At 68.6% G+C, this 57,671-nt stretch carries 47 protein-coding genes and 1 pseudogene (1 of these 48 only partly in view); 28 read left to right on the forward strand and 20 right to left on the reverse strand.

Going from position 1 to position 57,671, the window contains the following annotated elements; genetic code table 11:
- Positions 1-37: 37 nt before the first annotated feature.
- The gene (locus MFF01_RS02055) at positions 38-637 is read left to right on the forward strand and encodes a HupE/UreJ family protein (RefSeq protein WP_238221445.1); all 600 of its coding nucleotides are present in this window, start codon (positions 38-40) and stop codon (positions 635-637) included.
- A gap of 7 nt (positions 638-644) precedes the next feature.
- Here the strand turns inward: MFF01_RS02055 and MFF01_RS02060 are convergent, their stop codons facing one another.
- Positions 645-1,268 carry an FMN-dependent NADH-azoreductase gene (locus tag MFF01_RS02060; protein WP_238221446.1) on the reverse strand — a complete coding sequence of 208 codons (624 nt, stop codon included), beginning with the start codon at positions 1,266-1,268 and terminating at the stop codon, positions 645-647.
- A gap of 145 nt (positions 1,269-1,413) precedes the next feature.
- On the opposite strand from MFF01_RS02060, the gene MFF01_RS02065 reads away from it, so the two are divergent.
- From MFF01_RS02065 to MFF01_RS02085, 5 genes are all read left to right on the forward strand, one after another.
- Positions 1,414-2,349, forward strand: coding sequence for a ring-cleaving dioxygenase (locus MFF01_RS02065; RefSeq protein WP_238221447.1), 936 nt, complete (start codon positions 1,414-1,416; stop codon positions 2,347-2,349).
- A gap of 156 nt (positions 2,350-2,505) precedes the next feature.
- Complete coding sequence (locus tag MFF01_RS02070; protein WP_238221448.1) at positions 2,506-3,279, forward strand: ferredoxin--NADP reductase; 774 nt, start codon at positions 2,506-2,508, stop codon at positions 3,277-3,279.
- A gap of 13 nt (positions 3,280-3,292) precedes the next feature.
- A complete protein-coding gene (gene bioD / locus MFF01_RS02075; protein ID WP_238221449.1) occupies positions 3,293-3,976 on the forward strand; it encodes a dethiobiotin synthase in 684 nt (227 codons plus the stop codon).
- 118 nt (positions 3,977-4,094) lie between these two features.
- On the forward strand, positions 4,095-5,999 hold the full coding sequence (locus tag MFF01_RS02080) for a potassium transporter Kup (protein ID WP_238221450.1): 1,905 nt from the start codon (positions 4,095-4,097) through the stop codon (positions 5,997-5,999).
- A gap of 166 nt (positions 6,000-6,165) precedes the next feature.
- Entirely contained in the window at positions 6,166-7,317 is a 1,152-nt protein-coding gene (locus MFF01_RS02085; RefSeq protein ID WP_238221451.1) for a sensor histidine kinase, read from the forward strand.
- A gap of 72 nt (positions 7,318-7,389) precedes the next feature.
- On the opposite strand, the gene lpdA is transcribed toward MFF01_RS02085, so the two are convergent.
- The 6 genes from lpdA to MFF01_RS02115 all read right to left on the reverse strand — a co-directional run bounded on the left by lpdA (position 7,390) and on the right by MFF01_RS02115 (position 15,679).
- On the reverse strand, positions 7,390-9,246 hold the full coding sequence (lpdA, locus tag MFF01_RS02090) for a dihydrolipoyl dehydrogenase (protein WP_238221452.1): 1,857 nt from the start codon (positions 9,244-9,246) through the stop codon (positions 7,390-7,392).
- Positions 9,247-9,285: 39 nt separating this feature from the next.
- On the reverse strand, positions 9,286-10,644 hold the full coding sequence (gene aceF / locus MFF01_RS02095) for a dihydrolipoyllysine-residue acetyltransferase (protein WP_283207148.1): 1,359 nt from the start codon (positions 10,642-10,644) through the stop codon (positions 9,286-9,288).
- Between the two features lie 60 nt (positions 10,645-10,704).
- The gene (aceE, locus tag MFF01_RS02100; protein ID WP_238221454.1) at positions 10,705-13,368 is read right to left on the reverse strand and encodes a pyruvate dehydrogenase (acetyl-transferring), homodimeric type; all 2,664 of its coding nucleotides are present in this window, start codon (positions 13,366-13,368) and stop codon (positions 10,705-10,707) included.
- A 356-nt stretch (positions 13,369-13,724) separates the two neighbouring features.
- A complete protein-coding gene (locus MFF01_RS02105; protein WP_238221455.1) occupies positions 13,725-14,090 on the reverse strand; it encodes a response regulator in 366 nt (121 codons plus the stop codon).
- Between the two features lie 144 nt (positions 14,091-14,234).
- A complete protein-coding gene (hpt, locus tag MFF01_RS02110) occupies positions 14,235-14,804 on the reverse strand; it encodes a hypoxanthine phosphoribosyltransferase (RefSeq protein WP_238221456.1) in 570 nt (189 codons plus the stop codon).
- Positions 14,805-14,851: 47 nt separating this feature from the next.
- Positions 14,852-15,679 (reverse strand): zinc-ribbon domain-containing protein, encoded by an 828-nt coding sequence (locus MFF01_RS02115; protein WP_238221457.1) that lies wholly within the window; start codon positions 15,677-15,679, stop codon positions 14,852-14,854.
- A gap of 155 nt (positions 15,680-15,834) precedes the next feature.
- Between MFF01_RS02115 and ftsE the strand changes: the two genes are divergently transcribed.
- The 3 genes from ftsE to MFF01_RS02130 all read left to right on the forward strand — a co-directional run bounded on the left by ftsE (position 15,835) and on the right by MFF01_RS02130 (position 18,455).
- Positions 15,835-16,566, forward strand: a complete 732-nt coding sequence (gene ftsE, locus MFF01_RS02120) for a cell division ATP-binding protein FtsE (protein WP_238221458.1) — start codon at positions 15,835-15,837, stop codon at positions 16,564-16,566.
- Positions 16,567-16,607: 41 nt separating this feature from the next.
- The gene (locus tag MFF01_RS02125; protein WP_238221459.1) at positions 16,608-17,558 is read left to right on the forward strand and encodes a cell division protein FtsX; all 951 of its coding nucleotides are present in this window, start codon (positions 16,608-16,610) and stop codon (positions 17,556-17,558) included.
- A 174-nt stretch (positions 17,559-17,732) separates the two neighbouring features.
- Positions 17,733-18,455, forward strand: a complete 723-nt coding sequence (locus tag MFF01_RS02130) for a YdcF family protein (RefSeq protein WP_373319604.1) — start codon at positions 17,733-17,735, stop codon at positions 18,453-18,455.
- A 30-nt stretch (positions 18,456-18,485) separates the two neighbouring features.
- On the opposite strand, the gene MFF01_RS02135 is transcribed toward MFF01_RS02130, so the two are convergent.
- From MFF01_RS02135 to hpf, 3 genes are all read right to left on the reverse strand, one after another.
- Entirely contained in the window at positions 18,486-18,821 is a 336-nt protein-coding gene (locus tag MFF01_RS02135) for a hypothetical protein (RefSeq protein WP_238221460.1), read from the reverse strand.
- Positions 18,822-18,826: 5 nt separating this feature from the next.
- Entirely contained in the window at positions 18,827-19,294 is a 468-nt protein-coding gene (gene ptsN / locus MFF01_RS02140) for a PTS IIA-like nitrogen regulatory protein PtsN (RefSeq protein WP_238221461.1), read from the reverse strand.
- Between the two features lie 112 nt (positions 19,295-19,406).
- Positions 19,407-20,027, reverse strand: coding sequence for a ribosome hibernation-promoting factor, HPF/YfiA family (gene hpf, locus MFF01_RS02145; RefSeq protein ID WP_238221462.1), 621 nt, complete (start codon positions 20,025-20,027; stop codon positions 19,407-19,409).
- 244 nt (positions 20,028-20,271) lie between these two features.
- On the opposite strand from hpf, the gene MFF01_RS02150 reads away from it, so the two are divergent.
- The 4 genes from MFF01_RS02150 (at position 20,272) to MFF01_RS02165 (ending at position 23,093) form a co-directional block, all read left to right on the forward strand.
- The gene (locus tag MFF01_RS02150) at positions 20,272-21,042 is read left to right on the forward strand and encodes a lysophospholipid acyltransferase family protein (protein ID WP_238221463.1); all 771 of its coding nucleotides are present in this window, start codon (positions 20,272-20,274) and stop codon (positions 21,040-21,042) included.
- Between the two features lie 151 nt (positions 21,043-21,193).
- Positions 21,194-21,559, forward strand: a complete 366-nt coding sequence (locus MFF01_RS02155; protein WP_238221464.1) for a hypothetical protein — start codon at positions 21,194-21,196, stop codon at positions 21,557-21,559.
- Positions 21,560-21,692: 133 nt separating this feature from the next.
- On the forward strand, positions 21,693-22,787 hold the full coding sequence (locus MFF01_RS02160) for a DUF2125 domain-containing protein (protein ID WP_238221465.1): 1,095 nt from the start codon (positions 21,693-21,695) through the stop codon (positions 22,785-22,787).
- A 150-nt stretch (positions 22,788-22,937) separates the two neighbouring features.
- Positions 22,938-23,093 (forward strand): hypothetical protein, encoded by a 156-nt coding sequence (locus MFF01_RS02165; RefSeq protein WP_018046049.1) that lies wholly within the window; start codon positions 22,938-22,940, stop codon positions 23,091-23,093.
- A gap of 68 nt (positions 23,094-23,161) precedes the next feature.
- Here MFF01_RS02165 and MFF01_RS02170 read toward each other — a convergent pair whose 3' ends face one another.
- A complete protein-coding gene (locus MFF01_RS02170; protein WP_238221466.1) occupies positions 23,162-24,517 on the reverse strand; it encodes a serine protease in 1,356 nt (451 codons plus the stop codon).
- Between the two features lie 152 nt (positions 24,518-24,669).
- Between MFF01_RS02170 and MFF01_RS02175 the strand changes: the two genes are divergently transcribed.
- Together MFF01_RS02175 and pbpC are read left to right on the forward strand one after the other, a co-directional pair.
- Positions 24,670-29,967: an alpha-2-macroglobulin family protein gene (locus tag MFF01_RS02175; protein ID WP_238221467.1), complete on the forward strand. Its 5,298-nt coding sequence runs from the start codon at positions 24,670-24,672 to the stop codon at positions 29,965-29,967.
- A gap of 244 nt (positions 29,968-30,211) precedes the next feature.
- Positions 30,212-32,269 (forward strand): penicillin-binding protein 1C, encoded by a 2,058-nt coding sequence (pbpC, locus tag MFF01_RS02180; protein WP_238221468.1) that lies wholly within the window; start codon positions 30,212-30,214, stop codon positions 32,267-32,269.
- A gap of 51 nt (positions 32,270-32,320) precedes the next feature.
- Here the strand turns inward: pbpC and MFF01_RS22100 are convergent.
- From MFF01_RS22100 to MFF01_RS02195, 3 genes and pseudogenes are all read right to left on the reverse strand, one after another.
- A pseudogene (locus tag MFF01_RS22100) lies at positions 32,321-33,436 on the reverse strand (GGDEF domain-containing protein); the annotation flags it as partial.
- Positions 33,437-33,827: 391 nt separating this feature from the next.
- Positions 33,828-34,946 carry a 3-dehydroquinate synthase gene (gene aroB / locus MFF01_RS02190; protein WP_238221469.1) on the reverse strand — a complete coding sequence of 373 codons (1,119 nt, stop codon included), beginning with the start codon at positions 34,944-34,946 and terminating at the stop codon, positions 33,828-33,830.
- Positions 34,943-35,575 carry a shikimate kinase gene (locus MFF01_RS02195; protein ID WP_238221470.1) on the reverse strand — a complete coding sequence of 211 codons (633 nt, stop codon included), beginning with the start codon at positions 35,573-35,575 and terminating at the stop codon, positions 34,943-34,945. Before MFF01_RS02195 ends, aroB begins: the two co-directional genes overlap by 4 nt.
- A 280-nt stretch (positions 35,576-35,855) precedes the next feature.
- Between MFF01_RS02195 and MFF01_RS02200 the strand changes: the two genes are divergently transcribed.
- Positions 35,856-36,008: a hypothetical protein gene (locus MFF01_RS02200; RefSeq protein ID WP_056089629.1), complete on the forward strand. Its 153-nt coding sequence runs from the start codon at positions 35,856-35,858 to the stop codon at positions 36,006-36,008.
- Positions 36,009-36,022: 14 nt separating this feature from the next.
- Positions 36,023-36,943, forward strand: coding sequence for a site-specific tyrosine recombinase XerD (locus MFF01_RS02205; protein WP_283207149.1), 921 nt, complete (start codon positions 36,023-36,025; stop codon positions 36,941-36,943).
- Between the two features lie 3 nt (positions 36,944-36,946).
- On the opposite strand, the gene MFF01_RS02210 is transcribed toward MFF01_RS02205, so the two are convergent.
- Both MFF01_RS02210 and MFF01_RS02215 read right to left on the reverse strand, forming a co-directional pair.
- Positions 36,947-38,119: an AI-2E family transporter gene (locus MFF01_RS02210; protein WP_238221639.1), complete on the reverse strand. Its 1,173-nt coding sequence runs from the start codon at positions 38,117-38,119 to the stop codon at positions 36,947-36,949.
- An 87-nt stretch (positions 38,120-38,206) separates the two neighbouring features.
- On the reverse strand, positions 38,207-38,674 hold the full coding sequence (locus MFF01_RS02215; protein WP_238221471.1) for a molybdenum cofactor biosynthesis protein MoaE: 468 nt from the start codon (positions 38,672-38,674) through the stop codon (positions 38,207-38,209).
- Between the two features lie 201 nt (positions 38,675-38,875).
- Here MFF01_RS02215 and MFF01_RS02220 point away from each other — a divergent pair, with 201 nt between their 5' ends.
- Positions 38,876-39,895, forward strand: a complete 1,020-nt coding sequence (locus MFF01_RS02220) for a gamma carbonic anhydrase family protein (RefSeq protein ID WP_238221472.1) — start codon at positions 38,876-38,878, stop codon at positions 39,893-39,895.
- Between the two features lie 116 nt (positions 39,896-40,011).
- Here the strand turns inward: MFF01_RS02220 and MFF01_RS02225 are convergent, their stop codons facing one another.
- Positions 40,012-40,638 carry a MarR family winged helix-turn-helix transcriptional regulator gene (locus MFF01_RS02225; protein WP_238221473.1) on the reverse strand — a complete coding sequence of 209 codons (627 nt, stop codon included), beginning with the start codon at positions 40,636-40,638 and terminating at the stop codon, positions 40,012-40,014.
- A 354-nt stretch (positions 40,639-40,992) separates the two neighbouring features.
- Here MFF01_RS02225 and rfbF point away from each other — a divergent pair, with 354 nt between their 5' ends.
- Genes rfbF through MFF01_RS02250 form a run of 5 tightly spaced genes read left to right on the forward strand, consistent with a single transcriptional unit; the run spans position 40,993 to position 45,600 of the window.
- Positions 40,993-41,760 (forward strand): glucose-1-phosphate cytidylyltransferase, encoded by a 768-nt coding sequence (gene rfbF / locus MFF01_RS02230; RefSeq protein ID WP_238221474.1) that lies wholly within the window; start codon positions 40,993-40,995, stop codon positions 41,758-41,760.
- A 60-nt stretch (positions 41,761-41,820) separates the two neighbouring features.
- Positions 41,821-42,933 carry a CDP-glucose 4,6-dehydratase gene (gene rfbG / locus MFF01_RS02235; RefSeq protein ID WP_238221475.1) on the forward strand — a complete coding sequence of 371 codons (1,113 nt, stop codon included), beginning with the start codon at positions 41,821-41,823 and terminating at the stop codon, positions 42,931-42,933.
- A gap of 5 nt (positions 42,934-42,938) precedes the next feature.
- Positions 42,939-44,168 carry a class I SAM-dependent methyltransferase gene (locus MFF01_RS02240; protein ID WP_238221641.1) on the forward strand — a complete coding sequence of 410 codons (1,230 nt, stop codon included), beginning with the start codon at positions 42,939-42,941 and terminating at the stop codon, positions 44,166-44,168.
- Between the two features lie 5 nt (positions 44,169-44,173).
- On the forward strand, positions 44,174-44,704 hold the full coding sequence (locus MFF01_RS02245) for a dTDP-4-dehydrorhamnose 3,5-epimerase family protein (protein WP_238221477.1): 531 nt from the start codon (positions 44,174-44,176) through the stop codon (positions 44,702-44,704).
- Positions 44,701-45,600 carry an NAD-dependent epimerase/dehydratase family protein gene (locus tag MFF01_RS02250; RefSeq protein ID WP_238221478.1) on the forward strand — a complete coding sequence of 300 codons (900 nt, stop codon included), beginning with the start codon at positions 44,701-44,703 and terminating at the stop codon, positions 45,598-45,600. The genes MFF01_RS02245 and MFF01_RS02250 overlap by 4 nt, the downstream gene beginning before the upstream one ends.
- Here MFF01_RS02250 and MFF01_RS02255 read toward each other — a convergent pair.
- Both MFF01_RS02255 and MFF01_RS02260 read right to left on the reverse strand, forming a co-directional pair.
- The gene (locus MFF01_RS02255; RefSeq protein ID WP_238221480.1) at positions 45,586-45,975 is read right to left on the reverse strand and encodes a response regulator; all 390 of its coding nucleotides are present in this window, start codon (positions 45,973-45,975) and stop codon (positions 45,586-45,588) included. The genes MFF01_RS02250 and MFF01_RS02255 overlap by 15 nt on opposite strands.
- Positions 45,976-46,084: 109 nt before the next feature.
- Positions 46,085-47,341 (reverse strand): adenosylmethionine--8-amino-7-oxononanoate transaminase, encoded by a 1,257-nt coding sequence (locus MFF01_RS02260; protein ID WP_238221482.1) that lies wholly within the window; start codon positions 47,339-47,341, stop codon positions 46,085-46,087.
- A 454-nt stretch (positions 47,342-47,795) separates the two neighbouring features.
- Between MFF01_RS02260 and MFF01_RS02265 the strand changes: the two genes are divergently transcribed.
- From MFF01_RS02265 to MFF01_RS02275, 3 genes are all read left to right on the forward strand, one after another.
- Entirely contained in the window at positions 47,796-49,385 is a 1,590-nt protein-coding gene (locus MFF01_RS02265; protein WP_238221484.1) for an AAA family ATPase, read from the forward strand.
- Positions 49,366-50,445, forward strand: coding sequence for a hypothetical protein (locus tag MFF01_RS02270; protein WP_238221486.1), 1,080 nt, complete (start codon positions 49,366-49,368; stop codon positions 50,443-50,445). The genes MFF01_RS02265 and MFF01_RS02270 overlap by 20 nt, the downstream gene beginning before the upstream one ends.
- 423 nt (positions 50,446-50,868) lie before the next feature.
- Positions 50,869-51,987: an aminotransferase class I/II-fold pyridoxal phosphate-dependent enzyme gene (locus MFF01_RS02275; protein ID WP_238221489.1), complete on the forward strand. Its 1,119-nt coding sequence runs from the start codon at positions 50,869-50,871 to the stop codon at positions 51,985-51,987.
- A 19-nt stretch (positions 51,988-52,006) separates the two neighbouring features.
- On the opposite strand, the gene MFF01_RS02280 is transcribed toward MFF01_RS02275, so the two are convergent.
- The gene (locus MFF01_RS02280; protein ID WP_238221490.1) at positions 52,007-55,420 is read right to left on the reverse strand and encodes an acyl-[ACP]--phospholipid O-acyltransferase; all 3,414 of its coding nucleotides are present in this window, start codon (positions 55,418-55,420) and stop codon (positions 52,007-52,009) included.
- A 548-nt stretch (positions 55,421-55,968) separates the two neighbouring features.
- Between MFF01_RS02280 and MFF01_RS02285 the strand changes: the two genes are divergently transcribed.
- A complete protein-coding gene (locus MFF01_RS02285; protein ID WP_238221643.1) occupies positions 55,969-56,451 on the forward strand; it encodes a TetR-like C-terminal domain-containing protein in 483 nt (160 codons plus the stop codon).
- A 1,010-nt stretch (positions 56,452-57,461) separates the two neighbouring features.
- Positions 57,462-57,671: the 5' portion of a hypothetical protein gene (locus MFF01_RS02290; protein WP_238221492.1), read on the forward strand. The gene runs 162 nt beyond the window's last position; 210 of the gene's 372 nt are visible here — the first part of the coding sequence; its start codon is at positions 57,462-57,464; its stop codon lies beyond the right edge, outside the window.

Genomic DNA, 57,671 nt, shown 5'->3' on the forward strand with positions numbered 1-57,671 from the left:
CTGCGCCGCCTGCCATGGATCCTGGGATCGCTCCGGAATGACCTCTGCCCTGTCGACGCTCCTCGCCCGCGCGGCGATCATGCCCCTGGCCCTCGTGATCGCGACGCCCGCCCTGGCCCATCCCGGCCATGATGCTGGGGGCGCGACTCAAGGTTTCCTGCATCCCCTCGGCGGGCTCGACCACGTGCTCGCCATGGTGGCGGTTGGCCTCATCGCGGCGCGCATCGGCGGACGGGCGCTGCTGCTCGTACCGGCGGCTTTCCTCGCCATGATGGCCGTCGGCGGTGCCGCCGGTGCCCTCGGGTGGGATCTCCCCTATGTCGAGACCGGCATCGCCCTGTCGGTCCTCGTCCTCGGGCTGGTCCTCGCCCTCGGGGCGGTGCCGCCCGTGGCCGGCGCCATGGCCCTCGTCGGCGCGTTCGCGGTGTTCCATGGCTTCGCCCACGGCGCCGAGATGCCCGGCGCCGCATCGGGTGTCGCCTACGGTCTTGGCTTCCTTGCCGCCACGGCGTTCCTGCACGCCGCCGGCCTCGGCCTTGGCCTCGCCGCCCGCCGCCTCGATACCCCTCCTGCCCTGCGCGTCGCCGGGGCGGCCCTGGCCGCCGCCGGCCTCGGTCTCCTCGCCGGCGCCTTCTGACGCGGCGTCAGAGCGTCGCCGCCAGGGCCTCGGCCTCGGCGCGGCCCTTAGCGCGGGACTCCCGGTCGAGATCGGCGCCCATCAGACCCTTCTCCACCGCAATCTGATGCACGTCGGTGATGCCGACCATGCGCAGCCAGGTGGCCATGTAGGTCGATTGGTGATCGTAGATCTCGGCCGGGAAATCCGCCCCGATGGCGACGCCGCGCGCGTTGATCACCACGGCCTTCGCGGTCAGCAGCCCGTTCTGGCCGCGCTCGTCGAAGCTGAACAGCAGGTCCTTCTGCGATACGAGATCGAACAGGTGCTTGAGCTTGTACGGGATCGTGTAGTTCCACATCGGCACGCCGAACACGAGGAGGTCCGCCGCCTGGAAGCGGCCGGCGAGCGCCCGGATCGCGCCCCATGCCGCATCTTGCGCCGGGCTCAAGGCCTCGCCCGCGAGCCCAGCGTACTTCGCCGCGAGCGCCTCGCCATCGAATTCCGGCAGATCGGTGTTCCAGACGTCGAGGGTGTCGACGGTGCCGTCGGGATGGCGGGCGCGCCAAGCTTCGAGGAAGGCATGCGCCACTTCGATGGAGGCGGACCGCTCCTTGCGCGGCGAGGCTTCGACGTAGAGGAGATGCGGCATCGAGGGCTCCGGGTTAGGCTGGGAAACGAACCCCACCTATCGCGCCGGGCGCCCCACGCCAGGGGGCACACCGCTTTGTCATAGGCGGGGGGTGGCCCCATCTGACCCTTGGACCGACCCTGAGTCACCCAGCCGGATAAGCGCGATGCACCTCACCGGAATCCACCACCTCACCGCCATCACGGCGCGGGCTGCCGACAACGCCGCGTTCTACACCCGCACCCTCGGCTTGCGGCTCGTGAAGAAGACGGTGAATCAGGACGACGTCTCGGCCTATCACCTGTTCTACGCCGACGGCCTCGCCTCACCCGGCACCGATCTCACCTTCTTCGACTGGCCGGCGCCGCCCGAGCGGCGCGGCACGGACAGCATCACCCGCACGGGCCTGCGGGTTGCGGGGACCGCCGCCATCGATTGGTGGCGCGAGCACCTCGCCCGGCAGGGCGTCGCCCATGCCGAGCCGGTGGAGCGCGACGGGCGATACAGCCTGGATTTCGAGGATGCGGAAGGCCAGCGCTTCATGCTCGTCGACGATGGCGGCGCCGGTCCGGCTCACCCCTGGGCGCGCAGCCCCGTGCCGGCCGAGCACCAGATCCGTGGCCTCGGGCCGATCCGCCTCGCCGTTGCGCAGGTCGGGCGGACCGAGGCGGTTCTCTCCGAGGTTCTGGGTATGGCCCGCGATCGCACCTACGCGCTGCCGGAGGGCGCGGTCCGGGTCTGGCGCATGGGGGAGGGGGGACCGGCCGCCGAACTCCACCTCTTGGCCCAGCCCGACCTGCCGCCGGCGCGCCAGGGGGCGGGCGCCGTCCATCACGTCGCCTTCCGAATCCCCGATGCGGACTACGCAGCCTGGGCCGATCGCCTGAAGGTGAAGCGCATGCCGACGAGTGGCCCCATCGACCGGTTCTATTTCCAGAGCCTGTACTTCCGCGAGCCCAACGGCATCCTGTTCGAGATCGCCACGGACGGTCCCGGCTTCACCGCCGACGAGCCCCTGGAGACCTTGGGCGAGCATCTGGCGCTTCCTCCGTTCCTCGAAGGACGCCGGGCCGAGATCGAGGCCGGGCTGAAGCCGCTTTGACTCGGGCTCGCGGTAATCGAGAGTGATTCCAGACAGTTGCGGCAAAGCCCCGCCCCCGGCGGCGCGGGGCACCTGTGCGCCCGCACCGCCTTGACGCGGGCACCGCAGGTGCGAGAAGACGCCCGCAAAGCTTCGAGATGCAAGACGGACCCGGCGATGAGCAAGTTCAACGAGGAGCGCGTGCTCTCCGTCCACCACTGGACGGACACCCTGTTCTCCTTCCGCACGACCCGCGATCCCGCGTTCCGCTTCCGCAACGGTGAGTTCGTGATGATCGGCATCGAGGTGGAGGGCCGTCCGCTCCTGCGTGCCTATTCGGTCGTCTCGGCGAATTATGAGGAAGAACTCGAGTTCTTCTCCATCAAGGTCGCCAACGGCCCCCTGACCTCCAAGCTCCAGCACCTTAAGGTCGGCGACCCGATCATGGTCGGCAAGAAGCCGACCGGCACGCTGGTGCTCGACAATCTGATGCCGGGGCGTAACCTCTATCTGCTGGGCACCGGCACGGGTCTCGCCCCCTTCATGTCGATCATCAAGGACCCGGAGACTTACGAGCGCTTCGAGAAGGTGGTGCTCGTCCACGGCTGCCGGCACGTGCAGGAACTCGCCTACGGCGAGACCATCACGCAGGACCTGCCGAACCACGAGTTCCTGGGCGAGGTGATCTCCGCCGGACTGATCTACTACCCCACCGTCACCCGCGAGCCGTTCCGCAACCGCGGCCGGATCACCGACCTCATGACCTCCGGCAAGCTGTTCGCGGATATCGGCCTGCCGCCGATGTCCGTGGAGAACGACCGGTTCATGCTCTGCGGCAGCCCGGACATGATCCGCGACACCCGCGCCTTGCTGACGGATGGCGGCTACGTCGAGGGCAACCACGGCGAGGCCGGCCACTACGTCATCGAGAAGGCGTTTGTCGAAAAGTGAGCCGCGTCGCGATGTGAGCGGCAACGCCGTCTTTATCGCCGGCGCCGGGACCGAGATCGGCAAGACCTACGTCACCGCTGCCTTGACGCGGCGCCTGCGGGGCGACGGGCACGACGTCCGCACCCTCAAGCCCGTCGCCAGCGGCGTGCCGCCCATCGGGGATCCCGACTTCCGAACCAGCGACACGGCGATTCTCCTTGAGGCGCAGGGGCTCGTCGTGACGCCCGAGAACGTCGCGGCCTGCTCGCCGTGGCGGTTCTCGGCGCCCCTCGCGCCCGATCTCGCCGCCGCCCGCGAAGGCCGCACCCTGGCACTCGCCGACCTCGTCGCCTGGTGTCGGGCCGAGATGGGCGCGACGCCGCCGGGCTCCACCCTCCTCGTCGAGGGCGTCGGCGGCCTGATGAGTCCGGTGACGGCCGATCACACCGGCCTCGACTGGCTGAAAGCCCTGTCCGTGCCGGCGCTCCTCGTCACCGGCTCCTATCTCGGTGCCATCAGCCACGCCCTGACGGCTGCCGAGACCCTGCGGCTCCACGATGTTCCCCTGCTCGGCCTCGCGGTCTGTGAGAGCCCCGATGCCCCGACTCCCATTGAGACCGTGGCTGCCGCCATCCGTCGGCACGTCGCCGTCCCGGTCCACGAGATCGTGCGCGGGGGCGCCTGCCCGGCCGGTCTCGCCCGGCTGGTTGGTGCGTAGGCAGGCGGCGCCGGGCGCCACGTCTCGACGGCGATTTTCATCCCTGGACGCCGGCCGGCGATCTCCCTAACTCGTCGGGGAAGAAGCGTCGCCGAGGCGCCCCGCCGGAGATCCGCCCTTGTCCCAAGACCAGACCCGGACCGGGCACGGGGGCCTCGCGCGCCCGGCCGTGCTCATCGGCGCCCTCGGCATCGTCTATGGCGATATCGGGACCAGTCCGCTCTACGCCTTCAAGGAGGCGGTGCGGGCAGCGAGCGCCGGAGCGCCACCGACCCCCATCGCCGTCACGGGCGCCGTCTCGCTGATCCTGTGGTCGCTGATCCTCATCGTGGCCGTCAAATACGCCGTTCTGATCCTGCGCGCCGACAACCGGGGCGAGGGCGGGATCGTCGCCATGCTGGCGTTGCTCGGCGCGCGCCACGCCAAGCCAGGGTCGTGGGCCGGAATCCTTCTCATCGTCGGTCTCGTCGGGGCGGCCCTCCTCTACGGCGACGGGGCCATCACACCGGCCATCTCGGTGCTGAGTGCCGTGGAGGGCCTCAAGGTCGCGGCACCCGGGCTGGCCCACTACGTCCTGCCGATCACCCTGGCGATCCTGGCCGGACTGTTCCTGGTCCAGAGCAAAGGCGTGGCCTTCATCGGGCGCATCTTCGGACCCGTGATGCTGGTCTGGTTCCTCGTCCTGGCGCTGATGGGTGTCGCCGGCATCGTTCAGGCGCCGCAGATCCTGGCGGCCGCCAATCCGCTGCGGGCCGTGGACTTCCTGTTCCATGCGGGCTGGCATGTCAGCTTCGCCATGCTGGGCGCCGCCTTCCTGGCGGTGACGGGCGGCGAGGCGATGTACGCCGATCTCGGGCATTTCGGCGCCGGGCCGATCCGCGTCTCGTGGTTCGGCCTCGTGCTGCCGGCCCTGGTGATCCACTATTTCGGACAGGGCGCCCTGCTGCTCGTCGCGCCCGACGCCATCGAGAACCCGTTCTACCGCCTCGCCCCCGGTTGGGCGCAGATCCCGCTCATCGGCCTGGCGACGCTGGCCACCGTCATCGCCTCGCAGGCGATCATCTCGGGCGCGTTCTCCCTCACCCAGCAATCGATCCAGCTCGGATTCCTGCCGCCCGTGCGGGTGGTCCACACCGCCCGGCACGAGCGCGGGCAGATCTACGTGCCGGTGGTGAACTGGCTCCTCGCCGCCGCGACCATCAGCGCCGTGCTCATCTTCGGCACGTCCGACGCCCTGGCCGGCGCCTACGGCATCGCCGTGGCCTCGCTCATGGCGATCACCACCGTGCTCGCCACCCTCGTCGCCCTGAAATGGGGCTACAATCCCGTGGCGGTCTTCGCCGTCAACGGGTTCTTCCTCCTCATCGACCTCGTCTTCCTCAGCGCCAACAGCGTGAAGCTGTTCGAGGGCGGCTGGTTTCCGCTGCTCCTCGCGGGCCTCGTCGCGTTCGTGATGCTGACTTGGCGCAAGGGCACCCACCTCGTGGAGGATGTGCGGGTCGGCCTGCGTCAGCCCGAGGCCGAGTTCCTGGAGCAGATCCGCCGCGATCCACCCCTGACCTTGCCGGGAAACGCCGCCTTCCTGTCCTCGGCGACGAGCGGCATTCCCCTGCACATGTCGCGCTTCGTCGAGCGCTCCCACGCCCTGCACAAGCGGATCCTCATCGTCACCGCCCTCTATGAAGAGGCCCCCGTGGTAGCGCCCGAGCAGCGTGCCGAGGTGCTCACCATCACGCCGGACATCACCCGGGTGATCCTGCGCTACGGTTTCATGGAGGACGCGTCCATTCCCGAAGGTCTCGCCTGCGCCGTGAAGGCGGGCGCACTCGCGAGCGAATGCCTCGACGATCTCACGATCTTCATCGGCCACGAGACCATCATTCCGAAGAGCGACCATCGCGGGATGGCAGACTGGCGCGAGGGGTTGTTCGCCTTCCTCCTGCGCAACGCCGAGCGGACGGGCGCGCATTTCTGCGTGCCGACGCGCCAACTCGTGGAAGTCGGGACGGAGATCGAGATCTGAGAACGCCCGGACGCTCCCGCTTCTCCCCGTGACGCAGTGGCCATGCCGGAGCCGGACGAAACACACGCATCGTTGCGGACGCGCGGACTTGCGAGCGGCGCGCCGGCACAGCAAGAACGCGAAGCGGACGGCCGTCGGTCTCCTCTCGAACAACGGAAGCTTCCGGATGCCTGAACGCGTCCCCAATGCCCTGGCGCTGCGCCTGCGCCAGCAGGCGATCCTCTCGGATTTCGGCGTCGAGGCCCTGCGTGCGACGGAGTTGCTGCCCCTGCTCCAGCGGGCCACGGAACTCTGCGCCGAGGGCATGGATGCGCAGTTCTGCAAGGCCCTCGAATACCAGCCGCGCCAGGATTGCCTGCTCGTCTGCGCGGGCGTCGGCTGGGCGGCGGATGCCGTCGGCACGGCCATCATCGGGGCGGACCTCGCCTCGCCCGCCGGCTATGCCCTCAAGACCGGCAGGCCGGTGATCTCGAACCATCTCCAGGAAGAGACCCGCTTCCGCACGCCCAAGCTCATGGCCGATCACGGCATCCGCCGGGCCATCAACGTGCTCATCGCCAACCGCGACGGCAATTACGGTGTGCTCGAAGTGGACGACACCCGCGAGGGTCAGTTCGAAGAGGCGGACATCGCCTTCATGCAGGGCTTCGCCAACCTCGTCGGCGGCGCCATCGAGCGCCAACGCGCCGAGGCCCGCCTCAAGGCCGCCCTGGAGCGACAGGAATTGCTCTCCCGCGAGATGAGCCATCGCGTCAAGAACAGCCTCGCGGTGGTCGCCGGGTTCCTCGGGCTCCAGGCCCGGGGCTCCGACAACGACGACGTGAAGGCGGCGCTCGCCGATGCCCGCACCCGGGTCGAGGCCGTCGCCCAGGTCCACGACCAGCTCTGGCGCCAGCCGAGCCTGGAAGCCATCGATGTCGCGGGCTTCCTCGAAGCCCTCTGCGGCCGCCTGCAGGAGAACGCGCCGCGCCATACCCTGGTGTGCCGGGCACCGACGGTGAACATCCCGGCGGATCTGGCGATTCCCCTGGGCCTGTTCGTCAACGAACTCGTGACCAACGCCATCAAGTACGCCTATCCGGAAGGGGGCGGCGAGATCCGCGTCACGATCCACGACGGGCAGGCGGATGGCCTCCTCCTCGCCGTCTGCGACGACGGCGTCGGTCTCCCTGAGGGCTTCGATCCGGGGGCACCGCGCCGCGCGAGCCTCGGCATGCGCATCGTCAACAGCCTCGCCCGCCAGCTCGGCGGCCCGCTGGAGGTGGCGAGGGATCGTCCGGGCGCGCATTTCTCCCTGCGGATCGGTCCGGCCACCTGATCGAGGCGGCCGCGGGAATCACCGGGTCCGCGCGGCGCGGCACTCGAAGGACGCCGCGCAGATCCCCGAACTTCAGTGGGCCTTCTTCGGCCCGTCTTTCCTCGGCATGTAGAGGTCGGTAATCGTGCCCTCGAAGGCCTCGGCCGCCAGCCCGATGGTCTCCGACAGGGTCGGATGCGGGTGGATGGTGAGGCCGATATCCTCGGCATCCGCCCCCATCTCGATGGCGAGCGCGGCTTCCGCGATGAGGTCGCCGGCCGAGGGGCCGACGATGCCGCAGCCGAGGATGCGGTCGGTCTCGGGGTCGAACAGGACCTTGGTCAGGCCCTCCTCGCGGCCGAGGGCCAGGGAGCGGCCGGAGGCGGCCCAGGGGAACACGCCCTTGCCGACCTTGATCCCCTTCGCCTTGGCCTCGTTCTCGGTCATCCCGACCCAGGCCACCTCCGGGTCGGTATAGGCCACGGACGGAATCACCTTGGCGTCGAAGGCGCTGGCCCTGCCGGCGGCGACCTCGGCCGCGACCTTGCCCTCATGCGTCGCCTTATGCGCCAGCATCGGCTGGCCGACCACGTCGCCGATGGCGAAGATGTGGGGCACGTTGGTGCGCATCTGCCGATCGACCGCGATGAAGCCGCGCTCGTCGACGGCGACGCCCGCGGCTTCCGCGCCGATGCGCTTGCCGTTGGGGCGCCGCCCCACGGAGACCAGCACCTTGTCGAAGGTGTCGGAGGCGGGCGCGGTGCCGCCCTCGAACGAGACCTTCAGCCCCGCCGAGGTCGCCGCGACGGCGGTGACCTTGGCCTTGAGGTGGATCGCCTCGTACTGCTTGCTGATCCGCTTCATCAGCGGCATGACCATGTCCTTGTCCGCACCCGGGATGATCTGGTCCATCAGCTCGACGATGGTCACCTTCGAGCCCAGGGCGTGATAGACGGTGGCCATCTCCAACCCGATGATGCCGCCGCCGATGACGAGGAGGCGGGCCGGTACGCCGTCGAGTTCCAGCGCCCCCGTCGAGTCGATCACCCGTGGGTCGTCGTGCGGGATGAACGGCATCCGCACCGGCTCGGAGCCGGCCGCGATGATGGCGTGGTCGAAGCCGATGATACGGGTCTGACCCTCATGCTCGACGGCGACCTGATGGGGCGAGACGAAGCGCGCCTCGCCCGTCACCACCGTGACCTTGCGCTGCTTGGCGAGGCCGCTGAGGCCGCCGGTGAGGCGCTTGACCACGCCGTCCTTCCATTCACGCAGCTTGTCGATGTCGATCTGCGGCGCCGTGAAGGAGATGCCGTGGGCCGCCATGGCGTGACTCTCGTCGATGACCTTGGCGGCGTGCAGCAGGGCTTTCGACGGGATGCAGCCGACGTTGAGGCAGACGCCGCCCAAATTCGGCCAGCGCTCGACGAGCACCACCGACTGGCCGAGATCGGCCGCGCGGAACGCGGCGGTGTAGCCGCCGGGGCCGGCACCGATGACGAGCACCTGCGCCCGCATCTCCTCGCCGGGGACGGCGGCGGCGCCCTTGGGGGCGGGCGCCTTGGCGGCACCGGTACCGCCCTGGGTCGCGGCGGAGCCGTAGCCCGCCTGACCCTCGCCGGGCGCGTGCGCACCGGCGGCCGGCGCGGCGGCCGCTCCACCCGTGCTCGTGGTGTCGGTCACCGTGGGTTTCGGCGAACCCGTGGCGGCGGCGGCTCCCGCCATCACCAGGATCAGGTCGCCCTGGCTCACCGCGTCGCCGGCCTTGATCTTCACCTCCGCCACCGTGCCGGCGACGGGGGACGGGATGTCCATGGTCGCCTTGTCGGATTCCAGCACGATGATGACGTCGTCGACGGAGATGACGTCGCCGGGGCTGACGCTGACCTCGATGACGGGCACGTTCTTGAAGTCGCCGATATCCGGCAGGTGGACGTCGTTGCTGCTCATCGCTTCACCTCACTCGTTGTTTCGCGCAACCGGACTTCGTCAGACGACGAGGCGGCGGACGTCCTCGAGGACGTGGGCGAGGTGGCGGGCGAAGCGCGCGGCGAGCGCACCGTCGATGACGCGGTGGTCGTAGGAGAGGGAGAGCGGCAGCATCAGGCGCGGCTCGAAGGCCGTGCCGTTCCAAACCGGCGCCATCTTCGAGCGGGCGACGCCGAGGATGGCGACTTCCGGAGCGTTGACCAGCGGCGTGAAGGCGGTGCCGCCGATTCCGCCGAGGCTGGAGATCGAGAAGGTCGCCCCCTGCATGTCGGCGGCGCCGAGCTTGCCGTCGCGGGCTTTCGCCGAGATCGCCCCGAGATCGCGGCTGATCTCGATGAGGCCCTTGCGGTCGGCATCCTTGATCACCGGAACCACGAGGCCGTCCGGCGTGTCCACCGCCACGCCGATATTGTAGTAGTGCTTGAGGATCAGGGCGTCCTTCTCCGGCGAGAGGGAGGCGTTGAATTCGGGGTGCTTGCGCAGGGCCGAGACGGCGGCCTTGATGAGGAAGGCCAGCAGGGTGACGCGGTAGCCCTTGTCCTTCAGCTCCTTGCCGGCGGTGTCGAGTTCCTTGCGATACTGGTCGGTCTCGGTGATGTCGGCCTCGTCCTGATGGGTGACGAGGGGCACGTTGAGCCAGGACCGGTGCAGGTGCGCGCCGGAGATCTTCTTGATCCGCGACAGCGGCTGGATCTCGGTCGGGCCGAATTTCGAGAAGTCCACGGCCGGGATCTCTGGGATGCCCATGCCGCCGCCCGTGAACGCGGCCGTGCCGGAGGCGCCGGGCGCCGGGGCGGCCGAACGGGTGAGGTGGCCCTTCACGTCCTCCTTGGTCACGCGGCCCTTCTCGCCGGTGCCCTTGATGGCGGTGAGGTCGAGGCCGAGTTCGCGAGCGAGGCGGCGCACGCCGGGGCTGGCATGGACCTGCGAGAAATCGGGGAGGTTGGAGGCAGGCGCCGGCGTGGCGGCGGCAGGCGCTGCGCTCGGCGCGGGCTCCTGCTTGGCGAGAAGCGCGGCACTGTCGGCGCCGGCCGGAGCCTCGGCGGCCTTCTCGGCGGCGGCCGTGCCGCCCTCACCCTTGAACACGAGGAGGGGCGAACCTTCGCTCACCTTGTCGCCGAGCTTGACCAAAATTCTCTCGACCACCCCGGCGCTCGGCGAGGGCACGTCCATGGTCGCCTTGTCGGATTCCAGCGAGACGAGGGGATCGTCCGGGCCGATGGTATCGCCCTCCTTTACGTGGATCTCGATGATCGGGATGTCCTTGAAGTCGCCGATATCCGGGATATTGATCGCGATACCCACTGCGTACTCTCCCTGGTGAAGTGGAGCCTCTCGTGGGCTCCCTCGTCCGGTCATGCTCGATGAGGCGTGTGCGAAGGCAGGCCGCTCACCCGAGGGGAGCGGCCGAGCGGCGGATCAGACGGTCCAGGGTGCCGGCCGGTCCGTGTCGATGCCGTATTTCGCGATGGCGTCCGCCACCGTTTGGGCCGGGATCACGCCGTCCTCGGCGAGGCTGTGCAGGGCCGCGACCACCACCCAGTGCCGGTTGACCTCGAAGAAGTCGCGCAGGCGCGCCCGGTAGTCCGAGCGGCCGAAGCCGTCCGTGCCGAGGACCCGGTAGCGGCCCGGAACCCAGGTGCGGATCTGGTCGGCGAACAGGCGCATGTAGTCGGTGGCGGCGATCACCGGGCCATTTCGGCCGGCTAGACACGTCTCGACATGCGAGAGGCGCCGGCCCTCCAGCGGGTGGAGCAGGTTCCAGCGCTCGGCCGCCATGGCATCGCGGCGCAACTCCGTGAAGCTCGGGCAGCTCCAGATGTCGGATGCGATGCCGAAATCCTGTTCCAGGAGTTCGGCCGCCGCGATGACCTCGCGCAGGATGGTGCCGGAGCCGAGCAACTGCACCCGGTGACCCTGCTTCGTCTCCGGGGCGCCCTGCCGGAACAGGTACATCCCCTTGATGATGCCGGCCTCTGCGCCCTCCGGCATGCCGGGGTGCTCGTAGTTCTCGTTCATCACGGTGATGTAGTAGAACACGTCCTCCTGTTCGGCATACATCCGGCGCAGACCGTCCTGCACGATGACCGCGACTTCGTACGAGAAGGTCGGGTCGTAGGAGACGCAGTTCGGGATGGTCGACGAGAGGAGGTGGCTGTGGCCGTCCTCGTGCTGCAGGCCCTCGCCGTTGAGCGTCGTGCGCCCCGCCGTGCCGCCGATGAGGAAGCCGCGCGCCCGCATGTCGCCCGCCGCCCAGGCCAGATCCCCGACCCGCTGGAAGCCGAACATCGAGTAGTAGACGTAGAACGGGATCGTCGGCGCGTCGGAGTGCGAGTAGGAGGTCGCGGCCGCGATCCAGGACGACATGGCGCCCGGCTCGTTGATGCCCTCCTGGAGCATCTGACCGTTCTTGTCCTCCTTGTAGTACATGAGCTGGTTGGCATCCTCCGGCCGGTAGAGCTGGCCGACCTGGGAGAAGATGCCGAACTGGCGGAACATGCCCTCCATGCCGAAGGTGCGGCTCTCGTCGGGCACGATCGGCACGATGCGGTTGCCGATGTTCTTGTCGCGCAGGAGCGTGTTGAGGATGCGCACGAACGCCATGGTGGTGGAGATCTCGCGGCCCGCGGTCTCCTTCATCTGCGCCGAGAAGGCCGAGAGCGGCGGGATTTCCAGGGCCTTCGACTTGGAGCGCCGGGCTGGCAGGGACCCGCCGAGCGCCGCGCGCCGCGCCATGAGGTAGTTGTGCTCTGGGCTGCCCTCGGGGAACTTGATGAAGGGGATCTCCTTCAGCTGCTCGTCCGTGAGGTCGATCCCGAAGCGGTCGCGGAACTGCTTGAGGACGGCCTCGCCCATCTTCTTCTGCTGGTGGGTGATGTTCTGGGCCTCGCCCGATTCACCCATGCCGTAGCCCTTGACGGTCTTGGCGAGGATGAGGGTCGGCTGGCCCTTGTGCTTCGAGGCGGCGCTGTAGGCGGCGAAGACCTTGCGCGGGTCATGGCCGCCACGCGTCAGGCGCCAGATGTCGTCGTCGCTCATGTCGGCGACGAGGGCCGCTGTCTCGGGGTAGCGGCCGAAGAAGTGCTCGCGGATATAGGCGCCGTTCTTCGACTTGAAGTCCTGGTACTCGCCGTCGACGCATTCCTCCATGAGGCGCGCCAGCATGCCGGTGCTATCCTTCTGGATCAGGGCATCCCAGCCCGACCCCCACAGCACCTTGATGACGTTCCAGCCGGCACCCCGGAAATCGGCCTCGAGTTCCTGGACGATCTTGCCGTTGCCGCGCACCGGACCGTCGAGGCGCTGCAGGTTGCAGTTGATGACGAAGACGAGGTTGTCGAGCTTTTCCCGCGCCGCGAGCGCGATGGCGCCGAGGCTTTCCGGCTCGTCCATCTCGCCATCGCCCATGAAGGCCCAGACCTTGCGGCCGTCCGTCTGCGCGAGATTGCGGTGATGCAGGTAGCGCAGGAAGCGGGCCTGATAGATCGCCATCAAGGGGCCCAGCCCCATGGAGACCGTGGGGAACTGCCAGAAATCCGGCATCAGCCACGGATGCGGGTAAGAGGACAGGCCCTTGCCGCCGACTTCCTGGCGGAAGCCGAGGAGCTGCTCCTCCGTCAGCCGCCCTTCGAGGAAGGCGCGGGCGTAGACGCCGGGCGAGGAATGGCCCTGCACGTAGACGAGGTCGCCGCCGTGGTTGGCGTCGGCCGCCCGCCAGAAATGCATGAAGCCGGTGTCGTAGAGCGTCGCGGCCGATTGGAAGCTCGCGATGTGGCCGCCGAGTTCCGAGGATTCCTTGTTCGCCCGCAGGATGATCGCGATGGCGTTCCAGCGGATCGCCGAGCGGATGCGGTGCTCGATGGCCCGGTCGCCGGGATGCGGGTCCTGCTTCTCGGGGAGGATGGTGTTGAGGTACGCGGTGTTGGCGGAATAGGGGACTGGCGCGCCCTTCTTGCGGGCTCCGTCGATCACCTGTTCGATGAGGTAATGCGCCCGCTCCGGTCCGTCGACGTCGAGGACGCCGTCGAGTGAGTCGAGCCATTCCTGCGTCTCGACGGGATCGAGATCGCGACTGCGCTCCATGGTATCCTCCCTGGCCGTTCTCGATCGGATCGGGTGCGTGTGCCCGCTCTTTGTCGGTATGATTTTGCAGGATGTGGACCAAGTCCAGTCCATTTAAATTAAATCAAAGAAACAACGACTTGAATGATTTTTGTACTGTCTCGCGGTGCGGTATTCCGCAATCGACGTGAACCATTTGTCCGAAAATCCGGACTGCCTCCCGGTGGCCCGCGAAGGCGCAGGCCTGCCGGGCGCGGGCGCCACGGGGCGTGGCTGCGCTGGACGGGTGACGAGGGGGGATCGGGAAGGGGGCCGTCGCGTTTCGAGGCGGCACAGAACCGGGGCCGAGCGATCGCGGCCGGCCGTCGTGGCGGGCGTCAGGCCGCCAGGGCGCGGTTGACCGTAGAGCGCAGGTCGGCGAGGGAGAACGGCTTCGTCAGGACATCGGTGACGATGGCATCGAGGCCACGCGCCCGCTCGCGCTGATCGGCGAAGCCCGTCATCAGGAGGATCGTGAGATCGGGAAAGTCCCGCTTGGCCGCGAGCGCCAGGGCGATCCCGTCCATCAGCGGCATCCGGATGTCCGTGAGCATGAGGTCGAAGGCGCCATCGGCTTCGATGAGGCGGTCCAGCCCGTCGCTTCCGTCGGAGGCCGTGACCACGGCGTGACCGTCGATCTCCAGACCCCGCTTGAGGAAGCCCCGGACCGTCTCTTCGTCATCCACGAGCAGGATGCGCGCCATCGCTGATCAAATTCTCTCGAATGTTAAGGAATTTCAGTCACGCAAACGCGAGGCCACCCTGTCAAGGGACAGAGCGCCACAGGGGCGCCAGCGTCGTGTCTGTCCCGTGTTACACCGTAGTCTTCGCCGGGCACAACGCCACGTTCAGGTGCCCCCGAACAGGTCGGGGTCGGGGCTGTCGTAATCGACGAGGCCGACGAACGGCAATTGCCGGAAGGCGTGGGCCACATCCATGCCGTAGCCGACCACGAACACGTCGGGGCAGGTGAAGCCGACGAAATCGGCGTCGATGGTGACGGCGCGCTTGCCCGGCTTCTCGAGGAGCACGGCCGTGAGCACCCGCTTGGCGCCGCGGGCCATGAGCAGGTCCTTGGCGAACACGATGGTGCGGCCGGACTCCAGAATGTCGTCGATGAGCAGCACGTCGCGCCCGCGCACCTCGCTTTCGACATCGCGCAGGATCTCGACCTGCCCCGACGAGACCGTGGCGGTGCGGTAGCTCGACAGGTGGACGAACTCCGCCTGCGGCTCCAGCCCGACCCGGTGCAGGGCCCGCAGGAGGTCGGCGGCGAACATGAAGCTGCCCTTGAGCACCGCCACCACCAGCAGGTTCTGGGGCTTGGCGGCGGCGATGGCGGCCGCGAGTTCCTCGGTGCGCCGAGCGATGGTGGCTTCGTCGAAGAGGACGCGGACGCGTCGAGAAGGAATGGTCATGGACGCTTCATATCACGGGCGACCGCCGCTGACAGCGGCGTTGATGGTCAGGGCGCGCCGGTCGGGGGAGTGAAACTGACCCGGATCGCGCGTCCCTCGACGGGTGGCGTCGACAGGCTGGCCCGGAAGCGCGCCGTCTCGCGGTGCTCCAGGGTCTGCCGGGGCGCGGCGACGTTCCAGCGGTAGAGCACCTGATCGTGGCCGTCGCGAACCTCGACGGCGATGGGGGGCACCGGTGCACCCTCGGCGGCGACGCCGACGATATCGCCCTCGACCACGAGTTGGGCTCCCTCACCCTGCGTCTGAAATGCCACCACGTCGCGCAGGTCGAGGCCACGCAGGTTCACCGGCAGCCCCAGGCGGGCATAGAGCCCGGCGCTCTGCGGCATCGCCCGCACCACGGTGGTCCGTCCGAGAACGGCGAGGAAGAGACCGGCCACGACCGACAGGCCAAGGGCGGCCGCGGGTGAGAAGCGCGACCGTCGCACGGGCTTGCGCGGCATCGCCGGCCTGGGCCGTCGGCGCGTGTCGACCGCCTCGGTAGCCTCCGGAGCGTCGGTGGGAGGGGCCGCGTCGAGGTCGCCGGGCAGAGGTTCGGGGTCGGGTTCGAGGGCCGGCGGCGTCTCCGCCGACGTCGCATCCCAGTCATCGAAGGAGGCCGCGGGCTGCGCCTCGGCCTTCGCGGAGCCCGGACCGGCCTGGACCGCTTCCATCATCGCGGCCGTCATCTCGGCTTCCACGGCGGCGACCACGTCGTCGGGGGAGATGAACCAGGTCGTGCGGCAGGCCGCGCAGCGCACGTGGCGCCCCTCCGCGCCGACGTGATCGACGTCGATCGCATATTCGCTCGCGCAGGACGGGCAAACGATCAGCATGACAAATCGGCGCCCCTGGGTCTCGATCGGCAGTTGCCGGTTCTGTCAAAAAGACTCACACGGTTCTGCGCGAACGCGGTTAATCCTCCGTAAAGTTCGGAGGGGCGAACGACGCGCGGTAGCCAGAACGAGGCCGAACGCCGTGCGCCGCGTTCATGACCGGTGGGGGGAGCGTGACGGATCGAGTGAACACGGGAAGCCTCCTGTCCGGCGCCGAGGAGCCGGTGGTCCAGTTCGAGAATGTCGGGATGCGCTACGGCCTCGGTCCGGAGGTGCTCAGCGACGTGAGCTTCCAGATCGCGCCGCGCTCGTTCCAGTTCCTCACGGGGCCGTCGGGGGCGGGCAAGACCACGCTCCTGCGCCTCATCCTCCTGTCGGTCCGCCCGACGCGGGGGCTCGTCTCGGTCTTCGGCGAGGAGGTGAACGACATCTCCAGCGAGGCGCTGACGGGCCTGCGCCGGCGCATGGGCGTGGTGTTCCAGGACTTCCGCCTGCTCGACCACCTCACGACCTACGAGAACGTAGCGCTCCCCTTGCGCGTCCAGGGCCGGGCCGAGACGAGCTACCGGGCCGAGGTCGTCGAGCTGCTGCGCTGGGTCGGGCTCGGCGAACGCATGCACGTGCTGCCGCCGCTCCTGTCGGGCGGCGAGAAGCAGCGCGCGGCCATCGCCCGGGCCCTCATCGCCCGGCCCGAGCTGCTCCTCGCCGACGAACCCACGGGCAACGTCGATCCCGGTCTCGGCCGGCGCCTCCTGCGTCTGTTCATCGAACTCAACCGCCTCGGCACCTCGGTGCTCATTGCCACCCACGATTTCGCCTTGATGGATCTCGTCGACGCCCGCCGGCTCGTACTCGGCGAGGGGCGACTCGCCGTGGAGCGTCCATGAGCGGAACCACCATGAGCGGAGCCTCTACGAGCGGAGCCCCTATGAACCGGACCGCCTCCCCGTCGCCCGCGCCGCCGCAGAGCCCGCTGCCCGCGACCCTGCGGCGCAACGCCCCCCTGGTGCCGACGGATTCCGCGGCGAGCCGGGCGCTCGCCGCCGTCATCGCCATCCTCACCTTCCTCGCCGCCCTGTGCGCCGGGGCCGCCGAGATCGTGGCTTCGAGCGCCGATCAGTGGCAGGGGGCCGTGGCCCAGGAGGTCACGATCCAGATCCGCCCGAGCCCCGGGCGCGACCTCGACGCCGACGTCGCCCGGGCGGAGGGCCTGGCCAAGGGCACGCCCGGCATCGCCTCGACCCGGGTGTACTCGAAGGCCGAGGCCGAGCGCCTGCTGGAGCCCTGGCTCGGCAGCGGGCTCGACCTCTCCGACCTGCCGGTCCCGCGCCTCGTCGCCCTGCGTCTCACGCCCAGCGGCCCGCCGGACCTGAAGCCCCTGCGCGCCTCCCTGGTCGAGGCCCTGCCGGGGGTCGCGAGCCTCGACGACCACGCCCTGTGGCTGCGCCGGCTCTCGACCATGGCCAACACCTTCGTGGGCGTCGGAGTCGGCCTCGTCGCCCTCGTTCTTGTCGCCACGGGCCTCGCCGTGGTCTTCGCCACCCGGGGTGCCATGGCGGGCAACCGCGAGGTGGTGGAGGTTCTGCACTTCGTCGGCGCCGACGACGATTTCATCGCCCGTGCCTTCCAGCGACGGTTCTTTCGCCTCGGGTTGCGCGGCGGCATCATCGGGTCCGTGGCGGCCCTGGCGGCCTTCGCGTTCGCCGGACTCGCCGCCGGCGCCTGGCGCTCGGGACCGGCCGGCGAGGAGATCGAAGCCCTGTTCGGAGCCTTCCACATCGGCTGGCGCGGCTACGCCAGCGTGCTCCTCATCGGCGTAATCGCCTCCGTGGTCACCGGCATCGTCTCGCGCCTCACCGTGCGGCGCTTCCTCGCCTGACCGAGATGCGCGGCCGCTGCTCGGATCGCGTTAACCTTTTGTGAACCTTTCCGAGAGGAGATGCTTGCCTCGTCGAGGCCCCATTTGGGGTTCTTTTTGCGGAGAATGACGACGCGGATGTCAGGCAGCCACACCATGAGGCCCTCCGAGGCTTTCGGCTGGGCCTGGACGGACATGACCTCCCGTGCCGTCCCGGCCTTGCGCGTGGCCGCGCGCCCGTCCGGTCGAACCATGAAGGCCGCCCTCGGCATCGCGGGTCTCGGCGGCGCGGCGCTGTTCGGCGGCTTTCTCGCCTTCGTCGCCTGCGTCGAGCGCGACGAGCGTCCCCTCGACGGCCGGGCCGACGGCATCGTGGCGCTTACGGGCGGGGCCCAGCGCATCGGCGACGCCATCGATCTCCTGGCCAACGGCTATGGACGGCGCCTGCTCATCACCGGGGTCAACGAACGCACCAGCCGCGACGAGATCGCCCGCCTCAATCCCAGCCAGCGTCACTGGATCACGTGCTGCGTCGATCTCGATTACCGGGCACGCAACACCATCGGCAATGCCATCGAGACGCGCCGCTGGATGCGCCTTCATCGCTTTAGCACCGTCGCGGTGGTGACCTCGAACTATCACATGCCCCGCACCCTGGTGGAGCTCGACCATGCCCTACCGGGCATAGAGCGCGTCGTGCCCTATCCGGTGGTGGCCGAGGGGTTCGATGCCGGGCGCTGGTGGCAGCACCCGGCGGCGGCGCGGCTCCTCGCCTCCGAGTACCTCAAGTTCCTCGTGGCCTGGGTCCGCACCCGCTTCGAGGACGATCCCGAGCGCTCCCGTGCCGCGATCCTCATGGGGCGCGGCAAGCCGACGAAGGTCGTGGTCGAGCCCCGGCTCATGCAGGGCCGGCCGTAGCAGGCGCGGCACCGGGCCTCGAGCCTTGGCTCAGTGACCCTTGCAGCGGCTCTTGATCAGCCCCGAAAACTCCTTCTCGGAGCCCACCACCTGGGCCAGCCGCTCGCTGCGCTCGGCGCCCGATAGGCAACGGCCGTAGACCCCCGCCACCCGACGCATGGTCTCCACGTGGCGCCGCCAGATCCGGCAGAGTTCGGCCTCGTCGTTGCCCGTCTGCTCCAGCTGGTCGATGGCCTGGCGCTGCATCGAACTCGCCACGAGGACGTCGCGCGCGCAGGCGGTATCCGTCGTGCCGGCCCGCGCCGGGACGCTCGCGATCAGGCAGCCGACGAGCACCGCCGTCCGGACTTGCAGAGTCGTCGGCATCGCCGTCACGCCGCCTGGGACGCCGACGTGTGGGTCAGCAGGGCGTAAAGGGCGCTGGCGTCGCGGGCGGCGCGGATGCGCTCGAGGATGCCCGGCTCTCGCAGGAGCCGCGCCACCTGGGCCAGGGCCTTGAGATGATCGGCCCCGGCGCCTTCGGGCGCGAGGAGCAGGAAAGCGATATCCACGGGCTGGCCGTCCAGGGAGTCGAAATCCACCGGGCGCTCCAGGCGGGCCACGAGACCGAACAGCCGGTCGAGACCCGGCAGCTTGCCGTGGGGAATCGCCACGCCGTCGCCGATGCCCGTCGAGCCGAGGCGCTCGCGCTGCAGAAGAGTTTCGAACACTTCGCGCTCGTCCAAGGCCGGCAGATGCCGCGCGGCGTGGGCGCTCAGTTCCTGTAGGATCTGCTTCTTGGCACGGGCGCGCAGGAAGGGCACCACGGAATCCGGATTGAGGAATTCCAGCACTGGCATGGGGCCCGCCGTCCCTTCGGCGGTGACCGACCTGGTCACCGCGGAGTAAAAGGTCGGGCCGCATGGCCCAGGGATCAATCGCCGGATTCGGATGTCTGTTCCGGTCGGGCGTTCAAGCGTCGGCGCCCGCCGGATCAACCCAACCGATCGCTCCGTCACTTCGGCGGTATACGACGTTGATGCGTCCGGTGCCAGCATGAACGAACACGATTACGGGCGCTCCCGTCAGATCGAGGGCGGTCACCGCCTCGCTCACCGAATGGCGCTTGAGGGTCTTGGTGCTCTCCGCGACCACGGGCGGGTGATCGGCCCCGTCGTCGGGCTCGTCGCCTCCGAAGTCCTCGTCGACGGCCTCTTCGACCTCGCTCGGCGCCGCGAACACCGCGTAGGCCGCCTGCACGGTGGCGCCCTCGTGGGCGGCGGCGCCGTGGTCCTTGAGGCGGTGCTTGTAGCGACGCAGGCGCTTCTCGAGCCGGTCGGCCGTCTGCTCGAAGCTCGCATGGGCATCGTGGGCGGCCCCCGAGGCCTCCAGGGTCAGGCCCGAGACGAGGTGGAGGACGCAATCCGTCCGGTAGGACGTCCCGTCCCGTCGCAGGGTGACGTGGCCGGAGCAGGTGTCGCTCATGTGGCTGTCGAGGTATTTCGAGAGGGTCGCCGCCATCCGCTCTTCGACCCTGCCCCGCAGGGCTTCGCCGAGGTCCAGGCCATGGCCCGTGACGCGTAATGACCCCATGATCCCTCCGGTTTGGTTGCCGTTGCGGGTCGAGTTAAGGAGCCCGCGTCGGAGAAGTCAACGAACTCCATGGTGCGGGCCGGGCCGAGGCGTCGAAGCGGCCCGAAAGCGTCGTCCTGCCCGAAGGACGGCGTTTTCATGACGCCGGATGGTCAAACCCGTGCCAAAACCCGCTAAGGCAGGTCTCGGCCCCGGCCGGCGCGGGTGGCGTCGGCCTTCACGTCCCCGGTCTTTCTGAGTTCCGATGGTTATCCTCCGCTCGATCGCCTTCAGCCTCGCCTTTTATCTGGCCACCACGCTCATCGCGGTGTTCGGGCTGCCGGCCCTCGTCTCGCGGCGGGCCGTGATCCGCCTCGCGCAAGGCTGGGCGAACGTCACCCTCTGGCTCCTGCGCGTGATCGGCGGCGTCGTCGTCGAGTTCAGGGGCCTGTCGAACATTCCCGAGGGGCCGGCCCTCGTGGCGGCCAAGCATCAGTCGGCCCTCGAGACCCTGGCCCTCGTCACGGTGTTCCCGGACTTCGCCTACATCCTCAAGCGCGAACTCCTGTGGATTCCCCTCATCGGCTGGTACCTGTCGCGTTCAGGCATGGTCGCCATCGATCGGTCCAAGGGCACGCGCGCCATGGCGGCGATGAACGAGGCCGCCGCCGCCGTGATCCGCGACGGACGCCAGCTCATCATCTTTCCCGAGGGCACCCGCCGCCCGCCCGGTGCCCCCCCCGCCTACAAGCTCGGCCTGACCCATCTCTACGCGACCCTCGGCGTGCCCTGCCTGCCGGTCGCCCTCGACACCGGCCTGTACTGGCCGCGCCGTAGCCTCCTGCGCCGACCCGGCACCACGGTGATCGAGTTCCTCGCGCCGATTCCGCCCGGCCTCGACCGGGCGCGGTTCCTCGACACTGTCCAGTCCCGCATCGAGGGGGCGTCCGATGCCCTGCTGGCCGCCGGGCGTGCCGATCTCAACGCCCGAGGCCACGCGGTCCCGGTTCCGATGCGGGACGCGCCCACGCCCTGAAGCGGGGACGGCCGTCGATCCACGGCTTCTTCCAGCAGCGGACCGCAGCGTTAACCATTCGTTAAGACATTTAGGAACAAACGAAGAACGACAGGGCCGTGCCCCGATCCGCGCGGCGGCCTTTCCCCGAGACCCGAGCAGGAGACGACCGATGCGCGAGGAACGCCTCAGAACGACCGCCGGCCTGCGGGGAACCCCCGCCCTGGTGCTGAGCGCATGGCGTGGCCGGTCGGGACGCCGCTACATCGTCGGCATCCACGATCTCGCCGAGACGGAGCTCGACGAAATGGAGGATGCGGTGATCCTGGCCGTGCGACGCGACGCGACGGGGCAGGGCGAGCTCGTCTGCGTGACCTCCGCCGGGGACAGTCCGCGGGAGCGCCTGACCCGCACCTGGATGGCCCATGCTCGCCACCGGGGGGCTAACGAGATGCATATCCATCGCCTCGCCGAGACCGAGGCCGAGCGCAGGGCCATCGTGGCCGATCTCGACACCCGGGCGATGGCCGCCGCCTGACCGCGCCGACTTCTCACGGACCCGGCCATGCTTTCGCCGCCAAGACCCTGACAAGACCTTGATAGGCCAATCCGGAGGGGAGGCGCGACCGCGATCCGGTTCGCTTCCCGAGGATGACGGCGATGGGATCCCGATGACATCAAGCCAAGCACCGGCCGTGACGCGCGCGCCCTCGCGAAAAGGTCTGTTCGTCCCCTTCATCCTGCTCGCCACCCTGGTCGTCCTGTGGTCCATCGCCTGGTTCTGGGTGCGCGACCGGGCGACCCGCGAGATGGATGCCTGGATCGCCGCCGAGGCGGCGGCGGGACGGAGCTGGACCTGCGCCGACCGGTCGATCTCAGGGTATCCGTTCCGCATCGAACTGCGCTGCGCCTCACTGGCATTTACCCGGGCCGACAGCCGCTTCACCCTCGGGCCGGTCACCGCCGTGGTTCAGGTGTACCAGCCGCGCCAGGGCATCCTGGAGGCGACCGGACCGTTCCATGTCGAGCAGGGCGACCTCACCGGCGACGTAACCTGGACCTCCTTGAGTGCGAGCTTCCACGGAGCGTCCGAGGGCTTCGTGCGGGCTTCCCTCGTGGTCGATGCCCTGAACGGCACCGTGCGCGGCGCCGGGCAGCCCGACATCGCCTTCGAGGCGCCGCATCTCGAGGCCCACGGTCGACCGACCCCGGGACGCTTCGCCTCCGATGGGGCCATCGATCTCAGCCTGCGCGTCGCCAAGGCCCGGATTCCCCTCGTCGATCCCTTCGTGGGCAACACGGACCCGACGGACATCGATCTCGATGCCACCGTGAACCGGGCCACCACCTTGCGGACGGGCACGGTGGCGCGGGAACTGGAGGCCTGGCGCCGCGCCGGCGGCAGCCTCGACATCGCCCTGCTGTCGCTGGCCAAGGGCAACCGCCGGGTGCAGGCCCACGGGAGCCTCGCCATCGATTCGGCTCATCGTCCCGAGGGACAGATCGACCTGCGCGCCGCGGGCGTCGAAGCCGTCGTCGGCCAGATCATGGGTCAGCGCCTCGGCGCCGAGAAGGGCGCCCTCATCGGCAATCTCGTCGGCCAGTTCCTCGGCGGAGGGCGCCGCGCCCGCGCCGAGGCCGAGCCGGAGGCCGCCCCCCGGGGCGATCCCGCCCTGAAGGCCCTGCCTCCGTTGCGCCTCACGGAAGGCCACCTGATGCTCGGCCCGTTCCCGATTCCCAATGTCGAGATTCCCCCGCTCTATTGAGCAGGAAGCCGCCATGATCGGAGAGGATGTCGCGAAATCGGCGATTTCGACGGCGTCTCGCTCACATCCCGTTGAACGGAATCCGTCGCAGGGCGTTTGAACGGTCAAGCTCACGCCACAGCGGTTGGGCGCGCGCCGGAGTTCCGTACCATGACCTTGACCACCATTCTCCTCATCATCCTCATCCTCGCGGTCCTCGGTGGCGGCAACTTCCTCGGCGGCGGTGCCTATCGTGGCCAGAGCTTCGGCCTGGGCGGCATCCTCATCATCATCCTCATCGTTCTGCTGGTCACCGGCCGGCTCTGAGCCGGCGGCCGCACGATTGAAGCGCGGATCCGTTCGGTGACGGCACCGGAGGGATCCGCCTGGGATGGTCAGGGCTGGCAGGCGATCCCCACGATGGCACCTGCCAGCTTTGCCGCCGTGGCTCCCGCAGTACCGCCCGTCGCGGCGGTCGTAGTCACGCCGGCCGATGCGAGGAAGGCGCCGATCCGCTCGGCCGGTACGGCATCGTAGCGGGCCGGCGGGACCACGCCTGCGACCATGCGGGGTGCGGAAGGATAGACGGAGACGAGCCCGGTAAGGTGGCCGGCCCCGTCGAAGATCGGCGCGCCGCCCGCTCCGGGTTGGAGCGGCGCCGTGATCCGGCCATCGGCCGCGAGAGCCCCCGGCGCCGCCGTCGCCGCGCCCCCGGCCTCGGCGCTCATCACCAGGACGGCCTCGGACGAAACCGCCCCCTCCCGACGCAGGGCCGGCGGGGCGACGGCATCGGGCAGGCCCGCGACATCGAGCAGAATCAGGGCGGCTTCGCGCGTCGCGATGCGGGCCGACCGGCCGCCGACGCGCGGGGATGCGCAGCCGTCGAGGGCGGCGGCGCTCGTGAGCACCCGGCCGGCTGCTACTGTAAGGCCCGTCGCGGCGGGCGCGGCGGGCGGCGGCACGAGGCGGACGACGGGAGTTGCCGGAGCCGAATTCGGGAACGGCACGAAGCTGTTGGCGATGGCGATCACGACGCGGTCGAACGTCTCGGCGAGACCCTTGTCGTAGCCGAGCGTCAGGCCGCGTAGGCCCGTCTCGCCGGCCGCGTAGCGGATGTAGGACTTCCCCGTGGCGGTCTCGGCGGTGACGACAAGGAAATCCGGCCGCTGGAGCTTGTAGGTCACCCGCCGCTCGGGCGTCGGCGCGGTGAGCCGCGCGAACACCGCGTCGAGGCTTGTCTCCCCGGGGGGAAACGACTTGGCCTCCACGGTGATCCGCCCGTCCGCGCTCTGCCAACGGGTACCGCCGGGGATCGGTCCGCGTTTGGGCAGCAGGCGTTCGGGCAAGCCGAGCACGGTGCCGCTTCCCGGATCCGGCTTGATGACGAAGCCGGCTTGGTTCCGGGCCGCCGCCCCGGCCTTCAGGAGTGCCGCGCGGGCGGCCGCATCGAGGAGCGCGGTTCCGCCGCTCCGGGTCCGGTAGGCGCTGAGCGCGTCGTAGGTGCGTTTGCCGAAGGTGCCGGTGACGACGGCGTTGAGGTCGCCCGTCCAGACGAGGGCGTCCTGCACACCCCGGCGTTCGGCTTCCGGAAGGGCCTCGAACGCCGCCTTGGCCGCCTCGAAGGCCGGATCGGGCGCGGTGGTTTTCGCAGCGGGCGCGGCGGGCTTGGGCGCCTGAGCCAGGGCCAGCACCGGAGCGAGCCCCAAGGCCGCGCACCCCGCCATCCAACCGGCCCGCACCCGTCGCGCCATGTGATCCGTGCCTCCCGAGCGAGGGACGGAGCTTGGCAGAGGCCCATCGCGAATTCCAGGGTTCCCGGATCCGGATTGCGGGCGGGAGGCGAAGTGCTACGGTCCTGAGACCGCGCCACTGTGCGGACGGCGTCGAGTCGATGGAGTGGGCGATGGCGGGATCGGCGGGATATCGGCACACGGTGATCGTTGCGGCCGGCGCGCTTCTCCTCACGGGCTTACTCGGCCTACCCGCGCGGGCACAGGCCCCTGGCGGGCCGCCGGCAAAGGCGACCCTCAAGGCGGCGGCACCACAAAAGATCTTCCAGCGCGAGGCGCTCGCCAGCGACGGAGTCCGCCTCGAAGCCGCCCTCAAGGCCGAGGCCGCCCCCTCGCGCCCGGCCGCGAAGGCACGGGCCGAGGGCGAAGTCCTCATGGAAGCGGAGAAGCCGGCCGAAGCCCTCAAGCCCCTCGGCGCGGCCGTGGCCGCCGAGCCAGGCAATCCCGCGAACTGGCTCGCCTATGCCCGCGCCGCGAGCGCCGTCGGCAACGGCGAGACCGGGGACTATGCCGCCCGCCTGCGTCTGCGCCGCAACGCCAGGGCCGCCGCCTATGTCGGCTACCTTCGGGCGGCCACCGCCGCCGGGGAGGCTGCGGCGCTCGCCACCCTCGGCGAGGTTCAGGCCGCTGAATCCGAATGGCGCCCGTCCCTGGAAGCCTATCGCGCCAGCCTCGCGCTGGCCGACGACGCGCAGGTGCGCGAGACCTACGAAGGGCTGCGCGCCGAGCACGGGTTCCGCATCCTCGACTACAAGGTCGATTCCGATGCGGCGGCCCCGCGCGTCTGCTTCCAGTTCTCGGAAAGCCTGGCCCCGAAGACCGACTTCGCCCCCTTCGTCGCCGTCTCGGGCGCGGCCAACGCCGCCGTGACCGGCAGCGGCCAGCAGATCTGCGTCGATGGCCTCAAGCACGGCGAGCGTTACGCGTTCGTCCTGCGCCAGGGCATCCCGTCGGCGGTGGGCGAGACGCTCCTGAAATCGGGAGATTACGAGGTCTATGTCCGCGACCGCTCGCCCCAGGTGCGCTTCACCGGCCGCAACTACGTCCTGCCGCGCACGGGACAGGCCGGGGTGCCCCTGGTTTCGGTCAACGCGCCGAAACTCGATGTCGAGGTGCTGCGCATCGGCGATCGCGGCCTGCTCCCCTCCCTGCGCTCGGAGGACTTCCTGAGTCAGCTCAACGGTTCGACGGCGAAGGCCATCGCCGAGCAGAAGGGCCAGGGGGTCTGGAAGGGCGTGCTGGAGACGGCCAAGGCCGACCTGAACGCGGAGGTCGTCACGGCCTTTCCCGTACTCCAGGCGGTCGGCAAGCTCGAGCCCGGCCTCTACGTCATGCTGGCCCAGCCCTCGGGTGTCGCCGCCACGGTGGACGAGGAGGGGGGCTACGAGCCCCGGGCGACGCAGTGGTTCGTGGTCTCGGACCTCGGGCTCACGGTGTTCAAGGGCCGCGACGGCGTCCACGTCTTCGCCCGGTCCCTCGCCTCGGCCGCCGTGGTGGTGGGCGCGGAGATCCGGCTGGTGGCCCGCAACAACGAGGTTCTGGCTACCGCCAAGACCGACGCGCAGGGCCACGTCGCCTTCGCGCCGGGCCTCGCGCGTGGGGAGGGCGGGATCGCGCCGGGCCTCGTGGTTGCCCAGATGGGCGACGATTACGGCTTCCTCGATCTCAACCAATCCGCCTTCGACCTCACGGATCGCGGCGTGAAGGGCCGCCCTCAGCCCGGTGCGGTGGAGGCCTACGTGTTTCCCGAGCGCGGGGTCTACCGTTCGGGCGAGACCGTGAACCTCACCGCCCTCCTGCGCGATGCCGCCGGGGTCGCCGTGCCCGACCTGCCCCTGACCCTGGTGCTCAAGCGGCCAGACGGCGTCGAGGCGCGTCGCGTCGCCGTGTCGGATGCGGGCCTCGGCGGGCGGTCGCTCGCCGTGCCCCTCCTGGCGGGCGCCATGCACGGCACCTGGCGGGTGTCGGCCTATACCGACCCCAAGGCGCCGGCCATCGGCGAGGCGAGCTTCCTCGTCGAGGACTACGTGCCCGAGCGCCTGGAGGTGACGCTGTCGAGTCCCGCCCCGAGCCTCACGTCGGGAGCATCAGCCACCCTCGATGTCGCCGCGCGCTACCTCTACGGCGCGCCGGGCGCCGGACTCGAGGTGTCCGGCACCGTGGTGGTGCAGCAGGCGGCGGGCAGTGGCATTAAGGGCTTGGAGGGCTTCTCCGTCGGCCTCGACGACGAGCGGGTCGAGGCCGTCTCCCAGGAGATCGAGGCGCGGGCTACCACGGACGCGCAAGGGGCCGCCCGCCTTACCGTGCCGGTGCCGGTTCTCGCCGCGCCGCGCCCCACTGAGGCGCGGATCACCCTCCTGGTCGGCGAGCCGGGCGGCCGGGCGCTGTCGCGCAGCCTCACCCTGCCGATCCTGCCCGACGGCCCCGTGCTCGCCATTCGCAAGACCTTTTCTGGCGATCTGCCCGAGGGCGGCACCGCCGGCTTCGAGGTGGCGATGGCCGCGCCCGACGGGCGGCGTCTGGCCCAGGCGAGCGTCGCCTGGACCCTGCAGAGGGTCGAGAAGTCGTACCAATGGTACCGCGAGGGCGGGCGCTGGTCGTTCGAGCCCGTCACCAGCACCCGGCGCATCGCCGACGGCACCCTCGACCTCAAGCCCGATTCCCTCGGCCGGATCGCGTCGGCGGTTAGCTACGGCACCTACCGCCTGGAGACGAGCGTCCCCGGCCGGCCGCAGGCGACCGCGAGCGTCACCTTCACCGTCGGCTGGGGCGGGGGCGAGACGGCGGACTTGCCCGATCTGCTGGATCTTCGCCTCGACAAGGCGGCCTACGCCGCCGGCGACACCCTCCGGGCGCGCCTCCAGCCACGCTTTGCCGGTCAGGCCACCCTGGCGGTGGTGAGCGACCGGGTCCACGCCGTGCTGACCGTGGCGGTGCCGAGTGGCGGCACCACCGTCGACATCCCCGTCAAGCCCGAATGGGGGGCGGGCGCCTACCTCGTCGCCACCGCCTACCGGCCCCTCGATCAGGCGGCCAAGCGCCTGCCAGGGCGCGCCCTCGGGGTGGCGTGGTTCGCCGTCGATCCGGCGAGCCGCAGCCTCGCCGTCACCGTGGAAGCCCCAGCCAAGGCCAGACCCCGCGAAACCCTGACCCTGCCGATCCGCCTCGCCGGCCTCGGCGCCGGGGAGACGGCCCGGGTGAGCGTCGCCCTCGTCGATGTCGGCATCCTCAACCTGACCCGCTACGAGGCCCCCGATCCGTTCCGCCACTTCTTTGGCCAGAAGGCCCTGGGACCGGAGATCCGCGACCTCTACGGATACCTCATCGACGGGATGCAGGGGACGCTCGGGGCCATCCGCTCCGGTGGCGACGGCGGGGCTGCCGAACTCGCCGACACGCCCCCGACCCAGGCGCCGCTCGCCCTCTATTCCGGCCCCGTCACCGTCGGCCCCGACGGCCGGGCCAGCGTCAGCTTTCCGCTGCCGGCCTTCAACGGCACCGGCCGGGTCATGGTCACGGCCTGGAGCCGCGCCAAGGTCGGGTCGGCACAGGCCGACGTGATCATCCGCGATCCCGTCATCCTCACCGGCACCTTGCCGCGCTTCCTCAATGTCGGCGACCGCTCGCGCTTCCACATCGCCATCGACAACGTCGAGGGGCAGGCCGGCGACTACACGGTGGATCTCGGCCTCACCGGCTCCGTGGTCGTGGGCGCCGAGGCGCTTCACAGGACCCTGCACCTGCAGGCCGGGGCCAAGGGCGCCCTGGTGATCCCCCTTACGGCCGCCGGTCCGGGCACCGCGCGCCTCGACGTGACGCTCTCCGGCCCCGGCCTGCCGCCCGGCATCGGCCAGAGCTTCGCCCTCGCGATCGGCGCCGGCACCGGGCCCCTGGCCCGTCGCACGGTGCAGCCGCTCCCTCCCGGTGCGACCCTGCGGGTGACGGACGAACTCCTGGCCGACATCCTGCCCGGCACCGGGGCCGTCTCGGTCTCGTCCGCGACGCTCGCGGGAATCGACGTGCCGGCCCTACTCCAGGCCCTCGAACGCTATCCCTATGCCTGCTCCGAGCAGACCGTGAGCCGGGCGATGCCGCTGCTCGCCCTCAGCCGGGCGGCGCCGCAGGATCGCATGGGCCTCGACGACACGGTGGACACCCGCATCCGCGAGGCCATCGACCGTGTGCTCGCCCGGCAGGGCTCGGCGGGCGATTTTGGGCTGTGGTCGGTCGGCGGCCAGACCGACGTCTGGCTCAACGCCTACGTCACCGACTTCCTCACCCGGGCGCGCGAGCGGGGATTCGCCGTGCCGGCGACCGCCTTCGCCAGCGCCCTCGACAGCCTGCGCAACGCCGTCGCCAACACGAGCGAGGTGCGGGACGGGGGCATGGACATTGCCTACGCGGCCTATGTGCTGGCCCGCAACGGCCGCCCGGTGATGGGGGACCTGCGCTACCTCGCCGACACCAAGCTCGACGCCTTCGCGACTGCCCTGGGGCGCGGCCAGATCGCGGCAGCGCTGGCGCTGCTCGGTGACCGGGGGCGGGCGGCCAAGGCCTTCGCCTCGGCCGTGACGGCGCTGAAGGGGCCGGGCCTCGTAGACCGGCCGGATTACGGCTCGCGCCTGCGCGACGGCGCCGGCCTCCTGACGCTGGCCGCCGAGACCGGGCTCGCCCGCGATGCGGTCCAGCCCCTGGCGGCTCTCGTCGCCGAGGAACGCCAGGACGGGCGCCCGACGAGCACGCAGGAGAACGCCTGGATGGTGATGGCCGCGCAAGGCCTCGCCAAGGACGCCGACGCCCTGCGCTTCAGCATCGACGGCGTACCCGTGACCGGCGCCCTGGCGCGGCTCTATCGCGGCGAGGCCCTGGCTTCAATGCCCGTCGCCCTCGTCAACACCGGCAGCACGACGGCCCAGGTGGTGGTGAGCGTCGTCGGCAATCCCATTGCGCCCGAGCCCGCCGAATCGCGCGGTTATGCCATCGAGCGGACCTATCACCGCCTCGACGGCACGCCCGTCGATCTCATCCAAGGTGTCCGCCAGAACGATCGCCTCGTGGTCGTCCTCAAGGTGACGGAGGCCAAGGCCAGCCCCGGCCGCCTGCTCCTCGTCGACCGCCTGCCGGCGGGCCTGGAGATCGACAACCCGAAACTCCTCGATGCCGACGCGTTGACGGGCCTCGCCTTCGCCAAGTCCGACGTGGCGCCGGTCTACACGTCGTTCCGTGACGACCGGTTCGTCGCCGCCTACGAGCGCACGGCCGAGCAGTCGGCGTTCTTCCGCGTCGCCTACACCGTACGGGCCGTGTCGCCGGGCACCTACGTCCATCCGGCAGCCACCATCGAGGACATGTACCGGCCCGAGCGCTTTGGGCGCACGGGCTTCGGCTCGCTGGTGGTGAGCGCGAAATAGGGCGATGGCACACGAGGAGCCGGTCTCGGATTCCCCGGCGTTTGGGGGCGCCCGTGTCTCCTCGGCGACAGCCGAGGGCAGCGATGTCCCGACTGGCTCGGGTTCCCTCTCCTGGAAGGAGAGGGACAGGGTGAGGTGTGTGACATCTCTGAAATGGTCACACACCTCACCCCAACCCTCTCCTTCCAGGAGAGGGAGCTCGTCGCGGGTCTGGCGATCGATCGGTACGATCGTCGTTGCCTTCGTGCTCGTCACCGGATTCGCCTGTCTCCTCGCCCTCTGGCGCTTCGTCGCCACCCTCCCGCCCCTCGATCTCACGCAAGCGAACCTGCGCTCCACCGTGGTGCTCGACCGTGACGGCGGCCTGCTCCGCCCGTTCGCCACCGTGGATGGGCGCTGGCGCCTGCCGCTTACCGCAGGGCAGGTCGATCCGCGCTTGCTCGCCATGCTGACGGCCTACGAGGACCGGCGCTTCGCCAGGCATCCGGGTATCGACCCCGTGGCGATCCTGCGTGCTGCCGGGCAATGGCTGCGGCACGGCCGCATCGTCTCGGGGGGCTCGACCCTGTCGATGCAGGTGGCCCGCCTCGTCGAACCGCGCGCCGCGCGCTCGCTGAATGCCAAGCTGCGTCAGGGCGTGCGCGCGGTCGAGCTGGAACGCCGCCTCGGCAAGGCGGGGGTGCTCGACCTCTACCTTGCCCTCGCGCCCTATGGCGGTCCGGTGGAGGGCCTGCGCGCGGCGAGTCTGGCCTATTTCGGCCGTGATCCGGCGCGCCTGTCCTTCGCCGAGGCGGCGCTCCTCGTGGCGCTGCCGCAGGCTCCGGAGGCGCGCCGGCCCGACCGGTTCCCCGAAGCCGCTCGCCGTGCCCGCGACCGGGTCCTCGACCGCGTCGCCGCGCGAGGGATCATCACGCCCGCCGAGGCGCGGGCGGCCAAGGCCGAGCCGGTGCCGCACGGGCGAAAACCGTTCCCCATGCTCGCCGCGCACGCGGCGGAAGCCGCAGTAGCGGCCGATCCCACCACGCAAAGCATCCGCCTCACCCTCGACGGGCGCCTGCAAGCGAGCCTCGAGGCTCTCGCCACCGAGCGCGCCGCTGCCCTGGGGCCGAACCTCTCCGTGGCGATCCTGGCCCTCGACAACCGCACGGGCGCGGTCGTCGCGCAGGTCGGCAGCCCCGGCCACGGCGATGCGAGCCGCCTCGGGGCCATCGACATGACGGGCGCCATCCGCTCGCCCGGCTCGGCCCTGAAGCCATTCATCTACGCCCTGGCCTTCGAGCAGGGGATCGCCCATCCCGAAACCCAGCTCGACGATCGGCCCGTGCGCTTTCCCGGCGCCTACGCGCCCGAGAATTTCGACCTCGGCTACCAGGGCACGGTGACGGCCCGGCGCGCCCTGCAACTCTCCCTCAACGTTCCGGCGGTGGAACTGCTCCAAGCGGTCGGCGCCGCCCGCTTCATCGCCCGCCTGCGGGAGGCGGGGGCGCGCATCGACCTGCCGCGCGACACCGCCCCCGGCCTGCCCGTGGCCCTCGGGGGGCTCGGCATCACCCTCACCGACCTTGCGCGGCTGTTCTCGGGACTGGCGCGGGGCGGGCTGGTGCCGCCCCTCGTGCGCCGCCAGGACAGGGTCCCCGTCGCGGCGTTCGACCTCCGGATCGCCGAGCCCGTGGCGGCCTGGTACGTCGCCGACATCCTGCGCGGCGCGCCGCCGCCCGAGAACGCCCTGGCGGGCCGCATCGCCTACAAGACCGGCACGTCCTACGGCTACCGCGATGCCTGGGCCGTCGGGTTCGACCGCCGCGTCACCCTCGCGGTCTGGGTCGGGCGTCCGGACGGCAACGCCGTTCCGGGCCTCGTCGGCAGAGTGGTGGCCGCCCCGATCCTGTTCGACGCCTTCGCCCGCTTCGGCGGGGAGCCCGAGGCGATGCCGCGCCCGTCCGAGGCCCTGGTGGCCAGCACCACCGGCCTGCCGCCGCCCCTGCGGCACCTGCGCAGCGACGTTCCCAGAACCGTCTCGATGAGCCTCACCGCGACGCTCAAGATAGCCTACCCACCCGATGGCGCCCGGATCGACCTCGGTTTCGCGGAGCCCGCCCTAGCGGGCGACGCGCCTGAGGGCCGGCTCGCCCTCAAGGCCATCGGCGGCGTTCCACCCCTGACCTGGATGGTCGATGGCCTGCCCGTGACGGTCGGCTCCCGGCGTCAGTCGGTATGGAGCCCCGAGGGGGCCGGCTTCGCCCGGATCTCGGTGATGGATGCCGCCGGGGCTTCCGACTCCGTGATGGTCCGCATCGAATAGGGCCGCGTCGTAGCGCGCTGCCTTCGAGGCGGGGTGGGCGCAGTCCACCCGGTTCCGGCCGTTCCGCTTGGCGGCGTAGAGGGCCACGTCGGCCGCCCTCATGAGATCGTCGAGGTCGTGCCCGCAGGCTCGCGTCGTCGCGAGACCGATGCTGACGCTGACGTTCAGCTTGGGCCACGCCGGAACGGTGAGGCAGGCGATGGCCCGGCGGATCATGTCGGCCCGGGCAGGCGCATCCGCGAGGTCCGTGAACAGGCAGGCGAACTCCTCCCCGCCCATGCGGCCGAAGATCGTTCCCGGCGGCATCAGGGCACCGGCCGCGTGACAGAATCCGACCAGGACACCGTCGCCGACGGCATGACCGTAGGAGTCGTTGATGCGCTTGAAATGATCGAGATCGAACAGCAGCAGCGCCGCGTTCGGGGGCCGCAGGTTCAGGGCCGCCTCGGCTTCGGCCACGAAGGCCCGCCGGTTGGCGATGCCCGTGAGTGGATCCAGGGCGGCGGCCCTGCGCTGGAGGTGTTCGGCCCGCTCCTTGGTCAAGGCCATCAGGACGAAGGCGAGGGCCACGGTCATCAGCATGCCGAGGCAAGCCAGAATGGCGAGGGTGGGCGTGGGCAGGAGAGCGCCACCGACGATCTGGGAGCGGTCCAGGATCGCAACGGGAATACGCACGGCGTAGATCAGCGCGTAGACCAAAAGGAGGATCACGGCCGGATAGCGGGACACCAGGGGTTCGGTTCGCCCCCGCCAGATCAGCGCCGCCGTGGCGAAGCAGAAGCCACCCGCCAAGGTCGAAGCCAGGACGATGCGGGCAGCCATGGAGGCATAGAAGTCCGGGATCAGGCACGCGCCGCACCAGAGGCCGATGCCGGCCACGACCGTCCACGGATGCAGGCTCCGCCCTTCGAAGGCGCGGGTGCCCATCCAGATCAGCCCGTAGCCGCCAATGATCAGGACGTTGGCGAGGGCGATGGAGAGCAGGTCCGGGATGGCGCCGCGCAGCGCCAGGAGGGCCGAGCCGACGCTGCCGCCGAGATGGGCGATGCCCCAGATCGCCAGGGCCCGCATCTGCCGGGCCTGACTCCACGATAGAAGGAACAGGATCCCAACCAGGAAGGTCAGAATCACCGTGACCAAGAGCAGAGTCGGAGCGTCGAGCCGCATGGATCCGTTCCAGGCCGCGAGGTCACCAGTCGCCCTTCCATGCGCGTTCGGCCTTAATCACGCATTTGCGAAGCAGGGGCAGTGGTTTTCGCGAATCTCCCGGTGCGTCGCCGTCCTCAGAACGGGTGCCGGCGATGATTGCAGCGTCCGCAGGGCATTCTTAACCCACGACCAGGAAGCAAAAGATTAAGACCGATTGCTGTTCGAGTGGAGGGACATCGCAAATCGGTCGTGCGAACACTGCTCATTTACATCGTGGGGCGGTATCGGGGCGCCGAATGCAATTCCCAGCCGAGTTCTGGGGGACCCGATGCTGCATGGAGGCCGCCCCGCAGTCATCCTTCCGAAGCGGATCGCGGCATGGGGACGGCGCCGGATCGTCATCGACGGATCAACCGGCGCGCAGTTCGTCGGTCAGGAAGGCTCGCACCTCGGCCGCGTCGATGCCCGGGGCGATGAAGCTCTGACCGATGCCGCGGGCGAGGATAAAGGTCAGTGCCCCGTCGCGGACCTTCTTGTCCTGGGCCATGGCGTCGAGGAGCGCGTCGGCGTCGCCGCAGCCACCCGGGACCGCCCCGAGGGTTGTGGGCAGGCCGGCCAGGGCGAGGTGGTTGGCGACCCGCCCCGCATCCTGGCCCGGGCACAGGCCGAGGCGGGCGGAGAACCGGAAGGCGAGGGCGAGGCCGATGGCGACGCCCTCGCCGTGAACGAGGCGCTCGGACTCGTAACCCGTGAGGCGTTCCAGGGCATGGCCGAAGGTATGGCCGAGGTTGAGCAGGGCGCGCTCGCCGTCCTCGCGCTCGTCGCGCACCACGACGCCGGCCTTGGACCGACAGCAGATCGCCACGGCCTCGTCGCGCTCGGGGCCACCGGAGAAGATGCCGGCCCAATGGGCCTCGCACCAATCGAAGAACGCCGCGTCGCCGATGAGGCCGTACTTGGCGACCTCGGCGTAGCCGGCGCGCATCTCCCGCTCCGACAGGGTGTCGAGGGTGCCGGTATCGGCCAGCACTAGGCGCGGCTGGTGAAACGCGCCGATGAGGTTCTTGCCGAGCGGCGAGTTGATGCCGGTCTTGCCGCCGACGGAAGAATCGACCTGGGCCAGGAGCGATGTCGGCGCCTGGACGAAGCGCACGCCGCGCCGGAGGGTGGCGGCGGCGAACCCCGCCAGATCGCCGACGACACCGCCGCCGAGGGCCACGACGATATCGCCGCGCTCGACCCGGTGGGCGAGGAGGCCGTCGCAGACTTCGGCGTAGGTCGCGTAACTCTTCGAGGCTTCGCCCGGAGCCACGGTGACGAGGCCGGAGCGCAGGCCCGCCGCCTCCAGGCTCCCTCGCAACCGGTCCGCATAGAGGGCGGCGACGTTGGCATCGGTGACGATCACGGCCGCCCGCGCGCCCAGGGCCGCGATGCGCGAGCCGGCTTCGTCGAAGAGGCCACGGCCGATGAGAATGCTGTAGGCGCGCCCCTGGTCGAGGGGCACGTCCACCGTCAGGCGGTCGGTCACTGGGCTGCGATTCCCTGAGAGTCGAGGCGAGGGGAGACGGGGCCGTTGAGGTGGGCGTCGAGGGCTTCCATCACGTCCTGCACCACACGGTCGTGGGCGACATCGCGCGACAGCACCACCACGTCGGCGGTGGCGTAGACCGGATGCCGCAGTTCCATCAATCCGCGCAGGGTCTCCTCCGGATCGTCGGTCTGGAGAAGGGGGCGGCCCCCGCGCTTGCGCACCCGGCGCATGAGCACGTCGAGTTCGGCCTTGAGCCACACCGAGACGCCGCGCTCCGCGATCCGCTCCCGCGTGCTCGCGCGCATGAAGGCGCCGCCGCCCGTGGCGAGCACGAGGGGGCCCTCGCGCATGAGCCGGGCGATCACCCGCTCCTCGCCATCGCGAAAACTCGGCTCGCCGTAGATCGCGAAGATGTCCGGGATCGTCAGCTTGGCCGCCGTCTCGATCTCGATATCGGCGTCGCGGAACATCAGGCCGAGGCGCGAGGCCAGGCGACGGCCGACCGTGCTCTTGCCGGCCCCCATCAGGCCGACGAGCACGATGGAGCGGTCGCCCAGGGCACGGCGCAGGCGCAGTTCGATGGGGTCGCCAGGGGGCGGGGTGCCCTGAGGCTCGGCTTCGGTCATCGGCTTCTTCACATCGTTGCGCGGGTCTTAGCGCGTTTTGCAGATCGGGCGAAGCGGTGCCTGCACCGGACGCTTGGAAAACCCGATTGCCCCGGTCCGCGGTTCCGGCCCGTTGCTTGCGCTGTCCCTGTGGCCGCGAAGTCATTGCCACGGCGCGCCCCACATGGTGCAAGCGACGAACCCCATCCGCTGCCACCGTGCCCTGAAGTGTTCTCCGGCGAAATGGATGCCGGTTCGTCGCGAGAGAACACGCCTAGTCCCGCGATCGAGGTTCGTCCGAGTGCCGACCCTGTTCCGTTTCCTCGCCACCCTCGCGATTCTGGGCGGGCTCGCCTTCGCGGGGCTCTTCGCCCTGGCGACCCTGGTGGTGCCGACACCGCGCGAGATGAGCGTGACGATTCCCGCCTCCAAGCTTCAGCCGCCGGGCCGGTGAGCGCGGCACCGGCCGTGGACATCCCGTCCGGCGACGGGCTGATTCAGGGCTACCTCGACATGCTCGCGGCCGAGCGCGGGGCGGCCGCCAACACGCTCAGCGCCTATCGCCGCGATCTCGCCGATTACCTCGGCGTTCTGACGCGGGCCGGACACGATCCCCTTACCCTCGAGGCCGGCCCCGTGCGGGCCTACATGGCCGAGCTGGAGACGCGCGGTCTGTCGGCATCCTCCGCCGCCCGGCGCCTGTCCTGCATCCGGGGGTTCCACCGGTTCCTATACGCGGAGGGGTTTTCCGAGGGCGATCCGAGCGCGCCCGTCGCCGCGCCGCGCAAGGGGCGCGTGCTGCCCAAGGTGCTGTCGGTCGCCGAAGTCGACACCCTACTCGCCACCGCCCGGCGGCAGGCCGAGGCGGACGGCACCGGGCGGAGCCGGCGGATGCTCTGCCTCATCGAACTCCTGTACGCCACGGGCCTGCGCGTCTCCGAGCTCATCGCCCTGCCGCGGGCGGCGGGCTCGACGCGGGAGCGCTACCTCGTGGTCAAGGGCAAGGGTGGACGCGAGCGCCTGGTTCCGCTCACCGAGATGGCACGCGGCGCCATGCGCGATCACCTCGCCCGCCTACCCGTCGACGGGCCCTGGCTGTTTCCCGCCGACAGCGAGAGCGGCCACCTCACGCGGCAATCCTTCGCCCGCGATCTCAAGGATGTCGCCGCCGCCGCCGGCCTTCGCCCCGACCGGGTGAGCCCACACGTCCTACGCCACGCCTTCGCCAGCCACCTGCTGCAGAACGGCGCGGACCTGCGCATCGTGCAGGAACTCCTGGGCCATGCCGACATCGCCACGACGCAGATCTACACCCACGTCCTCGACGACCGCCTGAAGGGGATGGTGCGCGACCTCCATCCCCTGTCCGACGCCGAGGACGCGGACTGAGGTTCAGGCCCGCGCATCCTCCTGCAGGGTGTCCTCGATGTAGAGCTGGGCGAGCAGCACCTTGATCACCGCCAGGAGCGGCAGGGCGAGCGCGATGCCCCACAGGCCGAACAGCACGCCGAGCACGAGCTGGCCGGCGAAGATGGTGGCGGGCGGGATGTCGAGGGCCCGCTTCTGGATGTACGGCGTCAGGCCGTAGCTCTCGAGGGTCTGGACGGCGAGATAGACCCCCATGGCGCCGAGCACGGCCGTGAGGCCCGAGGCCAAAGCCGCGAGCACGATGACGAGGCCGGCGATGAGCGGGCCGATGGTGGGGATGAAGGCGAGAAGCCCTGCCTGGATGCCGAGGATCAGCGCCCCGCCGATGCCGAGGATGCTCAGGCCCGCCCAGGTGCACAGGAAGATCACCGCCATGGTGATGAGCTGGCCGAACAGCCAGTGTCGAAGGGTCTCTCCCATCCCGTCGAGAAGGGCCCGCGCCCGCGCCCGGTGGCGGGGCGGTACGAAGCGCACGGCGCCGTCGCGGTAGCTCCCCGGATCGGCCGCGCAGGACAGGCCGAGAAACACGATGACGAGGACATTGCCGAGGGCGCTGAACAGAGCGATGACCACGCTTGCCGCCGGACCGAGGACACTGCCCGCATCCGACAGGATCGAGCCCGGACTTTCCATGGCATTCGACGCGAGGCCGGCGAGGCCGCCGGACTTCTGCTGCTTCGCGTCCGAGGCATCCTTGTTCGGGCTGTCGGTCTTGGCCGGAGCGGTGAGGCCCGGGACGTCGATGCCGTAATCCTTGAGGCGGTCCCGCACGGTGTTAGCCTGAGAGGCGACCGTCTGCCCGAGGTCGCGGCCCTGCTGCATCACCGTGGCGCCGCCGAAGGCGATCACCGACAGGCTGAAGCCCGCCAGGGCAAGGCTGACGAGGCTGAGGCGCAGGCCGCGTCCGGCGGGCATGACCTTGCCGAGAAGCTGGGTCAGCCCGTCGAGGAAGACGCCGAGCAGAATGCCGGCGAAGACGAGAAGCAGGGTCGAGACCGCGCTCCAGGCCAGAGCCAGGAAGGCCGTGAAGGCAACGATGGCGATGCCCGAGGCTGCGAGGGACCAGCCCTTCGGCTGCGGGCCGGCGGGCCCTTGGGGAACCGCTTGGGGGACGGGCTTGGTGCCGGGTATGGAAATCGGGTGCACTCCTCGGATGGGGCGCCACGGGGCGCATGGGGCGCCCGTCGGCACAAGGACGGATGGGCCCTTCGCCTGTGGATGCGCTCAGGTCCAACGCGCGGCGGCGTCGTCGTCCGCCTGTGTCGCTTCCACCCAGCCGCCGATCGTTCCGTCCGCGAGGTGCTCGCGCTTCCAGAACGGCGCCTGCGTCTTGAGATAGTCCATGAGGAAGCTCGCCGCCTCGAAGGCCGCGACCCGATGGGCGGAGGCCGCCAGCACGAGGACGATCCCGTCGCCCGGCGCCACGAGACCGTGGCGGTGGATCACCCGAACCCCCTGGAGCGGCCAGCGGCCCCGGGCGGCCTCCACGACCCGGCCGATCTCAGCTTCGGCCATGCCGGGATAATGCTCGAGTTCGAGGGCCGTGAGACGTCCGCCCTCGTCGCGGCACAGGCCGGTGAAGGTCACGATGGCGCCGGCCCGGCCCTGGAGGTCGCGGGTCAGGGCCGCGAGCTCTCCCGCCACGTCGAACGGTTCGGCCTGGATGCTGACCTCGGCGAGGGGGGCGGTCATGGCGTCTCACTGCAGCGGGGTTGGTCGGCGTGCCGATTGCGCTTGAGCCCGGCGCGGCGACGGGACATTGCTGACAATCCCCACGACGCGGACCCGCGCCGTGAGCATCGCTTCGGGGCCGCGCATGTCCGTGCGGCTCCTGAGATCCTATATGTCCCTCGCCCCGGTCCGCGCCACCGGGCCTCGAAGGAGACCGCCCGCGTGACCCCCGACCTGATCCTGCCCCACGACGGCGTTCTGCCGGTCTTCTCCGCCCGTCCGGTCTGGTGCGGACGCGGCAGCACGGTGATCGGCGCCGCGACCCTCGGGGCCCAGGCCTGGCTCGGCGACGACAGCGTCATTCGTGCCGACGGTCAGGCGGTGACCGTCGGGGATCGCTTCTGGCTCGGGCACCGCTCCACCGTCCACATCGCGACGCAGTCCTACGCGACCCGTGTCGGCGACCGGGTCACGGTGGGCTGCAACGCCGTGGTGCATGCCTGTACCGTGGGATCCGACGTGGTGATTGAGGACGACGTCATCGTCCTCGACGGGGCCACGGTGGAGGACGGCATCCTCATCGAGGCCGGTGCCACGGTGTTCCCCCGCGCCCATCTGGCGGCGGGTTTCGTCTATGCGGGCAGTCCGGCCAAGCCGCTGCGGCCCATTACCCTGCCGGAAATCGCCGAGCGGGCCGAGCGCCTGCGCGAGGCTTCGGGGGACCTGCCCCAGCCGCCCGAGACCGAGACCGGCGAGACCGAGGCGAGCGTCTTCGTCGCCCGTACGGCGCGCCTGCGCGGTCGCGTCGTCCTGGGGGCTGGGGCGACCGTACTGTTCTCCTGCGATCTCCACGCGGAAGGCGGATCCATCGTGGTGGGGGCCGACACCAACATCCAGGACAACACGGTGATCCGGAGCCAGGCCGAAGGCGTGGTCATCGGCCGCGACACGACCATCGGCCACAACGTACGGCTCGCCGATTGCCGCATCGGCGCGCGCAGCCTCATCGGCATCGGCTGCGTCGTCGCCCCCGGCACCGTGGTGGCCGACGACGTCCTGCTGGCCGCCGGTGCCACCACCGGTCCGGGCCAGCTTCTGGAGGGGGGGCACCTCTGGGGCGGGCGGCCCGCCCGGGTTCTCGGGCCCCTCGACGAGGCCAAGCGCACGATGATGGTCCGCGTTGCCGAGGGTTACCGTGACCTGGGACGGGCGTATCGCCAGATCCAGGACGCGATGCCGTAGGGCATTCCCCGTCTAAGTGTCTCTCACAAAACCTCCGCTGCGCCGCCGCACCCAGAGTGAGAACCGGCGGTGATCGGAAGTTTTGTGAGGCACTCTAAGCCGCCCGGCGTTCCGGCTCACAGCGTGGGGGCGATCCCGTCGGCCTCCGCCTCATCCTCGTCGATCTCGGCATCGCCGTCGACTTCGTGACCGAGGGCGCCGGAGATTTCCGCGAGGTTGCGGGCGGCCTTGCGCAGGAGCTTGCGCAGGCGGCGCCGCTCTTTGCCTTCGAAGCCGGCGAGAAGCTCGGCTTCGACATCGTCGCCGATCCGTTCGATGGCCTCCGCTTTGGCGAGGCCCATCTCGGTCAACCGCACACGCACGATGCGCCCGTCGCCGGCTTCCGCCCGGCGCTCGACGAAGCCGAGGGCGGCCAGGCGCGAGATCGTCTTCGAGGCCGTCGGCGGGCGGACCCGAAGGGTCGCGGCGAGGTCCCCCATGGTCATGGTCCCGGAGGCCGCCAGGGCCTGGACCACCTGCTCCTGCCCTGCGAACAGGTCCAGGGCCGCCAGCCGGTCGCCGACGCGCGAGCGATGGAGGCGGGCCGCCTGCACGAGGGCCCAGCCGACGCTCTTAGAGCCCGGTACGTTCTTGGAGCCCGGCACAGTCTTGGAGCCGTGAATGCTCTTGGAGCCCGGCTCGTCGCGGAACTCCGAGGCGCCCTTGGAGTTCGGATGACGGGTGCGCTTGTCCGGCTTGCTCATAGTCCGCTCGTCACCCTTGGACAGGGAAAGGGGATGCGGACGATCGCCGGAGGACGGCGCACGACCCAAGCTCATCTCGAGGCCGGACCGTTCTTCAACCGCCTGCATCCCACGTCCTCTTCGCATCATAGCGCGCAAACGGCGGAACCGCGCCGGGAGAGCCGGGCGCATCCACCGCCATGGCAATCTTCGAGCCGGCTTCTGCCAGCCGAGTCGTGACGCCGATGTGACAGGCGGGCGCAAACGCGTGGTCCCGGGTCCGATGATTGCCCCGGACCCCTTCACCTGGACGGCCCTTCACCCCTCGACTAATCGTGGGCCGATCAAACGGGCGGGCGGCGGACGCGGGAAACCATGAAGGCAGTGATCCTCGCGGGCGGTCTCGGGACGCGCCTGTCGGAAGAGACGGTGACGCGGCCCAAGCCCATGCTGGAGATCGGCGGGCGCCCGATCCTGTGGCACATCATGCAGATCTTCGCCGCCCACGGCGTGCGCGAGTTCGTGATCTGCCTCGGCTACAAGGGCTACGTCATCAAGGAGTTCTTCCTGAACTACCGCCTGCACCTGTCCGACGTCACCATCGACGTCGGGGCGGGGCATGTCGATTTTCACCGCAGTGCCGCGGAGGACTGGCGCGTCTCCCTCATCGAAACCGGGGAGACCACCATGACGGGTGGGCGCCTCAAGCGGGTGCGCGACTATCTCGGCGACGACGACTTCTTCATGACCTACGGCGACGGCGTCGCCGACGTCGACCTCACGGCACTCGCCGCCTTCCACAAGTCCCATGGACGTCTCGCCACCCTCACGGCGGTGACGCCGCCGGGCCGCTTCGGCGCCCTCGAACTCGACGACGGCGCCGTCCGCAGCTTCCGCGAAAAGCCGGCGGGCGATGGGGCGACCATCAACGGCGGCTTCTTCGTGCTGTCGCCGCGTGTCCTCGACCGTATCGCCGGCGACGCCACCGTATGGGAGGCCGAGCCCCTGGAGCGCCTGGCGCATGAAGGCCAGCTCTCGGCCTATCTTCACACGGGTTTCTGGCAGGCCATGGATACCCTGCGCGACAAGAACCACCTTGAAGCCCTCTGGGCCGGCGGACAGGCGCCGTGGAAGTGCTGGTAGTCGCGAACTGACACCGGCGCCGTCCCGGTGTAGGGAAGCGCGATCCGGAGACACCACGGCTTGCAGAATCCCATTTCCCCGACGACGGCGCTGCGCGCGGGCGCCCGCAACCCGGACCCCGCCTTCTGGGCCGGGCGGTCGGTGCTCGTCACCGGGCATACGGGCTTCAAGGGGGCATGGCTGAGCTTGTGGCTGGGGCGCCTCGGCGCGCGGGTGAGCGGTCTCGCCCTGTCGCCCGAGACGAATCCGAACCTGTTCGACGGCGCCGGGCTCTCCGGGCAGATGGATTCGCACATCGGCGACATCCGCACCCTGGAAACCGTGCGCGGTTGCTTCGGCGCGACGGCCCCTGAGATCGTCATTCACATGGCGGCCCAGGCCCTGGTGCGCCCCTCCTACCGCGATCCCCTCGGCACCTACGCCACCAACGTCATGGGCACCGCCCACGTCCTCGAGGCCGTGCGTGCCACCCCCTCCGTACGCGCCGTCGTGGTGGTGACGAGCGACAAGGCCTACGCCAACCGCGAATGGCCCTACGGCTACCGCGAGACCGAGGCCCTCGGCGGACACGATCCCTACAGCAGCTCCAAGGCCTGCGCCGAACTCGTCACGAGCGCGTACCGCGCCTCGTTCCTCGCCGAGCGCGATTGCCGCGTGGCCACGGCCCGGGCCGGCAACGTCATCGGCGGCGGCGACTGGTCCGAGGACCGGCTCATCCCCGACATCGTTCAGGCGTTTCTCGGCGGGCGTTCCGTCGAGATCCGCGCACCCCATGCCACCCGGCCATGGCAGCACGTCCTCGAACCCTTGAGCGGCTATCTGCGCTTGGCCGAGGCGCTCTGCGACGACGACGGGGCCGCCGTCGCCGAAGCCTGGAATTTCGGCCCCGCCGACGAGGATTGCCGGCCCGTCGGCGCCATCGTCGAGACCCTGGCGCGGGAATGGGGCGACGGCGCCGCCTGGCACCTGTCGGAAAAAACCCATCCGCACGAGGCGACGTTCCTCAAGGTCGATGCCTCCAAGGCCCGGGCGTTCCTCGGCTGGGACCGGCGCCTGCGTCTCGATGCGGCCCTCGCCTGGACCACGGCTTGGCACCGCGCCTACGCCCAGGGCGCCTCCGCCCTCGACCTGACCCTGGCGCAGATCGGCGCCTACGAAACCCTGGGAGCGTGAGCACCGTGACCCGACCCGCCTGCCGTGCCTGCGGCGCGCCGCTCTCCCGCACCGTGGCCGATCTCGGCCTGTCGCCCCTCGCCAACGCCTACGTGCCGGCCGACCGGGCCGGGCGGGGCGAGATGTTCCATCCCCTCCACGCTTTCGTCTGCGACGCCTGCCACCTCGTGCAGCTGGAAGCCTTCGAGACGCCCGAGGCGATCTTTTCCGATTACGCCTATTTCTCCGGCTTCTCCGCCGGCTGGCTCGCGCATGCCGAGGCCTACGTCGCCGCCATGCAGGCGCGCTTCGGCCTCGGGCCCGCGAGCAAGGTCGTGGAGGTGGCGAGCAACGACGGCTACCTCCTGCAATACGCCGTCGCGCGCGGCATCCCGGCGCTGGGCGTCGAGCCGGCGGCCAACGTGGCCAAGGTCGCGGTGTCGCGCGGCGTGCCGACGGAGGTCGCGTTCTTCGGCGCTGAGACCGCCCGCCGTCTCGTGGCCGAGGGCCACGCCGCCGACCTCACGGCGGCCAACAACGTTCTCGCCCACGTGCCCGACATCCATGATTTCGTCGAAGGATTTCGCATCCTCCTGAAGCCCGAGGGGGCCGGCACCTTCGAGTTCCCGCACCTCCTGCGGATGATCGAGGAGCGTCAGTTCGACACCATCTACCACGAGCACTTTTCGTATCTGTCCCTCGGCGTGGTGTCCGGCATCCTCGAACAACACGGCCTGCGGGTGTTCGACGTCGAGGAACTGCCGACCCATGGCGGCTCCCTGCGGGTGTTCTTCTGCCATGCCGGCGCCGCCCACCCGACCGGTTCGGCGGTGGACCGCGTCCGCGAGGCCGAGCGCGCCGGGGGCCTGTTCGAGGCGGACGGCTACGCCGCCTTCGCCGAGGATGTGGTGGCGATCAAATGCGCGGCCCTCACCTTCCTGGCGGAGCTGCGCCTGAAGGGCGCCCGGGTCTGCGCCTATGGTGCGGCGGCCAAGGGCAACACCTTCCTCAACTATTGCGGCATCGGCCCCGAACTTGTGGCGGCGGTGGCCGACCGCTCGCCGCACAAGCAGGGAACCCTCCTGCCCGGCAGCCGGATTCCCGTGGTCTCGCCGCAAGCGCTCCTCGATCTCCGGCCCGACTACGTTCTGATCCTGCCCTGGAACCTCAAGAACGAGATCGCGGGGGAGATGGCCGCCATCCGGGCGTGGGGCGGGCGCTTCGTCACCGCGATTCCGCGCCTCACCGTGTTCTGACGCCCATGCGCTTCGAGGAAACCCCGCTCGCCGGCGCTTACCGGGTGTGGCCCGAGCCCCTGTCCGACGAGCGGGGCTTCTTCGCCCGCACCGCCTGCACCGACGAATTCGCCGCCCATGGTCTCGTGGGGCAGTTCGCCCAGTCGAGCGTGTCGTTCAACGCCCGGCGCGGCACCGTGCGGGGGATGCACTATTCGGTCGAGCCCCACGCGGAGACCAAGCTCGTGCGCTGCACGGGGGGCGCGATCCACGATGTCCTGGTCGATCTGCGTCCGGATTCGCCAAGTTATCTCAAGAGCTTCGCCGCGACGCTGACGCAGGACAACCGCTGCGCCCTCTACATCCCGGCGGGCTTCGCCCACGGTTTCCAGGCGCTCACCGACGCGGCCGAGGTGCTCTACATGATCGACCGCACCTACGTGCCCGGCTCCGCCCGGGGGCTGCGCTGGAACGATCCGGCCCTCGACGTGGCCTGGCCCGAGCCCGTCACCGTGATCGCCGATCGCGACCTCGCCTATCCGGATTGGACGGCGTGAGGGTTCTCGTCACCGGCGCCTCCGGGTTTGTCGGGCGCCACGCCCTGGCGGCCCTTGCGGCGCGGGGCTACGAGGTCCACGCCGTGGCGCGTAACCCCCTGCCGGGGTTTACGAATTACCCCGTCGACCTCCTCGACGAAGCTCAGCGCCGGGCCCTCGTCGCCAGGGTGGCGCCGAGCCACCTCCTGCATCTCGCCTGGGATGCCGAACCAGGCAAATACTGGACCTCGGCGAGCAACCTCGCCTGGGTCGCGGCGAGTCTCGACCTCGCCCGAAGCTTTTACGAAGTCGGCGGGCGCCGGTTCGTGGTGTCGGGAACCTGCGCCGAGTATACGTGGGGGGCGGACCGCTTCGACGAGGCGACGACACCTTGCCGGCCGGCGACCCTATACGGCGCGGCCAAGGACGGCACCCGCCGTATTCTTGCCGCCTATGCCGACAGTGTCGGCCTGTCCTTCGCGTGGGGGCGGTTGTTCTATCTCTATGGCCCCGGTGAGCGACGCGGGCGCCTCGTCAGCGATGCGGCGCACGCGCTCCTCACGGGTGCCGCGTTCCCGACCTCCCCCGGCCATCAGGCCCGCGATTTCCTACATGTCGTTGATGTTGCAAGCGCTTTGGCCGCCCTCCTCGACAGTCCGGTGACGGGCGCCGTCAACATCGGCTCCGGAATGGCGGTTCCGGTGCGCACCCTCTTGGACGGGCTCGCCGCCCGCACCGGGCGGCCCGACCTGCTGCATTACGGAGCGCGGCCCCTGAGCCCGTCCGAGCCGGCGGTGATCGAAGCGGCGACGACCCGTCTGCGGGAGGAGGTGGGATTTCGGCCGCGCTTCACGCTTGATGCGGGGCTCGACGACACCCTGGCGTGGTGGCGGGGCCAGGTCTCAGCAGGGCAGTAAGCCCTTGAGTTGACTGAGAATATCCTCGCCCGTGCAGGGGCGGGCGATGAAGCGGGCGCCGGGCGGCATCCGGTCCGGATCGGGGGCGGCCCGCCCGGAGACGATGACGATGGGCAGGTGCGGCCGCGCCGCCGAGGCCGCGTTGGCGAGGTCGAACCCATTGGTTTTGCCCGACAATTCGACATCCGTGATGAGCCCGCAGATGTCGGGCCGCGCCGCCAGGATGCCGAGCGCCCGCTCGGCGGAGGCGCATTGCACAGTCTCGTAACCGCCGTCTTCGAGCACGTCTCCGAGGTCCATGATGGTCAGGGCCTCGTCCTCCACGAGGAGGATCACCGGCCGATCGTCGTTTGCGCCCGTCGTCTCATCCACCACGATGCACTCTCCCCGGCCGTCTCATGGGATGCGGCGTGGGACGGCCCACGGGGCCGCGCGCCGCTTGTCACCCTGTCCCAACGAGGGAACGCGCCGCGGGTTGCAGCCCTCAGGGCCGCGTCACGTCCCCCACCACCGTTACGACGGCGTCGACGAGGCGGTCGAGGTCGGGTTCGGCGATGGTGAGCGCCGGCGTGAGGTAGACGATGTCGCCGAACGGCCGGACCCAGACGCCGCGTTCGAGGAAGCGGCGCTTGACCTCCGCCAGATCCGGCACGGTGCTCCACTGCACCGCCCCGATGGCGCCGAGCACCCGGACGTCGGCGATGCCGGGCCGACCCCGCAACGGCGCGAGGCCGGCGGCGAGGCGGGCGCCGATGGCCCGGGCCTGCGCGAGGCGGGGCTCGGATTCGAACAGGTCGAGGCTGGCGTTCGCCGCCGCGCAGGCCAGCGGATTGGCCATGAAGGTCGGGCCGTGCATGAGGGCGGCGGCGGGGTCGTCGGAGAGGAAGGTCTCGAACACCGCGCCCGTCGCCACCGTGGCGGCGAGCGCCATGGTGCCGCCGGTCAGCGCCTTCGACAGGCACAGGATGTCGGGGACGATGCCCGCCTGCTCGCAGGCGAACAGGGTGCCGGTGCGGCCGAACCCGGTAAAGATCTCGTCGGCGATGAGGGGCAGGCCGTAGCTTTGCGCGAGGCGCGCCACCTCGGCCAGAACCTCGGGGGGGTGCATCCGCATGCCGCCGGCCCCCTGGACCAGGGGCTCGACGATCACCGCCGCCAGGGTGTTTTCGTGGTGGGCGAGGCAGGCCTCGAGGGCCGCGACCCGTTCGGCGCTGGTGGGCAAGTCGCAAAAAACCTGGGTCGGCAGGGCGGCGCCGAAGCGCCGGTGCATGCCCTCTTCCGGATCGCAGACCGACATCGCCCCGAGGGTGTCGCCGTGGTAGCCGCCGCGAAAGGCGAGGAAGCGGGTGCGCCCCGAAACCCCCCGGTTGAGCCAGAGTTGAAGGGCCATCTTCAACGCGACCTCGACGGCCACCGACCCCGAATCCGAAAAGAACACGTGGTCGAGGTCGCCCGGCAACAGGGCGGCGAGGCGGGCGGCCAGCCGCTCCGCCGGCGCGTGGGTGAGGCCGCCGAACATCACGTGCGGCATCGCCGCGAGCTGGGCCGCGACGGCGGCCCGGATGTGGGGATGGTTGTAGCCATGCGCCGCCGTCCACCACGAGGCGATGCCGTCGACGAGCTCGCGCCCATCCGCCAGCACGATGCGCGCCCCGTCCGTCCGCACCGCCTCGAGGGGCGCGGCGGCGGTCTTCATCTGCGTGTAGGGCCGCCAGAGGTGGTTTTTTTCGGGGTTGGTCATGGGGGTGGGATGGAAGGAGGGGGCGGTGGGGTCAAGGTGGGGACGATTCGCGTCCCGAGTTTGGGAAACCAAGCCTTGAAGTAGTAATCCGTGGTCGCGCCAGTTTGCTGACAACGTTAGACGCTTACTTGTATAATATGTAAGGAGCGGCTGTTCAGTGGAAGAGGTATGAACGTTCGGCTTGGGCTATGAACGAAATCTGGCCGTATAATTAAAAGTGAATATGCTGCTCCCGAGTTAACTAGACAGCTCGGGTTGCTGGCCTGCCCCAATTCGTTAATCCTCCGGCAACTTCGCCTCAGATCGATAGCAGGCATTGGGGAAGGGAGAAAAACGGGACGCTGTATGGAGCAAGCAAAAATGTGGCATAACCGCGCTGGTTAAGAACTGGTTTTCTCGATATAACTCGGCATCTTGAGATAGCGCAGAAGTTTCATGCGGAGCCGTAAACCCAATGCTAAAATATGGATTTACAAATCTCCGAAGATTGGAAACGGTCGAGCCTGTTGAAATAAGGCCTATTACTCTCTTGATTGGGCGAAACAGCAGCGGCAAAAGCACTTTTTTGCGAACAATACCTCTATTTAGGCAGTCAATAAATACGAAAACTAGCTCTCCAATACTATGGTTTGGAGATCTAGTAGATTTCGGCTCATACGACATCTCAGTCACGTCGGGAATGGTCGACAGAGAAATGTCGTTTACTTTCGTTCTCGATGACGTGCAGGTTGTTACGGGAGGAAACATATTTTATTATAGGTATTCGCCCCCTATTGTAAACTCTTATGAGAATGTAAGATGCAAAATCTCGATTGCTCCTGTGGAGCGAAGGACTAGAATATCAAATATCGAAATAGAACTTAGTAATGAAAAGACTAATATTGCACTAAGCTTTGATGAAGACGGGGTTCTTACGAGCTTTAATGTAAATGATACTGCTTCGACTCTCAACCTCGATATTTTTCGGTATACCGTCAGTACCGGAACTTTGTTCCCTGCGATTATATCTCATGCCAAAGCAGTTGGAGTGAAGCGTCAGTCCGGAGTCGTATTTTATCCTCCTACAGAGGATTCACCCTTTGAAAAAGAAGCGCTACGTATTATTCGCGCCAGCACGGATAAAAGGATTTCTGAGAAAACCCTCAAAGAGTTTGTTAGAAGTCTGTTTCTTCAGCCGTTCCTAACAAATGATTATTTAAGAAGACTTTCAAACAGCCAAAACAGTAAATTTCGGACGTTCATTCGAGAAATGGCGGCTGATCCTGAAAGCGTAACAAAAAAACAATTATCCGACTTAATACTAGGATCGAGTGTTCCGAACGTCGTTGATTCTATTTCGTCTAAGCTGAAAAAAATGTTTGGGAGTACTCTATATATTGGACCTGCCCGAGCCAGAAGCGAGCGATATTACCGATATCAAGATCTTTCCGTTTCAGAAATCGATCCTGATGGTAAAAATTTTCCTATGTTTTTGAATTCACTGTCATATCAACAGATGAACAGCCTCTCAAATTGGATTAAAGATCTTTTTGGATATGGAATTACGGTAATCGAAGAGGCCGGTCATATTAGTATCAAACTTGTTGAGCATGACAGCTCTCCAAATGTGACTGATGTTGGTTATGGAGTATCGCAGATTTTGCCGGTTCTAGGGCAGATCTGGTGGGCACGTGCTAGGCCGCGCGGGCAAGATGATCAGTCTGATTTCACGCTTCTTGCTGTTGAGCAGCCCGAATTACATCTACATCCTGCACATCAAGCCCTTTTGGCCGATGCATTAGTAGGAGAAGCTTTAGTCTCTGCAGACGATGAGCATATGAGATCAAGAGTGAGTTTCATTGTAGAAACTCACAGTGAAACTCTTATAAATCGTCTGGGAGAGCTTATAGGAAGAAAAAGAATTAGTAGAAACGAAGTGCAGATTTTGTTGTTTGAGCAGTCGCTTCAGAATGAAGATATTACTGTAGTCAGATCGGTCGAGTACGATGAAAAAGGTGTCATAGTCGACTGGCCCTACGGATTTTTTGAGCCTGAGTCGCGCTGATATGCTTGTGCACTGGGACCATTCCGCGGATGAGCTTATTGCTTCAGATCCAGATGATATCGATGCTTTGATACTGGAGCTTATCAGAGTTCGAAGACTCGGCTACCATCTTGTTAGCATATCCAGAAGGACCACCCAGTGGTTGTTAGGTGAGCGGGCTAATAGCTCGTTTGTCTCTACTCAACTAGGGATGTTCCATCGCGAGTACACTCAGACAGGAAATTTGCGCTTAAATTCAAGTGTTTATATCGAAGTCGCTTCATTTAAGCATGACTTTGAGATACAACAGGGGGCTAAAATACAAGCTTCTATTAAATTTTTATTCAGGAGTGGCTTGCTGGAAGCTCCAAAGTTGATTTTGGAAAATATTGATAATGACGGATGGTTCGCTGAATTTATAATTTCTAACGTCCGTGGTCTGCGTCAATTCCCTGCTGTTATGGTGCAACGCCTACATGGAGGTGGTGGGGATGTTATAAGGGTACTTAATTACGAGATAGAGAAAAAAAGTATCGTCTGCGTTCTAATGGACTCGGATAAGAAATTTCCTGATCAAGAGGATGATAAAAAAGTCGTCGCAGTACGAGACGCTTGCTCAAGCTCAGGTTGGCCGTTCGGATTTGTTTTTGTGGCCCCATGTCACGAGCTCGAAAATCTTCTTCCATTCTCGGTGGTCTCGGACATGGCAAGATATGACTCAGCTGCTGCGATCAAATCTCTTGAAATCATTGCGGAGCGCGAAAAGCTCAACAAGGTTCCGGATCAGGAAATTTACTGGCGGTGGTTTGATGTGAAGAAAGGTTATAATGACTCCATAAAGAAAGATATTTCAATCGATGCCGTAAATTGGCATGATGATAAACTTAACGAAGCCTTCGGCGAGACAGCTCCGGCCATTGCTGGCTTTGGAGATGCACTAATACCCCGAATCTCAATCGATAACAGGCTCCAAGCAAAACTCGCCCAGTCCCTTAATACAAAAGAATGGCACAATGATTTCAGGGAATTTTTTGGACATTTAGCTTGGGTGTTTGCCGCTCAAAGAAGGACTATTACTTGAATAATACGATTCATAGTTGGTCATTTTTGCAATCAGGGGCGATATATTTCGATGTCTTTGTCAGAGTATATAGGCTGGCGCTAATGATTTTAATTTTCGCGAGAACGGTTGTGTTCTGTAGTCTATTGTTGCGTACGGCAAAGTCTCAGAAAGTTTTGGGTTGGACCCGGGATGATGCCCGCTTCTATGAATTGTTGTTCAGCGGCGTAAAGACAAAAGACTATTCAATACGGTCGTTGGCCGCCGCCTTATTAGTAATCTGAATGCTGCCCTACCTAGAGGCCCTAACGGCTTGCAAATGATACTTTAAAGGATCTAATGCAAACGCATAGATATTCTAACGTAGCCTGCGGCGAACCTCGGCCTGTGATCCTAGCAAACCTCACGCTTGACAATCCAACCCCCCACCACCCCCATCCCCCCATGTCCAGCCTCGACGCCTTCGCCGAAAAAACCCTCGCGGACCTCGACGCCAAGGCCCTGCGGCGAAACCTCGTCGCGACGGCGCGGGGGGCGGGGGCCGGGGCGGTTCGGGGGGGCAAAGCCCTCGTGTCGTTCTCGTGCAACGACTATCTCGGGCTGAGCCTCGACCCCCGGGTGATCGCGGCGGGGCAGGCGGCGCTGGCGCGTTACGGGGCCGGGGCGGGGGCGTCGCGCCTCGTCACCGGCAACCATCCGCCGCTCGTCGCCTTGGAGGAACGCCTCGCCGCCCACAAGGGCAAGGACGCGGCCCTGGTGTTCGGCAGCGGGTATCTGGCCAATCTTGGGCTGGTCACGGCCCTGGTCGGGCCGAGCGACCTCGTCCTCGTCGATGCGCTCGGGCATTCCTGCCTGTTCGCCGGGGCGCAGCTCTCGGGCGCGACGATGCTGCGGTTCCGCCACAACGACCTCGACCACCTGCGCGGGCTGCTCGGGGTGCGCCGCGCCCGCCACGGGCGGGTGCTGATCCTCACCGAGCGGGTGTTCAGCATGGATGGCGACCGGGCGCCGCTGCCCGACCTCCTGGCGCTGGCGGAGGCGTTCGACGCCTGGACCCTCGTCGACGACGCCCACGGCCTCGGGGTGGTGGAGCCGGGGGCGCGCGCCCCCCTCGAAATGGGCACCCTGTCGAAGACGCTCGGCTCCTATGGCGGCTATATCTGCGCCGCGCGGCCCGTGGTTGATCTCCTCACCAGCCGGGCGCGCAGCTTCGTCTACACCACCGGGTTGCCGCCGGCCTCCGCCGCCGCGGCGCTCGCGGCCCTGGAGATCGTGGAGGCCGAGCCCGAGCGCGCCGCCCGGCCGCTCAGGCTCGCCCGCCGCTTCACTGCCCGGCTGGGCTTACCGGAGGCCGAGAGCCCCATCGTGCCGATCCTCATCGGGGAGGCTCCGGCGGCGCTCGCCCTCTCGGCGGCCCTGGAGGCGCGGGGCTACCTCGTCGTCGCCATCCGCCCGCCGACCGTGCCGGCCGGCACCGCCCGCCTGCGGGTGGCGTTCTCGGCCGCCCACAGCGAGGCCCAGGTGGACGGGCTGGCGGAGGCGATCCTGGCGGAGCGGGCCTGAGCGCCCAGACCCGCCCCCCTCACGCCGCCGCCGTGGCGTCGCCGCCCGCCCGCGCGCGGGCCATCGCGGCGACGCCGACCATGTCGACCTTGCCGGTGCCGAGCATCGGCACCTTGCCCACCACCACCTCGGCGGGCATCGCCAGCTCCGTGGCGCCCCGGCCCTTGGCGAAGGCGAGGTAGGCGGCCCGGGTCGCGTCGGCCCGCTCCGTGAACAGGATCAGGCGCTCGCCCTTGCGCGCGTCCGGCACGGCGGCCACCGCACTCGGGGCGTCGGGCCAGAGGTCGGCGGCCAGCGCCTCGACGGCGGCGAGCGACACCATCTCGCCGCCGATCTTGGCGAAGCGCTTGGCCCGGCCCTTGATGGTGATGAACCCCTCCGCGTCGAGGGCGACGATATCACCGGTGTCGTGCCAGCCGTTTTCAGGGGGCTGGAGTTTTCCAGGGTCTTCCGCCTTGAGGTAGCCGAGCATCAGGTTCGGCCCCTTCACGTGCAGCCGCCCGCCCTCATCGATGCCGGGGACCGGCTCGAGGCGATACGCGATGCCGGGCAGGAACCGGCCGACGGTGCCGAAGCGGTTGAACATCGGCGTGTTGAGGGCCACCACCGGCCCGCATTCGGTGACGCCGTAGCCTTCCAGAATGCGCAGGCCGAACTTTTCCGCGTAGGTCTTGCGGGTGGCGAGCTTCACCGGCTCGGCGCCGGCCACGATGTAGCGCAGGCTCCGCAGGTCGTAGGCGTGGGCCATCCGGGCGTAGCCGGCCAGGAACGTGTCGGTGCCGAACAGGACCGTGGCGTTGGTGCCGTACACGAGCTCGGGCACGATCCGGTAATGCAGGGGCGAGGGGTAGAGGTAGACCGGGACCCCGGAGACGAGGGGCAGGACGAGGCCCGCCGTCAGCCCGAAGGCGTGGAACACCGGCAGGACGTTGAACACCTTGTCGCTCGGCCCGAAATCGATGCGGGCGGCGACCTGGGCGGTGTTGGCGAGCATCGAGCGATGGGCCAGCACCACGCCCTTCGGGGTGCCCTCGGAGCCCGACGTGAACAGGATCGCGGCCGGATCGCTGCCGCGTCTGGCCACCAGGGGTTTGCGGGGCCTGAGGAACCCCCGGATCTTGTCGCCCGTGGTGATGCCGGCGCGCACGTCCTCGAGGTAGACGAGTGTCACGCTGCCCTGGATCGCCTCGATGAGCGGCCCGAGGCGGCCCTTCTCGATGAAGGCGCGGGAGGTGAGGACGGTGTCGACTTGCGCCGCCCGGCAGGCCGAGAGCACGTTGGCGGGGCCGGCGGAGAAGTTGATCATCGCGGGCACCCGTCCCGCGCTGGCCAGCGCGAAGAACGTCACCGCCGCGCCGTTGGCGTTGGGCAGCATCAACCCGATGGCCTTGCCCTCGGGGGCGAGCGGCATGAGCTTGCGGCCGAGGATGTTGGCGCCCATCACGAGGCGGGCGTAGCTCAGGCGTCCCGTCACCGGGTCCTCGAGGGCGGTGCGGCGCCAGCCATGGTCGGTCCCCGCCTCGATGAGCGCGGCCATGACGCTGCGGTCGATGGCGGCGGTCTCGAACACGAGGTCGGACATCACGTCGTAGAGGGCGGAGCCGGCCGCGCGGCGGCGCTGCTTGCCCTTAAGCGCCGGATCGATGGCGAGCTTCACGGGCGGCAGGATCGTCACCACGACCTTGGGCCACCAGCGCCGCTTCACCTGGGCCTTCGAGAGGCGCGAGAAGGCGGTCTTCTCCAGGCCGTCGATCTTCACCGGCACCACCATGGCGTCGGACTTGTCGGCGATGAGGCCGGCGCCGTCATAGACCTTCATCAGGCTGCCCGTGACGGTGAGGCGCCCCTCGGGGAAGATGATGAGGGTCTCGCCGTCGCGCACGGCCTTGATGAGGGTGCGGGTGGCCAGCGGCCGGGTCGGGTCCAGCGGCATCGCCTTGGTCATGGCGAGGAACGGCCGCACCCACCAGCGCTGCGCGATGCCGTGGTCGATGGCGAAGACCGGCTCGCGGTCGAGGAGCGAGAGGGCCAGCGGCGCGTCGAGGAACGAGACGTGGTTCAACGCGATGATGGCGTTGGGGCCGGCCTTGTCGACGTTGTCGAGGCCGCGCACCTCCAGGCGGTAGAACGCCCGGAACACGATGGAGAGGAAATCGCGGAACGGGCTCGTGGGGAGCACCGCGAGGATCACCACGCCGGCCACGAGGTTGAGGCCGCCGATGAGGGCGAGGAGCGCGGTCATGGACCAGCCGGCCGCCTGCAGGGCGGCGAGGCCCAGCGCCCCCGCCACCATGAAGGCGGCGGTGATGACGTTGACGGCGCCGATGACCCGGGCGCGCCGGTCCTTGTCGGTCCAGGCCTGCACGGCGGCGAAGGACGGCACGATGTAGAGGCCGCCCGCCACCGCGAGGCCCGCGAAGGCCGCCGCGATGCGCAGGCCCGTGCCCGTGGCGAGGAACGCGCCGGCGCCCAGCATCTCGCCGGACACCGGGGGCAGATGCGCCACGGTCCAGGCGAGATCGAGGGCGAACACGCCCATGAGCAGCGCGCCGATGGGGGTGGGGAGGAGCACGATGCGGCCGCTCGCAAGCCACGAGGCGAGGCCCGAGCCGACCGCGATGCCCACCGAGAACACCGCGAGCAGCAGGGTCACCACGGTCTCCGAGCCGTTGAGGCTCGTGCGGACCAGCACCGGCAGCAGGGCGAGGACCACGGCGCCGACGAGCCAGAACCAGCTGACGATGATCGCCCCGCGCCACAGCCGGGTGTCGCGCCACAGCTCGCGGATGAGGCTGCCCGTGGAGCGCAGGACGTTGGGGTCGACGCGCAGGCCCGGAGCGGCCTCGCCCGTCGCCGGAATGGCCCGGGCCGAGAGCCAGCACAGGACCGCGAACACCATGATGAGGGCGCTGAACGCCAGGGCGTCGCCCCCCATGGCGGAGGCGAGGCCCGCCACGATGGTGCCGAGCAGGATGGCGAGGAAGGTCGCGGCCTCGACGAGCGCGTTGCCGGCGGTGAGCTCTTCGCGGCGCAGATGGTCGGGCAGGATGCCGTACTTGATGGGGCCGAACAGGGCCGCGATGGTGCCGAACAGGCCGAGCGCCACGAACAGCACCGGCACGGAATGCAGCCAGAAGCCGAGGGCGGCGGCGGCGGCCCCGAAGATCTCGGCGAATTTCAGCCGCTTGGCCACGAGCGCCTTGTCGTAGCGGTCGGCCATCTCGCCGCCGAGCCCCGACAGGAGGAAGAACGGCCCGATGAACACCGCGCCCGCCAGGGTCACGAGCATCCCGGAGCCTTCCCCCTCGCCGCCGACCTTGAAGAGGATCAGGAAAACCAGGGCGTTCTTGAGGAAATTGTCGTTGAAGGCGGAGAAGAACTGGCACCAGAACAGGGGCGCGAACCGGCGCGCGGTCATCAAGTCACGAAACATCACAGGTCTCCTCGGCGGCACCATGACTGCCCGGCGGTGGGCGAAGCGTCAAATTCGGAGCCGGCCATGGCCTCGGGGCGCCTCGTTCCCGTCGCATTGAACGTCGTTCAAAATAGCGATCGGGACAAGCGTCTCCGGGGGCTGGGCGGTTGACGCCGTGCGGGCCCACACCGCGGGCGAGGGCGCCGGCTGACGCCGACCTAATACGGTGTTGGCCGATCCGCTCGGTAACACGGTGAAACGCTGCGCCCCTCTTCTTCCGGGAGAGGGAGCCCGTGGCGCCCGCTCGATCCGAAGTGATCGAGTGGGCATCGTATGACGCCCGATGCAGTTGCCCTGGTCTCATCCCCGGCCCCGCGGTTTGACAAGGTTTCGGCGCCGGGCCCACGTGTCGGACGTGAAATCCAGCGCGCGGAGGATTGAAGTTGGTCAAGCCGGTACGGCGCGGAACGGGGCCGCGCGGCGATCACAGCCGTGAGGAGTTTCAGGACCTCGTCACCAGGGCCGCCGAGGGGTTGGTCCGCCGGGAGGGCGCGCGCGGGCTGGGTATGCGGCGCCTCGCGGCGGTGATCGGCTACGCGCCGAACTCGATCTACAACGCCGTCGGCGACCTCGATACGGTGATGATGCGGGTCAACGCCCGGACCCTGGAGCGCCTGCATGACGCCCTGTCGGCGGCGGTGTCGCCGGAGGCGTCGCCCCGGGCCAACGCCGAGGCCCTGGCCTCCGCCTACCTCGCCTTCGTGGAGGCGGATCCGCAGGTCTGGAGCCTCGTGTTCGAGCACGCTCTGGCGCCGGAGGCGGCGTTTCCCGAATGGTACGGCGAGGCCCTCGCGCGCACCATCGCCATCGTCGACGGGGCGCTCACGCCCCTCATCGCCGATGCCGACGAACGCCGGCAGGCGGTGGCGACCCTGTGGGCGGGCCTGCACGGCCTCGCCTCCCTCTCCACGTCGCGCAAGCTCGCCGTGCTGACGCCGGAGCCGCCCGGCGACCTCGCCCGCCTCCTCGTGCGGCGGTTCCTCGGATAGGGCCGACTGTCGTCCGAGGGACACCGGGCGGGGGATGGGGCCACGTGTCACCGTTTCCCGCTTCGCGGAAGGACGGACGCGTTCGGACCGCCCCGCCGGGGCGATGCCGAACTCCGCGTGCCGATCGCCGCGACCCCGGCGCCGTTCGGGGGATATCGAGCCTCGGGCCGTCGTCTCTAAACGGAGGGGCTGCTTGCGAGCCCTCGGTGACCCTGGAAGGGTCTGTTTCCAGGCTGTTGAGGTGGAGATCGATGACCGGGTCGGGTGGAGAGCAGTCTGGCTGCTTTCGGTGACGTGTGGTCCGCGAGCAGACATAGGTCCGGGCGACGGGTGCCAGACGACAGGCTCAGCTGTTCTCATCGGCAAGGCCGCGAATGCTACGAAGCTGCCGGCATTGGCTAGGCAAAGAGAGGCGCTCCAAAATTTACCGCAAACACAGCTATAAACATCGCCAACATCATTCCGCTTATGGGCCACGGTTGATCTGATATGTCCGTTGATCCATAGGCGACCAAAATTTCCGATCTGGCTCTCCAAAGTTCAGTGCGCTGTCAACCTAGAGCGTCATTGGTTTGGCGCGTTTACTGAGGCCGCCTTGGAAGCGAGGCGGCCTCTTCACATTTGAAATCCCCCACCCCCGGCCCAAGTCATTGAAGGCTGAGCCTGGGTCGCGATCCTGGGCGGCATCGGATTGCCGCGACCTGACACCATCATGGCGACCGCGGCGGCATGGCATCATCGACGGATACACATCAGGATGCGGCAAGGTTTTGCCCAATGGCGTTTCGAGAGTGTGCCGGACTGACCGCCGCGAGCATCATCCCCGCCTCGTGCTACTCGCTTTCCTCCGGCCGGACGGCATTGGTCTAAGAGGGGACCGTTCTCACTGGGTACGGGAACGGCTTCTCATTTCGGACGGTATCCTCGGGAAAAGCCGCTTGCCTATCTCAAGCAATTGTCAGGGGCCGGCCCGGTGCCGGTTTCCCGTCCTAACGGCCAGGAAATCCTGAATGATGCGTTCGATAAGCATGGTAGCCGCGTTCCTGTGGGCCTCGTGCGCATGGGCCGGCGACGCAAAGGTCGATCCGAGCACCTACGTTCCCTACACGGCGAGATCGAACCCAAGGAACACGGCGAAATGGGGCGCAGAGGCGCTTCCGGGGATCAATCGTCTCCGTAAGGAGGCTGCGCACAAGGTCGCCCGGTTCAAGGCGTGCAAC

It is taken from the genome of Methylobacterium adhaesivum, assembly GCF_022179065.1.
Classification (GTDB): domain Bacteria; phylum Pseudomonadota; class Alphaproteobacteria; order Rhizobiales; family Beijerinckiaceae; genus Methylobacterium; species Methylobacterium adhaesivum.

Coding starts and splice junctions, on each gene's coding strand:
- MFF01_RS02130 (WP_373319604.1), top strand. CDS start 17,733: ATGACCTCCCGTGCCGTCCCGGCCTTGCGCGTGGCCGCGCGCCCGTCC.
- MFF01_RS02225 (WP_238221473.1), bottom strand. CDS start 40,638: ATGAGCAAGCCGGACAAGCGCACCCGTCATCCGAACTCCAAGGGCGCC.
- MFF01_RS02150 (WP_238221463.1), top strand. CDS start 20,272: ATGGTTATCCTCCGCTCGATCGCCTTCAGCCTCGCCTTTTATCTGGCC.
- MFF01_RS02070 (WP_238221448.1), top strand. CDS start 2,506: ATGAGCAAGTTCAACGAGGAGCGCGTGCTCTCCGTCCACCACTGGACG.
- hpt (WP_238221456.1), bottom strand. CDS start 14,804: ATGACCATTCCTTCTCGACGCGTCCGCGTCCTCTTCGACGAAGCCACC.
- MFF01_RS02245 (WP_238221477.1), top strand. CDS start 44,174: ATGCGCTTCGAGGAAACCCCGCTCGCCGGCGCTTACCGGGTGTGGCCC.
- MFF01_RS02160 (WP_238221465.1), top strand. CDS start 21,693: ATGACATCAAGCCAAGCACCGGCCGTGACGCGCGCGCCCTCGCGAAAA.
- ftsE (WP_238221458.1), top strand. CDS start 15,835: ATGACCGGTGGGGGGAGCGTGACGGATCGAGTGAACACGGGAAGCCTC.
- MFF01_RS02065 (WP_238221447.1), top strand. CDS start 1,414: ATGCACCTCACCGGAATCCACCACCTCACCGCCATCACGGCGCGGGCT.
- MFF01_RS02060 (WP_238221446.1), bottom strand. CDS start 1,268: ATGCCGCATCTCCTCTACGTCGAAGCCTCGCCGCGCAAGGAGCGGTCC.
- MFF01_RS02055 (WP_238221445.1), top strand. CDS start 38: ATGACCTCTGCCCTGTCGACGCTCCTCGCCCGCGCGGCGATCATGCCC.
- MFF01_RS02125 (WP_238221459.1), top strand. CDS start 16,608: ATGAACCGGACCGCCTCCCCGTCGCCCGCGCCGCCGCAGAGCCCGCTG.
- lpdA (WP_238221452.1), bottom strand. CDS start 9,246: ATGAGCAGCAACGACGTCCACCTGCCGGATATCGGCGACTTCAAGAAC.
- MFF01_RS02285 (WP_238221643.1), top strand. CDS start 55,969: ATGCGGCGCCTCGCGGCGGTGATCGGCTACGCGCCGAACTCGATCTAC.
- ptsN (WP_238221461.1), bottom strand. CDS start 19,294: ATGCCAGTGCTGGAATTCCTCAATCCGGATTCCGTGGTGCCCTTCCTG.
- MFF01_RS02135 (WP_238221460.1), bottom strand. CDS start 18,821: ATGCCGACGACTCTGCAAGTCCGGACGGCGGTGCTCGTCGGCTGCCTG.
- MFF01_RS02280 (WP_238221490.1), bottom strand. CDS start 55,420: ATGTTTCGTGACTTGATGACCGCGCGCCGGTTCGCGCCCCTGTTCTGG.
- MFF01_RS02085 (WP_238221451.1), top strand. CDS start 6,166: ATGCCTGAACGCGTCCCCAATGCCCTGGCGCTGCGCCTGCGCCAGCAG.
- MFF01_RS02275 (WP_238221489.1), top strand. CDS start 50,869: ATGTCCAGCCTCGACGCCTTCGCCGAAAAAACCCTCGCGGACCTCGAC.
- hpf (WP_238221462.1), bottom strand. CDS start 20,027: ATGGGGTCATTACGCGTCACGGGCCATGGCCTGGACCTCGGCGAAGCC.
- MFF01_RS02115 (WP_238221457.1), bottom strand. CDS start 15,679: ATGCTGATCGTTTGCCCGTCCTGCGCGAGCGAATATGCGATCGACGTC.
- rfbF (WP_238221474.1), top strand. CDS start 40,993: ATGAAGGCAGTGATCCTCGCGGGCGGTCTCGGGACGCGCCTGTCGGAA.
- MFF01_RS02215 (WP_238221471.1), bottom strand. CDS start 38,674: ATGACCGCCCCCCTCGCCGAGGTCAGCATCCAGGCCGAACCGTTCGAC.
- aceF (WP_283207148.1), bottom strand. CDS start 10,644: ATGACCGGACGAGGGAGCCCACGAGAGGCTCCACTTCACCAGGGAGAG.
- MFF01_RS02265 (WP_238221484.1), top strand. CDS start 47,796: ATGCTAAAATATGGATTTACAAATCTCCGAAGATTGGAAACGGTCGAG.
- MFF01_RS02170 (WP_238221466.1), bottom strand. CDS start 24,517: ATGGCGCGACGGGTGCGGGCCGGTTGGATGGCGGGGTGCGCGGCCTTG.
- MFF01_RS02175 (WP_238221467.1), top strand. CDS start 24,670: ATGGCGGGATCGGCGGGATATCGGCACACGGTGATCGTTGCGGCCGGC.
- MFF01_RS02260 (WP_238221482.1), bottom strand. CDS start 47,341: ATGACCAACCCCGAAAAAAACCACCTCTGGCGGCCCTACACGCAGATG.
- MFF01_RS02105 (WP_238221455.1), bottom strand. CDS start 14,090: ATGGCGCGCATCCTGCTCGTGGATGACGAAGAGACGGTCCGGGGCTTC.
- MFF01_RS02155 (WP_238221464.1), top strand. CDS start 21,194: ATGCGCGAGGAACGCCTCAGAACGACCGCCGGCCTGCGGGGAACCCCC.
- MFF01_RS02165 (WP_018046049.1), top strand. CDS start 22,938: ATGACCTTGACCACCATTCTCCTCATCATCCTCATCCTCGCGGTCCTC.
- aceE (WP_238221454.1), bottom strand. CDS start 13,368: ATGGAGCGCAGTCGCGATCTCGATCCCGTCGAGACGCAGGAATGGCTC.
- MFF01_RS02195 (WP_238221470.1), bottom strand. CDS start 35,575: ATGACCGAAGCCGAGCCTCAGGGCACCCCGCCCCCTGGCGACCCCATC.